The organism is Radiobacillus sp. PE A8.2, assembly GCF_045635475.1.
GTDB lineage: Bacteria > Bacillota > Bacilli > Bacillales > Amphibacillaceae > JBJGXI01.
Map to the genome: position 1 here is coordinate 1 of NZ_JBJGXI010000041.1, position 48,649 is coordinate 48,649.

The 48,649-nt window shown below is 38.8% G+C and carries 34 protein-coding genes, 1 pseudogene and 1 riboswitch; of the genes and pseudogenes, 25 read left to right on the plus strand and 10 right to left on the minus strand.

The features are described from left to right. The 15 genes from ACI6MV_RS18690 to ACI6MV_RS18760 form a co-directional block, all read left to right on the plus strand. Positions 1 to 850: M20/M25/M40 family metallo-hydrolase (locus ACI6MV_RS18690; protein ID WP_407271838.1), on the plus strand; the 850-nt coding region annotated here is incomplete at its 5' end. Between the two features lie 205 nt (positions 851 to 1,055). Further along, on the plus strand, positions 1,056 to 2,309 hold the full coding sequence (locus tag ACI6MV_RS18695; protein WP_407271839.1) for a hypothetical protein: 1,254 nt from the start codon (positions 1,056 to 1,058) through the stop codon (positions 2,307 to 2,309). 411 nt (positions 2,310 to 2,720) lie between these two features. Further along, positions 2,721 to 4,367, plus strand: a complete 1,647-nt coding sequence (locus ACI6MV_RS18700) for an extracellular solute-binding protein (RefSeq protein WP_407271840.1) — start codon at positions 2,721 to 2,723, stop codon at positions 4,365 to 4,367. A gap of 635 nt (positions 4,368 to 5,002) precedes the next feature. After that, entirely contained in the window at positions 5,003 to 5,950 is a 948-nt protein-coding gene (locus tag ACI6MV_RS18705; RefSeq protein WP_407271841.1) for a zinc-dependent alcohol dehydrogenase, read from the plus strand. Positions 5,951 to 6,105: 155 nt separating this feature from the next. Then, positions 6,106 to 7,653, plus strand: a complete 1,548-nt coding sequence (locus ACI6MV_RS18710) for a response regulator transcription factor (RefSeq protein WP_407271842.1) — start codon at positions 6,106 to 6,108, stop codon at positions 7,651 to 7,653. 9 nt (positions 7,654 to 7,662) lie between these two features. Then, on the plus strand, positions 7,663 to 9,411 hold the full coding sequence (locus tag ACI6MV_RS18715) for a sensor histidine kinase (protein WP_407271843.1): 1,749 nt from the start codon (positions 7,663 to 7,665) through the stop codon (positions 9,409 to 9,411). A gap of 407 nt (positions 9,412 to 9,818) precedes the next feature. Then, the gene (locus tag ACI6MV_RS18720) at positions 9,819 to 11,285 is read left to right on the plus strand and encodes an ABC transporter substrate-binding protein (protein WP_407271844.1); all 1,467 of its coding nucleotides are present in this window, start codon (positions 9,819 to 9,821) and stop codon (positions 11,283 to 11,285) included. Positions 11,286 to 11,354: 69 nt separating this feature from the next. After that, complete coding sequence (locus tag ACI6MV_RS18725) at positions 11,355 to 12,308, plus strand: carbohydrate ABC transporter permease (RefSeq protein WP_407271845.1); 954 nt, start codon at positions 11,355 to 11,357, stop codon at positions 12,306 to 12,308. 33 nt (positions 12,309 to 12,341) lie between these two features. Next, positions 12,342 to 13,235, plus strand: a complete 894-nt coding sequence (locus ACI6MV_RS18730) for a carbohydrate ABC transporter permease (RefSeq protein ID WP_407271846.1) — start codon at positions 12,342 to 12,344, stop codon at positions 13,233 to 13,235. Between the two features lie 347 nt (positions 13,236 to 13,582). Next, positions 13,583 to 14,356, plus strand: coding sequence for an AAC(3) family N-acetyltransferase (locus tag ACI6MV_RS18735; RefSeq protein WP_407271847.1), 774 nt, complete (start codon positions 13,583 to 13,585; stop codon positions 14,354 to 14,356). Between the two features lie 180 nt (positions 14,357 to 14,536). After that, the gene (locus ACI6MV_RS18740) at positions 14,537 to 15,268 is read left to right on the plus strand and encodes an amidohydrolase family protein (RefSeq protein ID WP_407271848.1); all 732 of its coding nucleotides are present in this window, start codon (positions 14,537 to 14,539) and stop codon (positions 15,266 to 15,268) included. A 238-nt stretch (positions 15,269 to 15,506) separates the two neighbouring features. Next, positions 15,507 to 16,232 (plus strand): class I SAM-dependent methyltransferase, encoded by a 726-nt coding sequence (locus tag ACI6MV_RS18745; RefSeq protein ID WP_407271849.1) that lies wholly within the window; start codon positions 15,507 to 15,509, stop codon positions 16,230 to 16,232. Continuing rightward, complete coding sequence (locus ACI6MV_RS18750) at positions 16,225 to 17,139, plus strand: Gfo/Idh/MocA family protein (protein ID WP_407271850.1); 915 nt, start codon at positions 16,225 to 16,227, stop codon at positions 17,137 to 17,139. Before ACI6MV_RS18745 ends, ACI6MV_RS18750 begins: the two co-directional genes overlap by 8 nt. A 37-nt stretch (positions 17,140 to 17,176) precedes the next feature. Then, positions 17,177 to 18,301, plus strand: a complete 1,125-nt coding sequence (locus ACI6MV_RS18755; protein ID WP_407271851.1) for a mandelate racemase/muconate lactonizing enzyme family protein — start codon at positions 17,177 to 17,179, stop codon at positions 18,299 to 18,301. Positions 18,302 to 18,352: 51 nt separating this feature from the next. After that, positions 18,353 to 19,384, plus strand: coding sequence for a Gfo/Idh/MocA family protein (locus tag ACI6MV_RS18760; RefSeq protein ID WP_407271852.1), 1,032 nt, complete (start codon positions 18,353 to 18,355; stop codon positions 19,382 to 19,384). Between the two features lie 446 nt (positions 19,385 to 19,830). On the opposite strand, the gene ACI6MV_RS18765 is transcribed toward ACI6MV_RS18760, so the two are convergent. The 6 genes from ACI6MV_RS18765 to ACI6MV_RS18790 all read right to left on the minus strand — a co-directional run bounded on the left by ACI6MV_RS18765 (position 19,831) and on the right by ACI6MV_RS18790 (position 30,214). Next, positions 19,831 to 21,279: a sulfatase family protein gene (locus ACI6MV_RS18765; protein ID WP_407271853.1), complete on the minus strand. Its 1,449-nt coding sequence runs from the start codon at positions 21,277 to 21,279 to the stop codon at positions 19,831 to 19,833. 300 nt (positions 21,280 to 21,579) lie between these two features. Continuing rightward, complete coding sequence (locus tag ACI6MV_RS18770; RefSeq protein WP_407271854.1) at positions 21,580 to 24,927, minus strand: GH36-type glycosyl hydrolase domain-containing protein; 3,348 nt, start codon at positions 24,925 to 24,927, stop codon at positions 21,580 to 21,582. A gap of 9 nt (positions 24,928 to 24,936) precedes the next feature. Beyond that, entirely contained in the window at positions 24,937 to 27,102 is a 2,166-nt protein-coding gene (locus tag ACI6MV_RS18775; protein ID WP_407271855.1) for a glycoside hydrolase family 3 N-terminal domain-containing protein, read from the minus strand. A gap of 42 nt (positions 27,103 to 27,144) precedes the next feature. Further along, entirely contained in the window at positions 27,145 to 27,966 is an 822-nt protein-coding gene (locus tag ACI6MV_RS18780; protein ID WP_407271856.1) for a carbohydrate ABC transporter permease, read from the minus strand. 10 nt (positions 27,967 to 27,976) lie between these two features. Further along, positions 27,977 to 28,846 (minus strand): carbohydrate ABC transporter permease, encoded by an 870-nt coding sequence (locus ACI6MV_RS18785; RefSeq protein ID WP_407271871.1) that lies wholly within the window; start codon positions 28,844 to 28,846, stop codon positions 27,977 to 27,979. Positions 28,847 to 28,933: 87 nt separating this feature from the next. After that, positions 28,934 to 30,214, minus strand: a complete 1,281-nt coding sequence (locus ACI6MV_RS18790; RefSeq protein ID WP_407271857.1) for a sugar ABC transporter substrate-binding protein — start codon at positions 30,212 to 30,214, stop codon at positions 28,934 to 28,936. Between the two features lie 392 nt (positions 30,215 to 30,606). On the opposite strand from ACI6MV_RS18790, the gene ACI6MV_RS18795 reads away from it, so the two are divergent. The 4 genes from ACI6MV_RS18795 to ACI6MV_RS18810 all read left to right on the plus strand — a co-directional run bounded on the left by ACI6MV_RS18795 (position 30,607) and on the right by ACI6MV_RS18810 (position 36,132). Then, the gene (locus ACI6MV_RS18795) at positions 30,607 to 31,620 is read left to right on the plus strand and encodes a LacI family DNA-binding transcriptional regulator (protein WP_407271858.1); all 1,014 of its coding nucleotides are present in this window, start codon (positions 30,607 to 30,609) and stop codon (positions 31,618 to 31,620) included. A 128-nt stretch (positions 31,621 to 31,748) separates the two neighbouring features. Then, positions 31,749 to 32,855: a glycoside hydrolase family 172 protein gene (locus tag ACI6MV_RS18800; protein WP_407271859.1), complete on the plus strand. Its 1,107-nt coding sequence runs from the start codon at positions 31,749 to 31,751 to the stop codon at positions 32,853 to 32,855. 21 nt (positions 32,856 to 32,876) lie between these two features. Next, complete coding sequence (locus tag ACI6MV_RS18805) at positions 32,877 to 34,307, plus strand: sulfatase family protein (protein WP_407271860.1); 1,431 nt, start codon at positions 32,877 to 32,879, stop codon at positions 34,305 to 34,307. A 40-nt stretch (positions 34,308 to 34,347) separates the two neighbouring features. Then, complete coding sequence (locus ACI6MV_RS18810) at positions 34,348 to 36,132, plus strand: L-fucose isomerase (protein WP_407271861.1); 1,785 nt, start codon at positions 34,348 to 34,350, stop codon at positions 36,130 to 36,132. A gap of 859 nt (positions 36,133 to 36,991) precedes the next feature. Here the strand turns inward: ACI6MV_RS18810 and ACI6MV_RS18815 are convergent. Next, a complete protein-coding gene (locus tag ACI6MV_RS18815; RefSeq protein WP_407271862.1) occupies positions 36,992 to 37,492 on the minus strand; it encodes a universal stress protein in 501 nt (166 codons plus the stop codon). A 636-nt stretch (positions 37,493 to 38,128) separates the two neighbouring features. Here ACI6MV_RS18815 and ACI6MV_RS18820 point away from each other — a divergent pair. From ACI6MV_RS18820 to uxaC, 6 genes are all read left to right on the plus strand, one after another. Beyond that, complete coding sequence (locus tag ACI6MV_RS18820) at positions 38,129 to 38,980, plus strand: helix-turn-helix transcriptional regulator (protein ID WP_407271863.1); 852 nt, start codon at positions 38,129 to 38,131, stop codon at positions 38,978 to 38,980. A 2-nt stretch (positions 38,981 to 38,982) separates the two neighbouring features. Next, positions 38,983 to 40,140, plus strand: coding sequence for a Gfo/Idh/MocA family protein (locus tag ACI6MV_RS18825; RefSeq protein ID WP_407271864.1), 1,158 nt, complete (start codon positions 38,983 to 38,985; stop codon positions 40,138 to 40,140). A gap of 34 nt (positions 40,141 to 40,174) precedes the next feature. After that, the gene (locus ACI6MV_RS18830; RefSeq protein ID WP_407271865.1) at positions 40,175 to 41,176 is read left to right on the plus strand and encodes a Gfo/Idh/MocA family protein; all 1,002 of its coding nucleotides are present in this window, start codon (positions 40,175 to 40,177) and stop codon (positions 41,174 to 41,176) included. 4 nt (positions 41,177 to 41,180) lie between these two features. Next, entirely contained in the window at positions 41,181 to 42,041 is an 861-nt protein-coding gene (locus tag ACI6MV_RS18835; protein WP_407271866.1) for a sugar phosphate isomerase/epimerase family protein, read from the plus strand. A gap of 277 nt (positions 42,042 to 42,318) precedes the next feature. Continuing rightward, the gene (locus ACI6MV_RS18840) at positions 42,319 to 43,398 is read left to right on the plus strand and encodes a Gfo/Idh/MocA family protein (RefSeq protein ID WP_407271867.1); all 1,080 of its coding nucleotides are present in this window, start codon (positions 42,319 to 42,321) and stop codon (positions 43,396 to 43,398) included. Positions 43,399 to 44,542: 1,144 nt separating this feature from the next. After that, on the plus strand, positions 44,543 to 45,940 hold the full coding sequence (gene uxaC / locus ACI6MV_RS18845) for a glucuronate isomerase (protein WP_407271868.1): 1,398 nt from the start codon (positions 44,543 to 44,545) through the stop codon (positions 45,938 to 45,940). 388 nt (positions 45,941 to 46,328) lie between these two features. Here the strand turns inward: uxaC and ACI6MV_RS18850 are convergent, their stop codons facing one another. From ACI6MV_RS18850 to ACI6MV_RS18860, 3 genes and pseudogenes are all read right to left on the minus strand, one after another. After that, positions 46,329 to 46,892, minus strand: a complete 564-nt coding sequence (locus ACI6MV_RS18850) for a transposase (RefSeq protein WP_407271869.1) — start codon at positions 46,890 to 46,892, stop codon at positions 46,329 to 46,331. Between the two features lie 11 nt (positions 46,893 to 46,903). Continuing rightward, positions 46,904 to 47,683, minus strand: coding sequence for an IS4 family transposase (locus ACI6MV_RS18855; RefSeq protein ID WP_407271870.1), 780 nt, complete (start codon positions 47,681 to 47,683; stop codon positions 46,904 to 46,906). A gap of 54 nt (positions 47,684 to 47,737) precedes the next feature. Next, positions 47,738 to 48,250 (minus strand): annotated as a pseudogene (locus ACI6MV_RS18860) (MFS transporter); the annotation flags it as partial. A 117-nt stretch (positions 48,251 to 48,367) separates the two neighbouring features. Beyond that, positions 48,368 to 48,467, minus strand: a riboswitch (purine riboswitch). Positions 48,468 to 48,649: the final 182 nt, after the last annotated feature.

A 48,649-nucleotide genomic window follows, 5' to 3' on the forward strand; every position in this document is an offset into this window, starting at 1 on the left:
GGTTTTACCTGAAAAATCTTTTAATCTATCAGTGATCGGTACACCAGCTGAAGAAACAACTGGCGGAAAGATACCAATGATTAAAGAAGGGGTATTTGAACAAATAGATGTTGCCATGATGTTTCACGCACATAGTGTTACCACTGCAAATAGGCCATGCATTGGAAGAACAGCTTTGGAATTTGAGTTTTTTGGTAAAACAGCACACGCATCCTCCTTCCCGTATTTAGGAATAAATGCATTAGATGGATTAATTTTAACGTATAACAATATTAACGCCTTAAGGCAACAGGTAAGAGAAGACGTTCGTATACATGGAATTATAATTGACGGTGGCAAAGTTAGAAATAGTATACCTGATTATGCGAAAGGAGAATTTTTTGTGCGAGCTCGTGATAAAGCGTATATGGAGGACATTGTTGAAAAGGTGAAAGCGTGTGCACATGGTGCTGCTAGAGCTACGGGAGCTAAGTTGAAAATTGGATCATCCATGCCTACCTATTTACCAGACATTCCTATTCCTTCACTTATATCTGCCTTTGAAGATAATTTAAGTTCTTTAGGCTTACAGGTAGACAAACTAGAACCACCTTTTAAACTAGGCTCTTCAGATTTTGGAAATCTAAGTCAACAGATTCCTTCCATCATGGGCTTTATTAATATCACATCGTCGCCAACGCACACACAAGCGTTTACAAATGCAGTAGGATCAAAGCGTGGGCAGGAGTCAATGATCCAAGCTGTAAAAGCCATGGCTATGACTACTGTCGATTTATACAAGGACCCGAATTTGTTAAACCGCATAAAACAGGAATTTGAAAACACTAACTCTAGATTAAAAATAGTATAAGAGATTCTGTTGCTAAGGGGAAATTTCTACGAGCTCCATCGAGCAATTTGGACCGGAACTATTTAAGAAACCAGCACCTACTAGTCAATGGAGATATACGAGGGTTAAGATGACCTGGTGAAGACCCTTATAGAATAAAATTTTCATAAATTAAAGAAGTGAAAAAATCTTGAATTCTAAAAAAAGCTGAGGGGAGTTATGAACATTGGACAAAAATAATAGATACAAAATTGGAATTGGAGTGGCAGATATAACACCTCCAAATGGTATCAGTATGCCGAGCCAAGGAAGTCCAGATATATTGGCGAAGGGAGCTTACATGCCACTTACTGCAAGGGTCATGACGATTGATGATGGTGAAAATCAGGTTGCATTCATCAGTGGTGAATTACTATATTGGGGGGATGAAAATATTGAGCGTATGAGAGAAATGCTTCACGAGCAATATGGATTAACAGCAGATAAATTAGTTTTCAATACCACTCATACACATAATGTACCAGCCCCTGATCCTGAATTAGAGATTTACGAGGATATTATTAAAAAAACAGTCGAACTCATTGCTAGGACTTTCTCAGAAGCAAAGGATGCGGAGCTATATTTTGGGAAAGGAAAAGCAAGTATTAGCGTGAATCGACGTGGTAAAAACAGAGATGGATATGCAAAATGGAGTATTAATCCATATGGTCCAATTGATGAAGATGTGTTAGTAGTAAAAGCTGTTGATGAAACTGGAAAAACGATGGCTATATTATTTAATCATGCATGTCATCCTACGACAATACGTTGTCCTTATTATGGCGGGGACTTCATTGGCTATGCAATGGCACAAATTGAACAGGAGTATGATGGTGCCATTGCATTATTTATGCAAGGAGCTGCTGGAGAAATTAAAGGGTGGAATGAGAATCAGGACAAACCTTATAGCTTCACATTTGAAGGTGGACTTGATCGAGTGAAACAATTTGGACGTGAACTAGCCTTGTCCGTTCAGGAAGTGTTGGAAAATCCAATGGCAAAAATTCAAGGGTCGATTGATACAAAGATTGACACAGTACAATTACCAGTATTAAATGAAATGTTTGACGAAAAAGGAAACGCGCCATTTAAAGGGCCAATGAGACGTATGGCGAGACTTGCCAAATTAACGTTAGAATCCATGGACGAAAACGGTAACTACAGGCAAACGAAACCATGTGAGGTACAAGTAGTTAGTATTGGACCAGAATTTCTTTTTATAGGAATGAACGGTGAAATTTGTGTGGATATTGGCTTGCGGATAAAAGCTCAATTGATTGAACGGCCGGTAATGGTTTGCGGCTATACAAATTTAAATGCAGGCTATATCCCGTCCATGAGTTTAATACCAGAAAAGGGATATGAGGCAAGTAGAGTACCGTACAGCCTAGAGATGGAGGATTTCTTAGTTGGGAAGGCGATGGAATTAGTAGAACAATAGAGGTGTGAAGATAAATTTTCACTGTCGAACAACAGCGCAAGTCCCTTGTTTATACTGACTAGCAATAAGGCGCGCCTTCATGTGACTTTCTTTTTCACAAAGAGTGTAGAGAAGGGATAGGCGCTAGAGCTGGACGTTGCCCTTTCAGAATTTCGTTACTTGTTAAAAGTTACTGTTTTCAACACCCGTCCTTTTTGCTTTCAAAAATAAGCGTGCGTAAGCTGAAGGTTATCAACCAGTAGTAAATCTAGCTATTAAAAATACTACTGCGAAACGTATAAATCCTTTAGCTATCCCTTGAAACACATTTTGCTTAGGAGGTGATGCTCTGGAGCAGTGAATGGATCATACACCATAGTGTGGCAGAGACAATTTGGATGAATGATAAATTTGATAGGGGGCTGAAAAGGTATGAAGTTAAAAAATCTTATGTATCTTTTGATAGTTGTTTTAATAACCATTGGATTAGTTGCATGCTCAAGTGACACATCTTCGGAGGATAACAATAATAATGAACCAGAGCAGAGTGGAACAGAAGATGAGGGTGATGCAGATACAGAAAGCGAGGAGACTCCTGATGCATCCGATCAAAAATTTACCATTACAGCACTAGATTTTACTGTGTCAGGTGTAGCAAAGGATGGACCTGGTGTAGAAATGATCAATGAAAAGTTCAATGTGGATTACCAAGTAACTAATACATTGAAAAATGGTTATGATGAAAAAATTACTACAATATTTGCATCTGGAGAGATACCAGATGTAATTGGATTTATTGGTGGCGATGCTAAATTTACTAAATATGCAGAAGAAGGTGCCTTTTTAGATTTAACAGAATATATTGATGATTATTCTACATTTCAGGAAGTTCCTGATCCATTTTACCAGAGTTTATCTGTTGGTGGAAAAATTTATGGTATTCCAAATTATGTTTCAAGATACCCAGATTCGATGTCAATTCGTCAAGACTGGTTAGATAACTTAGGTCTGGACATGCCAACAAATTATGAAGAATTAAAAGAAGTTGCAATAGCATTTACGAAAGACGATCCAGATGGTAATGGGAAAGATGATACAACTGGTCTTCTTACTACTGTATTAGCTAATAACATTTTTCCATTCCATGCACAGGGACCTTATTGGGATCCAGAATTGTATTTTGGTGAAACGAATGAAGATGGTGATGTTATTCCAAACCGTCTAGGAGAAGGCTGGAAAGAAGTCGTTCAATTGTTCCATGATCTTTATCAAGAAGGTGCGCTAAATCCAGATTTCTATTCCTTGAGCTTGGACCAAGCGAACAATGAGTTTTATTCAGGTAAAGTAGGTATGTGGGTTATTGGAACGTGGTTGGGCGCCCAAGATTATGCTAGAACCCTAGCGGAGGTACATCCTGATGCTAAAATAGCTCCGATTCCACCATTTGAGGATCCAGAAGGTAACACGGGTATTAAAATGAATAGAGGTTATAGTAGTGTGACAGCATTATCAGCTGATTTAGCTGATGAACCGGAAAAGGTGAAACGAATCCTAGAAATGATCAACTATGGTAGAACATATTTCCCACTAGAAGAACAAACAGGTGATAACGAAGACTTTGATTGGTTAAATGGTGAAGAAGGTCAAGGGTACGACATGGTAGATGGGAAAGCCGTTGTAAAAGAAAATGCATTAGAAAAGGGCTTGGCACCTGCACATTATTTACCTGATGCAACAGGATACCTACCTGCTGGGGTTTCTACTGAAAAATATAAAGAGTTCGATGTTCCTTTGTTAAAAGAAGCAGTGAAATTAACCGAAGAAATGCGAGCAAGCTATGATGCTTATAGCCCGAGAAAAAATCTAATTCAATCGAAAGCAGAAACAGAGCAAGGTGCAGACTTGAGACAATTCATCATAGATGAACATGTCAAGATGATTGTTGGAGAAAGACCAATATCTGAATGGGACCAAGTCGCACAAGAATGGTATGACAAAGGAGGAGCCGAAATAATTAAAGAATATAATGAAGGCTTCGCTCAATTAGAAGATTTTGAATCATGGGTTAAGGTTGAATAGAGACTGTAGGGACGGTTCTTTCAGGGAACAATCGGAAGTTTTGCGCGAAAGAAGGCACAACTAGCGGATTTTATCTGCCCGTTGTGCTTTCTTCTTTATATGTATTAAGCTTAACACAAAATTTTGGTTGTCCTAGAAGGGCGAAGTAGCGTCCTTTATTAGAAAACTAAGTAATTATTAAACTGACACGAAATGTTCATGATTATAAGAAGAACTATTAAAGATTGTGTAGAATAATGGAATTTTAATCTTCACTTGGTTTTTGAGTTTTGGCCATCGCAAAGCGATATCGTTCTTCTTTCGTCCTGCTTCAGATTTAAGCATTTGAGGAAAACAGAGATGAAGCAAGCGTGATTAAGGATAATGAAGAAAGTTTGCTACGATTCACACTTGGGGATGTCTGTTGAATAAGACTAAGCAAGTGGGAGTTTATATGTGATAGATGGGAGTGGGGACGACAAGAACCGTTCCTATTTCTCTATTTTTATTAAAAGACAATTTAAAGACTTGTCTTTTAATGTTGAATTCACTACGCTATAACTAGGTGAATAAATAATAGGGATTGGTAGCATGGATCAACTCATGTTGCACGTGCGGTGTTTGTGTCGGACTAACATTACTAGGAGGCAATATCCATGAAAGGCTTATGGTTTGTAGAACTAGGAAAGGTAGAAATGAAAGAAGAAAGAATGCCCGAGTGTACAACAGATACGATATTACTCAAAACCTTATACTCTGGGTTAACGAATGGAACAGAAAGAAGCCGAATGATGAACGGGGCCTATGGTCAACCATACCCAAATCGAATCGGATACCAAACAGTAGCTAAAGTTGTAGAATGTGGTGCAGATGTTACTAACTATCAAGTTGGTGATCTAGTTTTTGTCGGAAAAAACACTGGACATGTTGAATACATTTTGGCTAAAGAAACAGATTTAATCGTAAAACTTCCATCGAATTTGGAGCCACATTCAGCTGCATTACTAGGAGTAGCTTCCGTACCATTTCATGATGCACGAAGAGGTAAAACGGAGGTGGGGGATCGGGTATTAATCACTGGTGCAGGCTTGATAGGCTTATTTGCCCTACAGGCTGTGCATGCCATGGGTGCATCACAAATTACGGTCATGGACGGGAACCCAGAACGACTACAGCTCGCAAAAAAATTAGGTGCAGATACTATCATTAATTATCGATCAGATGAGGAGCGAAAGCAATTGAAAGAACATGGTCCTTTTTCACTTGTATTAGAGTGTTCCGGTGCTGATAATCTTAATGAACTTATTGGAGTTAAGTGGGGCGGTGGAGTTTTACAAAAATTTGGTCGCATCGTATTAATTGGTGGAAGAGAAGAAGTGAAGTATAACTTTATGGCGGCAACCTCCAAACAGATATCCGTTATATCGGCTAGTCATTTCGACAAAGATGATTTAGAAAACGTAGCTCGATTAGCATCCCGTGGCAGCATACAACTAGAGTCATTAATTAAAGAAATAATACCAATCGATAAAGCTGTCAAAACATATGAAAAATTACGCGACCAACCAAGAGAAATGCTAGGTGTTGTTTTTGATTGGACATAGGGATTGGACATAGGGACGGTTCTTCTGTCCCGTTTTAGATAACCAACAGGTAGAGGCGGGTGGTTCGAGACCACTGAAAAAGCACCCATTTTTTCGGATGGGTTATTATTATAAAAGTAGAGGATATGGTCGCTTAAATCAAAGGGGCGGTATACATGTATAAAATTTTGCTAGCAGAAGACGAAATTTGGGTTAGAAAAGGTATAAAAACCCTTATTTCAAGGATTTCGCAAAACTTTTATGTATCAGATGAGGCTGAGGACGGTGATGAATGTATCCATAAAATGAGACTCAATCCCCCGGATGTGTTGATTACTGATGTTAAGATGCCAGGGCGCAATGGACTCGAGGTCGCACAATTTGCCATTGATAACTTTCCTGATACATCGTGTATTATTGTATCTGGCTATCAGGAGTTTAGCTGGGTTCAACAAGCAATAAAGCTTGGTAGTGTGGACTATCTACTAAAACCAGTTGGTGAAGAACAATTAAAATTGGCACTTAAAAAAGCAGTTGAAAAGAAAAATAATGATCAATTAAAAAACACTCTCAGCTTATACAATTTGTTACTAAGCTTAGAATCGACTTTCCAGCGGGCTATTGAGGGGCATAATGATGATATAAAAAGGCTTAGAGAACGCTTGATTGAAAGTCTACCAAACTTAGGGGAAAGAATTCCAAAAATTTTACTTGTTTTTGATGACGTAGTGTCTAGGGAAAAATTACAAACGTATGTGATAGAGGAATTACATGGAATTATGTTTTATGCTAATAATCGGGTATATGCTGCGATTATACCTATTCCCGCATCTTTTAAATCTAGTAGATATGATTGGCTGAAAGAGACCAAAAGAGAGATTGAATTGTTGTTTGGTAGATACTGCGCGATAGGATATAGTCAACCATTTAAACAATGGGATTTATTATTTAGCTGTTATAGAGAAGCATTAACAGTTTATTCAAAGCGGTTTTTCGATGGAGAAGATACTCAAACTGAAATGCATAAGCCTGATCATGGCTTTGAGATTAATTTAACGCGTACTAACCTTATTAAAGTCAATGAAATAGAAGAACAAATACTCTCAGCTATTTATCAACGGAGTGAAGAAATCCTGAAACAACAGATTGATAAATTATTTTCTTTGTTTCTAAACAGTCGTATGTCCCTTATGGAGATGCATCAACTAGTAACTCTTTTATTGGAAAAGGTGTTAAATCAATTTGAAAAGAAACAGTTAGACGGATTGAATATGAAGCACATAATACCTATTTATTGGGTACAAGAGAGAAAGCATATAAAAGAGCTTCAAGATGATTTGGATGATCTATTAACCAAAGTAGTTCAATCTGACTATTCTTCAAATTATGTTACTTCCTATATTAAAACAATAATAGAAAAAGAGTATGGGAATCCAAATTTAACAATTGGTGATATTGCTGAGAAGCTTCATTTTAATTCATCGTATTTATCGAATCTATTTAAGTTAAAAACTGGAAAACATTACAGTCAGTATTTAGCAGACTATAGGCTTGAAAAGGGAAAAGAAATCCTAGGAAAAAAGCATCTTAAAATATATGAAGTTGCTTTTTCAGTTGGATACAAGAATGAAAAATCCTTTTCGCGCGCGTTTAAAAGAAAGTATGGCTTGTCACCCCATGAATATCGTGAAAAATGGGGATGGGGGTCCTTGAAAGAGAATTGAGGGAATAATATGTCCATTAGATTTAAGTTTATCGCAGTATTTGTGTTTATTATCTCTGTTACTGGAGGAATTATAGGGACGTTTACTCACTTGAACTGGGCATCGGACTTAGAAAGAAATACGGTTGACCGCACTATCCAAACATTAAAGAGTAAAAGAGACCTTTCTGAATCTTATTTTCTTGAATCGAATCGTATCTTTCAGACAACTTGGTTTAATCCTATTGTACAAAGCTATATAAATGATAGTGGAGAGCGAGATTTGTTAGCATATAATCAAATCAGGGATCTTCTATCATCCAAACTCTATCTTAACCCATATTATGAAGCTATTATCCTTTTTAACCAGAATGAGAGACCGATATATGCAACAAAAGGAATACCAATTCGTGATACGGAAATTCTAAACTTACCGTACGATCTACCTAATGATACGCTTCCGCACGTCATTCCACCTCATAACCAACCTTATTTTGTTAAAGGAGAAAATGTGACTTCCGTCATTCGCGGCATTGCACTTGCGGGCAGATCGAATCCTGACTTTTATTTGGTTATGGATGTTAATACCAATTATATTCAAAAAACACTTGAAGTCCAGAGTAAAGACAGTGGATATTTCTTTGTTGCTGATGAAAATGGTGCGTACATTTACCATCCGGATACAAATTTAGTCGGGACCAATTTAACCCATTTTAAGAATCATGATACAAACAAATCTAGTGGTTCATTTTACAATCGTATCGGTAATAGTAACATACTAATAACTTATGTAAAGGGAGACTTGTCCGGATGGACGTATTATAGTGCAATTCCTTATGCTGAACTGAATAAAGGGATTATACAAAACAGAAATTATTCAATTTTAATAACTGGAATATGTGTGATCGCGGCAATTTTAATTATTTCCATCCTAGTTTATGGTATTACAAAACCCTTTGCTGATTTACGGATTATGATGGCAGAAGTAGAAAAAGGGGATTTTTCCTCTCAACTTCACGTTAAAAGACAAGATGAAGTTGGAATGTTGATTAGAAGATTTAATCGTATGGTAAAAGAATTGGATTATATGACAAAAGAAGTCTATATTTCAAAAATAATTCAAAAGGAAGCTCAACTCAGACAACTCCAAGCACAAATCAACCCCCATTTTCTTTATAATACAATGGATAATATTTATGCAATGGCAACAATAGATGGAAATAAATCGATTTCTAGTATGGTTTCAAATTTATCAAAATTGTTACGATATAATCTACACGATACAGATCGATTGACAACTGTACATGAAGAAATAGAGCATGTAAGCGTTTATTTGAAAATTCAAGAAACTCGATTTAACGACCGAATTAGAACAAACATTCATGTAGAGGAGGAAATAGAAGATTGTCCAATAATACGCTTTACTTTACAGCCTCTTGTAGAAAATGCGGTGAGCCATGGTCTAGAACCTAAAAAGGAAAAAGGGAATCTTTGGTTAACTGTTAAAAAGGACCAAGCATCTTTAATCATTCGAATAACAGATGATGGTGTTGGGATTAAACGTGAAAAATTAGAGAAAGTGATAAACAATATAAAAGAAGTCGATAAAAATAATTGGCAGTATCCTACACAAAAACATCATATTGGTCTAAGTAATGTGCATCAACGTCTAAGATTGTTTTATGGTGAAAAATACGATCTAAAAATTGAATCTACGGAAGGGAAAGGAACATCATTAGAGTTGAGAATTCCGATACTTTATCAAAAAGTCGATTATTAATTCATTATCAAGTCGGTAAGTTTAATTAAAGCTCTTTTCTTAAACTTTGTTGCTTATTATATGTTGTATTTAACCTAGTCTACAAAGTAGCTAGGGATCCCGATCCGCGCACCTAAGGGGGGAGTGAACATCCTCTTCGCTCCTACGGGGTCTCACTTAGGCCACTACTCTCGCAGGACAAGGAAGGCTGCAGCAGTGATTCATCTCACGAAGAAAATTGGTTTGTATTTTCAAGGAGACGCAGTTTATGTCGAATACGTAAAAAAACAACAATCTTTGATAAACCAGCCGTAATTAAAAATATTCTGCAACCAAAACCAATATGCGGTTCCTTACAATAGAAAATCCATCGTGATATTCTTAAGTTGTAATATTCTTAATAGTCAAGACCTTAGGAGGGGAATATGTTGAAAAACAAGAAATGGTTTGTTTCAATTGTCATTATGTTGTTAATTTTGGTAGCGTTTACAACTGCCTGCTCAGATTCAACAGGAGTAGATACCGGAGAAGGTGACAATGGGGATGAGCAAGTAACGTTAAAAATGTTTATGGCTGCAGGTCAATTTAGTAAGGGGAATTTTGGCTATAATCAAGTACAGGAATTTATGGAAGCGAATCCAAATATTAAGGTAGAGATTACGCGTGCACCACCTGGTGATCAATGGTTAAATTCCTTCTATGCTTTGGCCTCATCAGATGACCTTCCAGATATAATTCAACCGCCAAACCAACTGTTTTTTCCTGATATGGTGCAAAATGAATGGATTCAACCACTCGATGGACTTGTTAGCAGCGATTTTAAGGAAAGATTTCCTGAAGAAACATTTATTGAGGGATACAACATGATAGACGGTGAGATTTATAGTTTTCCTCGTATACTTCCTAAACGAGGAGATGTTTTACAGTATAACAAGGATATTATGGAGCAAGCGGGGTTAGATCCAAATCAACCCCCTAAGACTTGGGATGAGCTGTTAAGTATGTCCAAAACAATTACTGAAAAAGTTGATGGAGTATATGGGTTTACAGCGGATTTAAAAGATCCGAATGGGTATCAGATGTTCATTGGCATGAGTAATCCGCTACATCCTACTGTTTCTATAGAAGGTTTTGATTACAAAGAAGGAAGATACGCTTTTGATGATCCGGGTATTATTGAAGGATTTGAATTCTTGCTCGAATTGAAGGATGCAGGGGTAATTCACCCTAATTCATTAACCTTTGGTGGTCAAGATGCGCAGGGGGCTTTTGCTAATAAACAAGTAGCCTTTTATGTGTTTGTCGATTCTGCTGTTCGGATTAATGAAAAAGAATTAGGCGGTGTGGAAGATTACGATATTACGACGCTTCCAGTACCTGAAGAAGGGATGACATTTCATCAAATAAACAGTCCACACTCTTATATTAGTTCATATATATCATCGACAACAGAGCATCCAGAGGCAGCAGGTAAATTAATTGATTGGTTAAGCTCCGAGGATTATTTTCAGAAGCAATTAGAAGATGGTATGTTGCTCTCTCCAATTTCTAAGCAAAACGAAACTGCTGACAGTGAGCAATTACAAAGTCTTGCAAAAGCGTTGGAAGATAGCTTAATTAATTTCCCGAACCCGCAACTAAAGAATGGTGGTTTAGAGGTTAAGAGCATTGAAGGATCACTTGCAAAACCTCAACCGGATTGGTGGCAAATCATCCAAGGGGCTTACGTCGGTGAAATTGAAGATTGGAAAGCAGAATTGAAGAAAGTAAATGATATATACAATGATCGTTTTGATAAAGCAATGAAACAAGCGCAAGAAGAAGGCGCAGATGTTTCCAGAGAAGACTTTCAGTTCCCGGATTTTGAGGGAGATCAAAATTATAGTCATGAATAGACAATAAGTAATTAAGGTGGTTCTTCTTGCAAGCTAGAAGGGCCACCTAGTTATTAAGGAGGTCAAAAAGTGGAATTAAAATCCTCTTTACAAAAACGTGGGAATATACGTAAAACTTCACGACTAAATAATAAACATTACATTTGGTGTTACATTTTTATTCTGCCACAGCTAATTCTTTATTTAGGATTCACACTTTGGCCATCTATTGCTGGTATTTATTTCTCCTTTTATAACTGGAACGGAATTGGTTGGCCATCAGACTATATTGGCTTTGGCAATATGATAGAGGTTCTAAAAGATTCGTATTTTTGGAACGCTTTTGGAAATAGTTTTATATACACCTTTTTTCTAGTAGTTTTGGGTGTGCCACTCTCGTTACTAGTTGCACTTGTCCTTAATAGCCCTAGCTTAAAGTTCCCGGTTTTTTTTCGAACGATGTTTTTTTTACCTATCGTTCTTACGATGGCTATTATTGGGATTGTTATGAAGCATATGTTTGCTTTTGAGGGTGGATTAGTTAACATGCTCCTGATGAATGTGGGCATTATAAATGATCCAATTAATTGGTTGGGTTCGACAGATATCGTAATGATCACTTTAATTGCTGTTGGAATATGGAAATCTCTGGGTATTAAAGTGGTTTATTGGTTGGCTGGCTTGCAGACATTACCGAAAGAATTATATGAAGCAGCAACAATAGATGGTGCTAACCGCACACAACAATTCTTTTATTTAACGATACCATTGCTTATGCCTTTTTTATTAACAATAGCATTTATCCAAATGACTTGGGCTTTTAATGTTTTTGATCTTGTAAAAACATTTACAAATGGAGGACCATTCTTTTCAACAGATGTTGTTCCTTTATATATTTATCGAAACGCATTTTCTCCGACTTCAGGTGGCCTGCCTAGGATGGGTTATGCTTCAGCTGCTGGTGTCGTATACGGTACTGCTACAATGATTATTTCTATAATATTAGGGATTCTAGTTAGAAAATATGGAAGTCGTAAGTACTAATGGTTGGAGAGTTTATTGAAAGGATGGATGAAGATGAGACAGTTTAAAATTTTAAAAAAGTCCGGAAGTATTTTCTTCCATGTCATATTTCTTGTTATCACTTTAATTGTGGCTTATCCAATCATTTGGACACTAACATCTTCGCTTAAATCAACAAAGGAGATTTTCGGTGGCTCATTAAGTTGGTTCCCAGATGGATTTGAATGGAGCTACTTATTGCCAGCGAATTGGGATCAATTATTATCGGTTTTTCAGTTTAACAATTATGATACTGCATGGAATTTAGCTCAATTTGATCAATATTTTTTAAATACAATAATTTTTAGTGGGCTCGTCGTCTTTATTGTTGTTAGTGTATGTGCTCTTACCGGCTATGTTCTAGGTAGATATGCTTTTCCAGGAAAGCTTGTTTTTATAGCTGCTATTATTGCTACGATGTTTATACCAAATGAATATTCTATTATTCCAATGTGGCAGTTAATTAATTTTCTAGGTTTGGAAAAGTCACTCTTTGGATTAGTTTTAGCAGAGGTTGGTGGGGCTCATGTTATTTATATCCTTTTATTTACGGCTTATTTCTCGGGATTACCGAAAGAACTCGAGGATTCAGCTAGTATTGATGGGGCTGGTTTTTTAAGAACATTTTTACAAATTATGTTGCCTTTAGCAAAGCCAGTAATCGCTTCAACAGCTATTTTGCAATTTATTAATGCATGGAATAGCTTCCTTATCCCGCTTATATTTACGATCCAAAGACCTGATCTTCGAACCTTAGGTGTAGGGATGTATAGCTTTGTCGAAGAAAATACTGCCGATTTAGGTGGAATGGCTGCCGGTGCTTCTATTTCGTTTATCCCGATTATCATTGTTTTCCTGTTCTTCCAAAGGTACTTTGTTGAAGGTATTGCCGGTTCTGTTAAGGGATAAACATAACGTGGGGTAATTTTAAAAATTATTCTGAAAAAATAACGCATGATAGAGAAGTGCAAACGTAATTTATATCGAACATTTTTTCCTGCATTTAGTAAGTTTTTCGAAAAAACGAATTATTATTCTACCAAAGTTGGATGTTTAATATAGTTGGAACGCTGTGAATTTCTTTCGCTAGATCGCTTCAATGTTCATCAGGCATAAACGTTATGTACCAGTTCTTGAAAAAGAAGACCACATTTTCTGTGTGCGAGCTTTCGTAGTGAAAAATCTGTAACTCAAAGCTTAGCTTCTAGGGCTAATAATTTTAAGTGTAGTCAGCAATTTGAAAGGAGCTATTAGAGATGAAAAAAGCGCTATCTAAAGTTGATTTGATCAAGGACCTTCAAAGGCTAGGTATTTCTGAAGGGATGGAAATGATCATTCACAGCTCTTTGTCATCGATAGGATATGTGGATGGTGGGGCGAATGCGGTTATCCAATCTCTTGTCGATGCTGTTGGCGAGAAAGCAGGTACTGTGATTGTTCCGACCATTACCGGTAATGCAGAGGAGGGACCTAATAAACCGCCTATTTTCAATGTAAATGAAACTAGGAGTTGGACAGGAGCTATTCCAGAAACATTTCGTAAGCGTTCAGATGCTGTTCGGTCATTAAATCCGACACATTCGGTAGCGGCGATTGGAGCAAGTGCTGTTAACCTGACAACTGGACATGAGGATTGTATGACACCCTGTGGCTTTGGAAGTCCGTATTTTCGGATAAGTCGGAGAAAAGGGAAAATTTTATTAATAGGAACAACGCTTAAATCGAATACGAGTCTGCATATGGTGGAGGATCTGGCGGATGTAAAGTTTCATTTACAACCGGAACCCACGGAATGCATGATTATTAACCAACAAGGCAATACATTAAATCGTTCTGTTATATTGCATAAATGGGGTACGTGGCGAAGATACCCGGTATTACATGATGTGCTGTTGGAAAAGGGAATCATGAAAGAGGGGCTGATCGGCCAAGCGAAAAGCTTTCTGATCGATAGTCATCTTATGGTGGAATATACAACTGAATTGTTAAAGAAAGATCCGTATTATTTGATACACAGGTCGCATGTTTAATACATCTAACTCTATGATAGGTAATTTTTTTGGTGAAACTATTCAGGCTGCGACAGCGACACAGCGCACGAAGGAAAATTGGTCTTTTTTTAGAGGAGTCTCACGTCTTCAGTTCCAATCAACAAAGTGCAAAACAGCATTGAGCTTTAACAGAGCCAAAAAGTTAAGGAGGATTTATTGATGATTATTGATTGTCATTGTCATGCAGGTAAAGGAGACGAGTTGACTGCGCCGTGGACTACTTCAGCTCCAATCAAACAACATTTAGAAAGGGCAGAAGCGGCAGGGATTGACAAAACTGTTGTATTTCCTGTACATAGCTTGAATTTTGAAAGGGCGAATGCAGAAGTTGCAGAAATAGTTAATAAACATCAAGATAGGCTATTTGGATTTGCAAGGGTGCACGCTATTAATGATCGAGGCAGAATCGGAAAGCTTGTGGAAACAGCGGTAAAGGATTACGGATTTCGCGGTATTAAAGTTCATGGTGGAGAAGCGTTTCCGGGAAGGGAAGTGCTTGATGCGGCAAAACATTTTAAGATCCCTGTACTATTGGATACTGCCAATGATACGCAATGTGTTGATATGATTGCCGAAGCATACCCAGAAGTGGATTTAATCGTTGCTCATTTGGGAAGCTTTCGCAACATTTGGCATGTTTTGCTACGGACTGCTGAGCAGCTAGCGACCTATCCAAACGTGTACGCGGATACATCAGGCATACGTTTTTACGACGGTTTAGTGAATGCTATTAATAAAGCTGGGGCAGAAAAGGTATTATTTGGGTCTGACGGTCCAATGCTTCATCCGGGAATTGAACTTCAAAAGGTAAAACATCTTTATTTATCCCCAGAAGATGAAGCGAAGGTGTTGGGAAATAATTTCGCAAAAATTATAGGCGAAAAGCTATAAACAATAAATATAAAAGATTCACGAATAAGGATTAAGGTTATAAAAACATATTTTCATTTCAGTAATCAACTTTCCTTTGTTGTGTTTTTAATCTTCTTGTGAATTGTAATCCAAGGTCGTAAGTGCAAGACGATATTGTTCAGAGTAGAAGGCAAATGTGTAATCAAAAATAAGTCCATATACAGTTAAGCTTGTTCAATTGAGTATGTTAATTGTCTGTCAAGAAAGGTTGATATGAATGGATGAAAAGCAAGAGTTATTATTAAAGTGGGTAAAGCAGCCACCCGCAAGACCTCTGATACAGTACTTAAGAGACGCTGAAAAAGTTGCAGCATGGAAACTGATGGGCCGTAGCGAAAAAGCAATGGACCTTGCAAGTGAATGCAATGTAACGAAAGGTATTGATGCCAAACATGTTACACGTGTAGATGTATCAAAGCAAGCAAGCGACTATGCCAGTGAAATATTACGTGATCATGTGAAAGATTTTATTGTAATAGATGCAGAAAATCCACAGTTTGTAGTTGGTGATCAACAATACAATGCTGCCGTGTCAATCGGACCATACGATTGGTTGTTTTTAGATATTCATAAGCTTACGAGAGAAATGTACCGTATCATCGATGATGATGGTGTGCTAGTTTTTTCCGTCCCGACTTTTAGATCGCCCTATGCTACAGCATCAAAAGGTAAATTGAAATACTATTCAAAAGAGGATTTATTTGCTTTAATCGAAGCAACCAATTGGAAAATAGTAGATTATAAACTCGTCTATCAATTAAAGTATAAACTTCATAGATTTGTGAATAGAAAGTGCCCTGTCTTTGTGCAAAGGCTATTTGTTAACTATTGTTGGCGTATGACAGATGTTATTACTAACACAAAAAAGTGGGAAGATGCATCCTACATTGTGGTGAAACTAAAAAAGAACGGAAATTGTATAAGGAGTGTTCGTAATGAGTAAAAGACTAGAAATAGGTTTAATTGGGTTAGATACATCACATGTACAAAAATTTACAGAGCTATTAAACGATCTGGAAAATCCAAATTATGTAGCCGGAGGAAAAGTCACTGTTGCATTTCCTGGTGGCTCTGAAGATTTTGAACTAAGCTACAGTCGTATTCCAAAGTTTACTTCTTTACTATCAGAAGATTATGGTGTGAATATGCTTGAAAGTCCTGAAGAAGTTGCTGAGAAAAGTGATGCAATAATGATTAATTCTGTTGATGGGCGGGTTCATTTGGAGCAATTCAAAGCAGTTGCACCATATAAAAAACCTGTTTTTATCGATAAACCTTTTACGATTGATTCAAGTGAAGCGAAGCAGATTATTGAAATAGCCGAAAAATACAGCACCCCTCTGATGAGTAGCTCAGGATTAAGATATGATGAAACACTGACTGAGGCGCTAGAGAATAATGAAAAGGGAGAAATTATCGGCGCTGATTGTTATGGCCCAATGCAGCTAGAATCTGCTCAACCTGGACTGTTCTGGTATGGAATTCACACGGTCGAAATGCTGTATACAATTTTAGGTACTGGTTGTCAGGAAGTTCATGCTTATACCAATGAAAAGCATGATTTTGTGACAGGTGTGTGGGACGATGGACGGATAGGCACAATACGAGGAAATCGTGCAGGTAACTGGGAGTTTGGTACTTCGATTCATCGAGAAAAAGGAACACAAACTTCCAACTCAAAGAGAAGTCAAAAGCCATTTACGCCATATTTACTTGAACAAATTATTGAATTTATGAAAACGGGAGTCCCTAATGTTCATCCTTACACTACCTTTGAAATCTTAACTTTTATTGAAGCAGCAAATGAAAGTCGTAAAACAAGAAAACCAGTGAAGGTGAAACAGCTATAATTTTAGTTTAGTTAATACGAAGGAGGTAAAAACATAAATGAAAATATCACAAATAGAAGTCTTTCCCTTAAACCTACCTATGAAGCAAAACTTTTCTATTTCTAGTGGATCAGTAGGTAGTCAGCAAGAAGGTGCGCCACATGTTTATGTCAAAATAACAAGTGATTCGGGGTTTGAAGGATGGGGAGAATGTCGGCCAAGTCACCGCTGGAGCTATGAAACACAGGAATCCGTCGTGACAACCATCAATCACTATATAAAGCCAGTACTCTTAGGTGAAAATCCTGAGGATCTAGAAGCGATTAGTCTAAAAATGAACAAACAAATAGCATCTGGAATAGCTCATGGTCAACCAATTGCAAAGGCAGCTATTGATATGGCGCTGCATGACCTAATCGGTAAGCATACAGGAAGAAGATTATCTGATCTCTGGTTTGGGACTTTTAAAAACGAAATTGAATTGTCTTATCTTATCAGCACAAACGATCCAGAAGAAGCATACAAAAAAGCGGAATATGCAAAAAACAATGGTTATTTAGGGGTGGATGTAAAGGTTGGCTTGGATCCAAAAAAAGATATAAAAATTGTAGAGGCCGTAAAGGAAGCAGCACCGGAACTTTTTTTTCGTGTGGATGCCAATCAAGCATATAATTTCCCGCAGGCTGTTCGTCTTGCAAGTGCGATGGAAAATATCGGCGTGGATGTATTTGAACAGCCTTTATCCGCTGGAGATCTAGTCGGCCATGCTGGTTTACGTCGTAAAACGAGTATTCCGATTGCGTTGGATGAAAGTGTATGGACACCTGAAAACATGACGCAGGCATTACGGTTAGAAGCTTGTGATATTGTCGTGATTAAGGTAACTAAAATGGGAGGATTAAGAAAAGCAAAGCTTTGTGGTGAAATTGCCAAAGCCGCTAATGTGGGTCTATTAGGTGGTGGATTAACGGAATCATCACTTGCTTTAACTGCAAGTGCTCATTTATTTAATTATCTTGATATAAAAACACCTGTGGACCTGAATGGCCCAATATTTTTAGCTGATGACCCTGTTGAATATGGTCCTAAAATTAATGATGGTACAGTTGAGTTACCTGATGGTTACGGGATTGGTTGTTCCATATCTATGGATAAGATTAATAGTTTTCAAGTAAAGAAGTAAATAGCTTGACTATATAATTTCGAAGCAAAGAAGACCTGGAGGGGTAGACAAATGAGAAATGGTAAAGTAGGATTTGCGATAATCGGGACAGGTGTCATTGCACCAAAACATGCAAAAGCAATAAGTTTTATTCCAGAAGCGGAATTAATCGCGGTTGTCGATGTGGCTGAAGAAAAAGCGATAGAGTTTCAAGAAAAATTTAAATGTGTACAAAACTATGCATCTCTAGAAGATTGTTTTCAAGATGATCTTGTCGATGTTGTCATCGTTTGTACACCTAGTGGTACGCATGGAGACTTAGTGATTCAAGCAGCGAAAGCGGGTAAGCACGTATTATGTGAAAAACCGTTAGAGATTCAAGCTGATAAAATGACTGCAATGATTGAAGCATGCAAAAAGGCTAACGTCAAATTAGGAGCAGTGTATCAGCGTCGTGCATTAGATACTAACCTGCAAATTAAACGTATGATGGAAGAAGGAGTATTTGGAAAGCTTGCTTTTGCCAACGCATATCTTAAGTATTATCGGAGTCAGGAGTACTACGATAGTGCAGGATGGCGTGGAACATGGAAGATGGACGGTGGTGGTGCTCTGATGAATCAGGGTGTCCATGGTGTGGATATGATTCAGTGGTTAAATGGTGGAGTGAAGAAGGTATTTGCTCGTGCAACAGCAGTCTCTCGAAATATCGAAGTAGAAGATACTGCCGCCGTAGTTGTGGAATATAACAATGGATCATTTGGTATCATTGAAGGTAGTACCGTTGTTTATCCAAACCAAGCCACTCGTTTTGAAATAAACGGAGATAACGGAACGGTAGTCGTTGATGACAACGGAATACAAGTTTGTGAAACATTGGAGGGTAAATTAGATCCTGCCAACTGGAAACCAGCAGTAGAATTTCCAGAGGCAGACGTACCTCCACTAGCGCTAGGTCATTTCCGATTTGTATGGGACATGACTCGAGCAGTATTGGATGATCGTGAACCATTTGTCTCAGGAGAAGAGGCTAGAAAAGCTGTCGACCTAATTCATGCCATCTATGAATCAGCTAGAACTGGTAAGGAAGTTATTATTAGTTAAAAAAAAGAGACACAGGTATGGTCCTGCATCAAAATCAGAGGGTCCGAACAACTCCATGAATCGGAGCTATAATCCTAATTTGGACGAGAGTTACCATTACTTTGTTGCAGTGCCCTAACTAGCCCTCATTGTGGACAATAAATTTATTTTGTTTTATGTAGGGAAACAGGTTAGCAGTTCTCTTTATCTTCCATATATGAACAAGCGTGCGATGGTATTTTTGAATCGAACTTTAATTATAGTTTATTAAAATGTTGGTTCAATGTGTGGTAATACGGAGGGAGTTTAAACGAGTAAAAGATTTTAAATCTATTAAAAGAAGAGCACTTAGCAATTGCCTAAGTGCCCTTCATTACATACAGCTCTAATTTCCAGAAAAAGAGCTGTTCCATACACATCATAATTCCCTGCAATTGTCCAAAGATGGAATTTGGCATCAGCCCAAGCTATCCACGATATCGCTCTTCCAATCGATCAGCCGCACGATAGCGACCTTGACTGCGTAGCTTTTCTAAATATCTTTCCAAATCAATATCATCTCTCGTATGCCACGGACCACCTTCGTGGATGACGCTCCACATGGGGTCAATTGGTGAATCAGACGTTTTCATTTGTTCTGATACCCATTCATCCAAAATACGTAACCCTTTCGCAACGACTTCTGGACGTTCTTCGAATAAATTCGTTGTCTCATGCGGATCATTCTCCACATCAAACAGCATGAAATCTGGGAGTTCTTTTAACCCATCATGATACGTGCGGATGAGCATCCAGTTATCAAAGCGAACCCCTCGCTGGCAGCTCCAGGCATTTTGACTGACTACCAGATGAGGCCGCCCCGCTGATTTCCCTTCTGTAATCGCTGGTAAAAAGCTTCTTCCATCCCATCGATCGCGTTGTTTGCCGCCAACAAGATCCGCTAATGTTGGTCCTAAATCAATTTGATAGTGGAAATCTTTATCCACATGACCTTTCTTGAATGAAGGGCCAGCGATAATACATGGAATACGGCATGTAATATTGTCAGCTAGTTGGTGATCACCATAGACGTTTAACTCGCCTTGGTTTTCACCATGATCGGCGGAGATGATGATAATAGTCTCCTCTAAAATCCCTTGCTGCTCAAGTTGATCGATGATTGTTCCGACGTGTTTGTCCGCGTAGTGAATCGCCGTATCATAGCCGTCTATCCATCGTTTATAGTCGTCCCGATTACGGATTTCGTCAGGCAATCCTGGCCATTGTTTTGCTTTAGGAAGATCGCGAGCACTGTATGGTCCATAGCTTTCACCGTGTTCTTGAATCATCTCATCAGTAAGCCACTCTGGTGCAGGATCGTTTTCAAAAGGATTACCATAATCTGCTGGTGTTCGGTATGGGGTGTGTGGATCCCACACGTTCACATATAAGAACCAATTTTCTTTCTCTGTTCCACGCCCTTTAAGCCAGCGCAATGTTTCTTCAGTAACTTCTTCAGCTGTTTCAGCGGCGTGCTTGCCTGTATCGTTCATCTCCATAAAGCCGCGCAAGATGTGCCACGCTTCATGGCGACCAGGGAAGGGACTAATAATCGCCGTATGCATATCCTGGTTGCGTAAAGTATCGACCCATGCTTCATGCTCTGAATCATGGTAGTTGAAAGGCCTGTCGATACCGATTGGACGAATGTCAGCTTGTAAACCACCATGGTTCACCACCCCATTATGAATGCCGAGCCGCGAACTGAATAATGCAGAGCGTGACGGGGCGCATGGGACATCCGATGCATAATAATTCGTAAACCGGACCCCACGCTTGGCGACTCGATCGATATTAGGAGATGTATTTCGGTGATAGCCGTAACATCCTAGATGATCTGGTCGTAGTGAGTCAATGTCAATGTAGAGTATTTTCATTGTTATCATCCTTTATCTTTGGATAAGAAAGTATAAAATTTGCGAATGTGTCTAGCTCCGAGCGCCAGAAACTACACGACTTCACGAATCGCCCTACGATAAGTCATCATCGATTCAAGTTTGATGGAAGTTCGACTAAAAGCGGACTTGTCGTCCAACGTCGACATACCCCTATGCGGGGCATATTTCCTTTATCTCATTCGATTCGCTCCAGTCGCTACGTTTCTAAGCGGCACTCCTGCGGTTCAGTCCAGTCCGTACGTCGCTAACCGGCGCTCTGCGCTTTTGTTCTTAATTCATCTAAAAGTATATGTCGATAACATTGATGTCTTGCTTGCATTTGTCGTGTAACTCATTTATTGTAACAGCGATACCGCCAGGGCGATATCGATTGTTCATTTGTTTGCCATTTTCTACTTGTTTCCCATTAATAACAACTCGTTTTTCGCTATTACCGGTATGATATACAAAAGTTACAGCTTTCTCATTTATCTCAAAGTCAAAAGACACGCCATCAAATGTTTCCGGTAAAATCGGATCGATGACCAATGCTCCATCTTCCTGACGGATGCCTAAACAATTTGAGATTAATTGATTCATATAAATTCCTGGTCCACTTGAATAGATTCGCCATCCACCTTTAACTGATACGGAACCATCGCGGAGTTTATCAAATTGCTCTTGTGCATCATAACGGGTTGCAAACTTACCATCCGAACTACTAAAATAAGCATTGCTTTGCCTGATTTCAGCATTGGGAACAGCAGCTTGAATACCGATCGGATTAATCATTTGTAAACCTTGCCAAACCTCGTGTTCCTTACCTAACTTTGCCATTGCTTCTACATATCGAATATGTGCATGCACGTATTGTAAACCAATTTCTCTGCCAAAGTTAGCGGCCTGTTCAGCACGTTTGAAATGTCTACTTACGCCACCGCTGTAATTGGCTGGGCGATTCATGAGCCTTACACCATCCGGACAATACAGTTTTTGTTTAATCAACTGATAGTTGCTTTCTGCTTGTGCTGGGGTTAACAGTTCACTGATGATACTCCGTTGCATAGGGAGTAACCGGTAATGGATCCCTGTTTTCGTATCGGCTGGATGTAGCATCATCTCTGGCTGCTCCGGATTTTCCATGTAAAGAAAACCTGGGATTACGTCAGTTTGAAGCATATATTCGGAAAAATCTTTTTCTATTCCAGCTACAAGCGATGCTAATTCATCTGCAAGCTGTTGGTCATATTTTTCCATCGTTTTTGACAGCTTTTGCATGACTTGATACGTTAACGCTACCGTCCAGCTACTCACCATATATTGTTTTAATTGGGCATTTGCTGGTTGTAACGTATCGTCCCAATCGCCATCACCATAGGATGATAAATGCGTATCGTGTAAAAAATGCGCTTTTATATATGAAAGTTGTTTTGTTATATGGTCATAGATAGTTGCCGTCTCTTCTGTGAAGCGAAAGCCATTTTTGTTGCTCGTGTAAGGCACTTTCTCTTGTAAAATTTGATAATCCGACGTTGCCTCCAGATAATCGGCAATTACTTTTAATGGCCAAACGATCACATCTCCATGACTTTCATCTGCTTGAATATGCCCATAACGGTCAAACATAAACCATTGCGGCCAGTTTCCTTCTTCTATACATTGGTGTGCATACACGGTCTTGATAATGTCTTTAATAGAGTCATAGTTTTGCGTTGCAAAAAAATACTCTGTCGGTCCTTGACACACATCCCGCGTACCCCAAGCTGCCCCGCTATATTGTTCCAGACCATGTGGCACAGAGAAGTGTACCAACATATTGTGTGTATACCACCATGCCAAGGCATTCACCTTATTCAATTCAGCCGGTTTCTGGCCGAACTTCGTTAGCTGAAAACCTTTCATTACTTGATGGTAATAGCTGCGATATCGCTCTCTTTCACTAGCGAAGCTTCTAGTTTCTGAAGGCAACTCCTCTCCATGGAGCTGTCCCTGAATTGTCATATTCCATTCACTGGCTTCCTCTAGCTCACAGACAACCAGTGAGGCAGCATTTGTAGTTACGTTTGTGGCGAGCTTTGTTTCATCTGCTAAGCTAAAGGTAGCCCCATCGATACGCAGCTGATAAGTGAGGTTAGGGTAGACATCCGCACTTGTGGAAGCTGGATCAGCGGTAAACGTTAGCGTATTATCAGACTGCTCTACTTCAAATGGAACTTCATATTCATTCGGTTGCATAACGACTTGGTTCGTTATCAGGTAACGATAGTTCTTTCCACTTAACGAACGTACGTGCAACCGTACTTCTGGCTTGTCTACAGTTGTATAATTTGTAATCACAAAGGTATCTGTTGCTGTTTTATAATACCAACGCGCATAGTTAAATCCAAGTTCATAAGCGGTAGGTAATGCTAACAAATGATACGTATCATCCGTTTTAACATAAATGCGTTGACCGGATGTTTTGTGGATATTCAATGCGTTACGCGTGTTGGAAAGCATTTTGTTAAAATTCGTATTGCCCACAACAAGCTGTGCATTAAATACACCATACATCCAAGAGGTCGACGTTATCGTGTTGGATTGGATTTGGTGATTTTGACCAGACATAATAATGTGTCCGTGCGGTCGTTCGACGAGTAATTCTTTATCTCTTAATACAATATGCTCATATGTGTCTGTAAAAAAAGAGAGTAGTGTATCGCCGTCCCACTCTTCCTGGTGACGTGCTGGAAAGTAGTCGTCTAGTTCTTCTTGTGTTAACCTTTCTGTGGTTAACGGATTACCAATATTATTAGACTTACTTACTTGATTGACAAGCACTGTTGGTGAACTTTCCTTGGCATTTACAGTTCTCCAAGCATCTGCTATTAACGTTTCATGCTCTAAAGTTGTTACAGCTTGCTCGTGATTTTCCTGGAATAAACCGTAAAAAATAAATTGTTGTTTGCCTGCCAATGTCACACGTTCAGATTGTAAGGCAATGTATGCAAATTCATATTGATACACGTTATTTTCTAAAGTTGGTTTCGTCAGTATATCGGCTTGATTTGTTTCTTTATAGGTTTTACCAAAAAACTGAAAACCATCGGTAGAAAAGCCGACAGATTTAGTCAGTCCACCCTGCTGCAAGTAAGGAAAACCAACTGATTGCGGCTGGTTTTGGCGCGAGCAAACAACATAGCCTTTTTGATCATCTTCAAAAATATTGTGGTCCATATATTGTGACACATATGCTTCATTGTTGCGCAGGGCATCTTTATCTGCCATACCAACGTCTTGACCGTAGATCATATCAACCTGGGTACCTTTGCCATCAACTTGCACATCCCAAAACCATACACCTTGTTCTGTGAGATGAAAAGTTACCTTGTACCCTATTCCTTCCACGTTGCCTTCCCAAGTAACATGTTCGGCGGCAAACGACACCAGACTATTTGATTGCGCACCTAGTAATGGATAAGCGTGGACCTTACCTTCTCGATGCACACGCAAAAATAGGTTGTTTAATGCGCCATCAATCGGATTGGACAGTAATTGATTAATCATGATGGTTTTGTAGGAAATTTCGAAAACATCGCCACTAGATAGAAAGGAGAATTGATAATCTCCTGCTGTAATGTTATATTTCGTCCGTTGCATAGTTGTCATAGAAACACCTCAATCTACTAATTCAAATGAAAGCTCCGTTACATCTTGACTATTGGGTCCAATATATACAGAGAATTCACCGGGATCGCTGATGTATGTTAAATCAGCATGATAATATTTCAGCTGATCTTCAGTTAAAGTAAAATGGACTACTCGTTCTTCACCTGGCTGTAATGTTACTTTTTCAAAAGCTTTCAATTCTTTCAATGGACGAACAACCTCACCAACTACATCTCTTACATATAATTGAACGAGCTCCTCGCCTGCCATATCACCCTCATTCTTCACTGTTATAGAGGCAGTTAAATCGCCGTCACGTGATAGCGTGTTAGCTGACAGTGTTGCATTATGATAGGAGAAAGTGGTATAGCTTAATCCGAATCCAAACGGATATAAGGGTTCGTTAGGAATATCGAGATATTGTGATACATAGCGGATTTGTGCATCTTCCGCCCCTTGTGGGCGACCAGTATTAAAATGGTTATAATAAACGGGCACTTGTCCGACCGTATGTGGGAAAGACATTGTTAAACGACCAGATGGATTTACATCACCGTAAAGCAAATCTGCAACTGCTCTACCACCTTCCGTTCCAGGGAACCACGCTTCTAAGATGGCATCGGATTTCTCGACTACGCCGTGTAGATCAAGTGGACGGCCATTAATCAAAACCGTAACGATGCGTTTGTTTAGCTTACTTAATTGATCCACTAATTTTAACTGCGCTTCCGGTAAACGAATGTCTGCTCTGCTGCCTGCTTCGCCACTCATTTCCGAACGCTCACCTAATGCCAGTACAATCACATCTGCTTGATTAGCTACGGATAACGCTTCATCCAACTGCGCCGCATTAATGCTTTCCACCTCACACCCTTGTGCAACAAGAAGATTGTTATCTGCTACTTTAGATTTAAGTCCTTCTTGGAAGGTAACTGCATCATCTCGTGAGCCGTGCCATGACCATTGTCCTAGAATATCACCGTTATCCGCAAAAGGACCGATTAACGCAATTTTTTGTTGCGGTTGAAGCGGCAATATATTTTCATTTTTTAATAGCACACATGACTTTGTTGCTAACGAGTACGCTGTTTCCCTGTGTGCTTCACTCATAATAATTTCTTTTTCTTCTGCTTCATTCGCATCACGATACGGATTTTCAAACAAGCCTAACTTTTGCTTTAATTGCAGAATGCGAAAGACAGATTCATCAATAAGTGATTCGCTGATCTCACCTTTTTCCATAAGCGTGCGAAGGTTCTTGGCATAACAAGCGGTCATCATTTCAATATCCAGACCAGCACGTATTGCTTTTAATGCAGCTTCTTGCTCGTCTTTGGCTACGCCATGCGGAATTAATTCTTTAACAGCGCCCCAATCAGAAATCAAAACGCCATCAAAACCCCATTCATCCCTTAGTAAATCACGCATGAGTTTTTTATTACCTGTAGCAGGTATACCATCAACCGTGTTAAAAGCCGTCATGACCATTTCACAGCCCGCATCCAAAGCAGCTTTATAAGCTGGTAAATACGATTCACGCAGCTGTCTTTCCGACATATCGACTGTGTTATAGTCACGGCCGCCTTCTGGAGCGCCGTATGCTGCAAAATGCTTCACACAGGCCGCGACACGATATTTTTCATTTGTTAGATTTGAACCTTGAAACCCTCGGACAAATGCTTCGGCAAAAACGCCATTTAAATAGGGGTCTTCACCAGTCGATTCCATCACACGCCCCCACCTAGGGTCACGAACTAGATCGACCATTGGTGCAAATGTAACGTGCACACCGGATACAGCAGCTTCCTTTGCAGCAATTTCTGCACTTTTTTCAGCCAATTCTAGATCCCATGAACAACCAATCGCTAGCGGCACTGGAAAAATGGTTTTAAATCCATGAACAATATCTGCCATAATCAATAACGGAATACCTAGTCGATTGTTTTTTAAGTGTTGTTTTTGGATATTTATTACTTCTTTTGCACCTGAAGCACCGAGTACGGAACCACTGTTGTTGACGACCTCCTTGGAGATGCCCATATCCCCCAATGGACCGGTAATTTCACCTTTATCTGAAGCCCCTTCATAAAAGAAAGTAGCTAGTTGAATCAATTGGTGTATCTTCTCATCTATTGTCATTTCATGTAATAATGATATTAATTTGTCTTCATTCACTTCCCATGCCCCCAGATTTGTTTATATTTATATTTGTCTGTATTATTTAATGCCCGATACGTTAAATCCTTCCACAATGTACTTTTGGAAGATAATAAAAATGATGATAATAGGAATAACCATGATCGCTGACCCTGCCATTTGAAGTGCATAATTAGGTGTGTTTTCACTTTGTAAAAGTTGTAATCCGACAGATAATGTATAAAGCGATTGATCATTCGCTATAATTAACGGCCAGATAAAACTATTCCAACCAGCAATAAACGTTAAAATAACTTGGACTGCTAAAATTGGCTTCGATAGCGGGATGATTAATTTGAAAAAGATATAAAATTCACCAGCGCCATCAAGTCTTGCTGCTTCAATTAAGTCATTTGGAATAGTAACCATAAATTGACGGATTAAAAAGATGTTAAAAGCTACAATAAGCCCGGGTAAAACGATACCGGTCATTGTGTTTGTTAAGCCCATTTCATTCAAAATCAGGTAAGTTGGGATCATCGTAACCTGACCGGGTAACATCATTGTAGTTAGCACGACAACAAACAAAATTTCTTTGCCGCGGAATTCAAATTTTCCGAATCCGTATCCTGCCATTGTATTAAGCAATAATCCTACCATCATGAAGAATACGATAATCAAGGTGTTAATTAAATACACATCAAAATCTAAGTTTGTAAAAAGTTCCACGTAATGTGCAAATGTCGGGTCTTGCGGAAACATTGTAGGCGGAATACTTAATACTTCCCTTTCTGTCTTAAACGAGCTCAGCACCATCCAAACGAAGGGTAAGGCTACCAAGATGCCGCCTATCGACATAATCGTAATAATAACTGATCGTTCAACATTATTTCTTAACTTCATCGTAGCCACCTCACATATTGTCTGATTTTTTTATTTTGAATTGGAAAAGTGTTGCAGCAATAACAAGTGCAAACAAGATAAATGAAGCTGCAGCAGCGTATCCAAATTCGCTATATCTAAAGCCTTCTTGATAAATAAACAATGCAATTGAATTTGTTCCATTCAATGGTCCGCCATCTGTCATGACAAACGGCTCTTCGAAAAATTGCACCCAGCCTATTAAAGTAGTAACTGTCACAAAGAACGTTGCAAAACTCATCGATGGCAACGTGATTCTTATTAATTGCTGCCAACGATTGGCACCGTCTATTTCAGCAGCCTCGTAATATGTTCGCGGAATGGAACGTATTGCTGCCAAGAAGATCAGCATGCTAACGCCATTACTTTTCCAAACGGCTAATAAAATCAATGAAAATTTGGCAATTAGCGGATCTTCCAACCAAGGAACTTTGGCAAGGTCAATTAAAGATAGTAAATAGTTAAACAGTCCATATTCCCTGTTATACAAGAATCCCCACACAACAGCGATCGCAACGATATTCGTAATCGAAGGCATATAATAAATGACCCGAAATGTGGAAGATAGCCAATCTGTAACCAAATTAATAAAGAATGCGATAAAAAATGAACTACCTACAGCTAAAGGCACCCCAATAATGACATAGAAAAAGGTATTATAGAGGGATTGAAGAAAAACCTTATCCTGCAATAGGTCAACGTAGTTTTCAAATCCGTTAAAGCTAATTTGTGACCAATTAGCCAGTCCCATCAAATCCATATCTGTAAAACTAATTCCGAACGCAACAAGTATCGGTAAAAATGAAAAAAGTAGTAATAATAGAACGGCAGGTCCTATAAATAGATATGGTATAATTTTCATCTTCGTTTTACTCAATTTTTATTCCCCCTAAGTTCCGCCATATGAAAGAGAGGGCATGCATATTGCTGCATGCCTCATCGATCATTACTATTCTAAAATACTCTCCACTTCATCTCGATAATCTTCTAGGGCTTGATCAATATCTGCACCACCATGGTTGATCTGTTCCAACGTTTTTACAAGCTCTGCTGCAATCTGTTCATACTCTGGAAACATTGGTGGTATTTGCGTGTTTTCTAATTGCTCACGGAATGTATCAAGCAATGGATCATCAGCTAATGTCGGATCTTCCCAAGCGCTTGTCACTGCTGGCATAGAGTTCATTTTTTTATACCAAGCAACTTGTGTTTCTGGTTTTGCCATATAATTTAAGAATTCAAGTGCCTCGTCCACTTTGTCCGTATTATGGAAAACCGTTAATTGCGTTCCACCCATGAAAGAGTCTTTTGTTTCTCCTTCAGGCATTACCGCAATGTTCCATTTGCCTTCAAGTTCCGGTGCTTGGTTTTCAATTGTACTTACCATCCACGGACCGCCGAAGAACATCGGTTTTGATCCATCACTAAACGCCTGCATCAATTCTTTACCTTCCGTTAATTGGGCAATGTCTTTCTCGAAGAAACTATGGTACAGTTCGACCATATCTTTAAATTTAGGATCTTCGAAATTAGCTGCCCCTTTATCGACGTCATACTGCCAACCTTGTTGTAATGCGAAAATAAATGGCATGTTTGTATCTTCCTGCGCAATATCAAGACCGTATTGATCATCTCCACGAGCTGTCAGTTTTGTTGCGGCATCAATCATGTCATCCCACGTTTTTGGACCTTCAGGATAACCAACTTCCTCTAACAAATCTGTGCGATAATAAAGAATACGTGTGGAAGCGAACCACGGTACAGCAAGAATTTGATCATCATAGACAGTTGAAGCTGCTGATTCTTCAAAGAAATTGCTTTGGTCTAAATTCGGATAATCACCGATGTAGTCAGTCAAATCAAGAAATGCCCCAGCTGCTCCAAATTCAGGAACCCAAGTCATCGGAGCCTGAATAACATCCGGACCTTTTCCAGAAGCAACTGCAGTTACAACCTTATCATGTGCATTATCCCAAGGGATGGATTGTACTTCTACATCAATCCCGCTTTCTTCTTCAAAGCCTTTCACGAATTCTGCAAGATTTTCTCCTTCTGCACCCATTCCCCAAATTTTCAATGATCTGTCGGAATCGCCATTAGAATTACCATCTGCATTTTGATTCTCATTGTTGCCCTCTGCATTATTCGAACCATCAGATGAACATGCAGCTAAAACAAATATGAAACTGAACAACAATACAACTAAAAAGCTAATCTTTTTATTTCCCATTGCTTTGACACTCCCCTTATTAAGTAATAAAAATTTTATTTTCATTTCACCAATCGTGAGGTGAAACGTTTCACACCACAAATTATATCTAGGGCTGAAAGCGTTGTCAACGTGTTTTCGTTTTTAAAACAAAAAAACGATCATAAAAACCTTGATATGAAAGGTTTTAAAAAGATTAATATTTTTTTGTGCAATAGTATATTTGTTTTTTGTTTCACTATTTTCACTAGGTTTATCGAAATTATTTTCACCTGATTTCTGCATAGAACTTGCTAAAAAGTATATAAATAGATAAGATAAAGATGTGAACCACGATTTTAACTAATTATAGATAAGAAATTCATCTGTCAAATGGTGAAACGATTCGACAGAATAAAGAAAGGAGCATCAATATGCCTACGATTAAAGATGTAGCTAAAAAAGCTGGAGTAGCACTATCCACTGCTTCATACGCACTGAATGGTAATAAGAAAATCAGTGAAACGACACGACAGAGAGTATTGGAAGCAGCCAAACTTCTTAACTATAAGAAGAATGGATTTGCCTCTGATCTTAAGAAGCAGTCGACAAAAATAATTGTTATTATTCTTTCCGATTTTACTGGTCCTTATTACTCAGAAATAATTAAAGGGGTTCAACACACCGTTCAACAGCACGGGTACGATTTGATTGCTTGTACCACATCTAATAGCGGTGCTCTAGACCGTGATTCAACCGGTATCAAATTTCTGAAAGAGATGCGAGTAGACGGTGCGATTGTCTTGTCACACGAAATACCAGATGATGTTTTATTGGATACTGCGCAAATTGGGTTCCCTATTGTAGTACTAGATCGCGAACTTAATAATGAAAATTTAGTTAACATTATTGTTGATAATCGCAAAGGAGGGTTTAATGCCACAGAGCATTTAATTAAATTGGGACATCGTGATATCGCCTTTGTCGGTGGTCCCAAAGACACATTAGATAATACGCACAGATTTGTTGGATATAAGGAAGCGTTGGCATCACATAATCTGTCCTTTCAACCGAAATGGATATTTAATGGTCTGTTTACCCGAGAGAGCGGTTACCAGATGACAAAGATTTTGCTTTCCCAGCAAGACTGGCCAACTTCAATTTTCTTTGGAAATGATGAGATGGCGATTGGAGCAATTAAAGCCTTCGACGAGAAAGGGATACGCATCCCGGATGATATCTCCATTATTGGATTTGACGGAATTGATTTAACAGAACTTGTAAAACCGAGACTAACGACGATTAATCAACCGAAGTATGAGATTGGCTCATTGTGTGCTCGTTTTCTTATTCATCGTCTCAATGGTGAAGATGTACCAAATAACACCAAATTACAGACCGAGTTGATCATGGGAGAATCTACTGCTCCACCAAAACAAAAACTCTAATTCAATTATTAACATAGAAGGATTCACACTTATGGGAGGTGGTTTATAAGGTACGCTAAACCTGTCATCTGACGCCCTCGCTAATAGACTTGATTTTATTTTTCATACAGTTAAAAGGAGAGATTCTATTGTTGTACCAATTAAAGAAACTAAGAAGCCGGGCTGCTACTGCTGAAAATAAACAAGCGGAAGTAGGCGCTGGTGGAAAAGCGAATAATGGTCGAAAAGGCAGTCCGTGCCTTGAAAATGTTAAACCAGGTGAAACTCACGTTTTGCTTGATTCGAAAGGACCAGGGATGGTGCGACACATATGGTGTACCCTGCCGCCGGGAAATGTTCAACATATGCGCAACGTTATTATTCGTATGTATTGGGATGATCAGAAGCAACCAAGTGTTGAAGTGCCGATTGGAGATTTTTTCGGCATTGCACATGGCCGACAACGCAACCTTGTTTCTGATTTAATATATATGCAAGAAGGAAAAGGCTTTAACTGCTGGATCCCAATGCCATTTAAAAAAGCTGCCCGAATAACAATCGAGAATGACTCAGATAGTGATGTCCCGTTATTTTTCTATCAAATTGACTTCACGTTGGATGACGAAATTGATGAGGATACCGGATATTTCCATGCGCAATTTCGCAGAGCCAATCCATGTCCGATTCACGAAGACTTTACCGTGTTAGATGGTGTAAAAGGAAAAGGTGTTTATCTCGGAACCGTTCTCGGTGTTCGTTCACTTTACACAGAATCATGGTGGGGCGAAGGGGAATTTAAATTTTTTATCGATGGAGATACAGCATTTCCGACTATATGTGGCACAGGAGCAGAAGACTATATGGGATCTGCGTGGGGTCTTGAGCCAACAGTTACTCCATACCAAGGTGCGCCTTTAGTAGAAAATGATAATGGTTTGTACTCTATATATCGTTTTCACGTGAAAGACCCGATTTATTTTCAGGAAGACTTAAAAATAACGGTTCAACAAATTGGTTTTGGTGACACAGCATCAGCAAAAAGGCATTATGGAGAAGAATTCGTTCATTATCGTGCAGCTGGCACCACAATTGAAAGCGATACCAGCTATTTTGAACGAAGTGATGATTATTGCAGTACAGCTTACTGGTATCAAACATTGCCGACTGCTCCTTTTCCAAAATTTCCGAATCAAGTACAACGAAGTGATGATCTTTTAGAAGAAAACAATCAAAAAGTAGAGCGTTCCGATATTTAATGATTTTAGGGAGGGATTTTTTTGCGTGTAATTTATATTGATATTGATTCGATGAGACCGAAACATTTTGGAATCCATGGCTATCACCGTAATACAACACCGAATATGGATAAAATCGCTGAACAAGGTGTTCGCTTTTCTAGAGCCTATTGCGCAAGTTCTCCTTGTGCGCCGTCAAGGGCTTCATTCGCAAGTGGTTTATTTGGTATTCATCACGGAGTCGTCACACATTGGGGACCGGGAAGTGAATTTCGCTATACGAGCGATCCGGACAGACCTATGTTCACGCGGTTGCTAAGAGAAAATGGATACAAATTAGCAACCTTCTCTTCGTTCGCAGATCGCCATGATACATTTTGGTTTATGGCTGGATGGAACGAAGTGCACACACACACAACTAAAAAAGGAGACGAAAACGCAGATGAAGTAATGGATGCGGTTATTCCTTGGCTTGAGGAAAATGGTACAGAAGATGATTATTTCCTACACATGCAACTCTGGGATCCTCACCGTCAATATACGTTACCGGCTGAATATCTAGATACTTTCAAAAATGATGAAGCTCCGGCGTGGCCAGATGAAGCAGCGATCGAAAACCAACAAGACAGCTACGCGCCGTATGGTGCGCAAATGTTATTCCCTGGAGCTAACAAAAGTCCTTTTTCATACTTGCCAGATCATATCCGAAACAGAGCTGATTTCAAACAGTTCGTTGATGCATATGATGGTGCAATCCGGTTCATGGATGATCAACTCGGCAGATTATTTGCAACGCTGGAGAAGCTTGGTGTAATGGAAGATACAGCGATTATCATTAGCGCCGATCACGGTGAAGCGATGGGCGAGCATGCTGTGTATGGCGACCATGTTTGTGCTGATGAAGCAGTTCATAATATTCCGATGATCATTAAATGGCCAGGAAGCGTAATGAAAAATACCGAGCGCGATGATCTCGTATATAACGTTGACCTAATTGCTTCATTAGTTGATCTATTAGGGATTGATGTGCCTGACGGATGGGACGGAAAGTCATTCGCCAGCGTAATTCGAGGTGAAGACTATACATCGCGTGATTATTTAGTCTGGGATCACGGGTTATATAGTGTAGGACGTTCCGTAAGAACCGATGACTGGTTATTGATGCGCACATACCATCCAGGTGTAGTGCCACTAGAACCAGTAGCATTATATGACATGAAAAATGATCCGTTTATGACAAACAATCTGGCTCCAGAAAGGCAAGATGTAGTTGAAAAACTAAATCATCTACTTTTAACATGGTTACACGAGCAAGTCGGACAACCATTTGAAAAACCAGATCCTCTAGCAAAAGTTATTGAAACAGGTCCCTTTAAATATATAAAGGAAGATCAATGGTACAAACTCCTCAACGAGGCAGGACGAGAAGATTTAGCAGCGCAATATATGAAAACGATCGGAAGAACAAAATAAACAGGTGAAAAACTTGATTAATATATTGGAGGTTTCGTTTATGAGCAAGAATACTAGACTTCATGGGAAACTACCGAAAATCGGGATACGACCGACAGTTGACGGAAGACGCGGTGGCATTAGAGAGTCACTCGAAGACATCACGATGAACATGGCTAATGCGGTTGCCTCATTTTTGACAGAAAAGATGAAATACAGTAATGGAAACCCAGTGGAATGCGTTGTCGCAGACACATGTATTGGCGGTGTAGTAGAAGCGTCCCAAGCGCAGCAAAAATTCAAAGAACAAGGCGTTGACATTACGATCACGGTTACGCCTTCTTGGTGTTACCCAACCGAAACGATTGATCAGGATCCGCATACGATAAAGGCGATTTGGGGGTTTAACGGAACAGAGAGACCTGGAGCTGTTTATTTAGCGGCTGCAGTATCTGCTCATAATCAAAAGGGTCTTCCTGTATACAGTATTTACGGGCATGATGTGCAGGATATTACTGACACTTCGATCCCAGCTGATGTGCAACAAAAATTACTACAATTCACCAAGTCAGCACTTGCTGTAAGTGCAATTCGAGGCAAATCATATCTCTCCCTCGGTTATGTATCGATGGGGATCGCTGGTAGTATGGTGGACGAAGAGTTGTTCCAGAACTACTTAGGCATGCGCAACGAATATGTAGACATGAGTGAGATCATTCGTAGATTAGAGCTAGGTATCTATGACCAACAGGAATTCGAACTAGCATTGGCATGGGTAAAGGAAAACTGTAAAGAAGGTCAAGATATTAACGCGCCTGAGTTGCAAAGATCAGGAGAACAAAAAGCACAAGATTGGGAAACGGTTGTGAAAATGGCTTTGATCGGAAAAGATATGATGATCGGAAATTCAAAGCGTGCTGAAATTGGATTCGGTGAAGAAGCATTAGGTCATAACGCTATTGCTGCCGGGTTCCAAGGACAACGAGCATGGACGGATTTTATGCCAAACGGCGATTTTATGGAAGCGATCTTATCCTCCTCATTTGATTGGAATGGAAAACGTGAGCCTTTTATTTTCGCTACAGAGAATGACAGTTTAAATGCGGTTACGATGCTATTTGGCCATTTATTAACGCATGCTGCGCAGATTTTTGCCGACGTGAAAACATATTGGAGCCCGGAGGCAGTTGAACGCGTGACAAATCATAAACTGCAGGGCCGCGCCGAGAACGGACTAATCCTACTGCAAAATTCAGGTGCTGCTGCCCTTGACGGCACAGGTGAACAACGCGTGGAGGGTGAACCGGCAATGAAGCCATTCTGGGAAATTACGGATGAGGAAGTTGATCGCTGTATAGAGCAGACAAAATGGTGCCCTGCTGTTGATTTCTTTAGAGGTGGCGGCTTTTCTTCCCAAATGTTAACCAAAGCAGGTATGCCAGTTACCATGGCTAGAATTAATCTTGTAAAAGGACTAGGCCCAGTGCTGCAACTAGCAGAAGGGTATACGGTAGAGTTACCAGATGATGTGCACAAAACACTATTAGACAGGACCGACCCGACATGGCCAGCAACTTGGTTTGCGCCTAAGCTAACAGGCAGCGGCGCATTCAAAGATGTGTACGCTGTTATGTATAATTGGGGTTCCAACCATTGTGCCTTTAGTTATGGGCACATCGGTCATGACCTTATTACACTTGCTTCGATGTTACGAATTCCAGTTTCCATGCACAACGTAGAAGAAGCGCGCATTTTCCGACCGAATTCCTGGAGTGCCTTTGGTGCATCAGATCCTACTGGTGCTGATTTTAGAGCTTGTGAAGCTTATGGACCGTTGTATCGGTAAGTGGGGGTGTATGTATACGTAATTCTTTTTTTAGCGACGTTTAGATTAATATGAAGTAGCTGGATTACTGCCCCTTTGTAACTTTGTTTATAAGGGGCAGTTTATGTGTGAAACAAATCCCGAGCGGTGGATTTAGCTACAAATAAAAACTTAAATGTTCCAGACAAAAAACGGATCATTATTAAGACAAACTAGTTCCCTTTTTGGTGGGCGCCTCGCGATTCTGCCCATCAATTTAAGTAGAATTAACGAATGGGGAATCGCATACATTTGATTTTACGTTGTTAATATTATTTTGGAGAAGGTTATCTTAGAAGGTGGTAGACCATTCACTACTGCCAAACCTGATGTATCGGTAATTCTTATACCACTATAGTTGGTGTATTTACTAAATTTCGAAATGATGGACTATATTTTTCAAATTATATTTCTAGTATTTTATATAATAGTGCTGTAGAACTAATGCTAAGGTGGATATATATTAGAATTGGTGGAGGTGAAATGACATGCACATACCCTACTACCTGACCACTTAGCAAAAAGGATTAGGGGGGAGTAAGTATACCCCTATCCATGGACAAAAGAGAAATTTTTCCACAACAAAATAAATTGAGGCTGAAATTCATTCTGGTAGTTTGTGGAAATATCGGACAGGGTCGCTCCATGATTCAGCATTAGCAAAAGGGCTAAAAAAACTATTTTACTTAATTCATGCATGCGGTATCTGTCAGCCATAAAAAACAGTATGTTAAGCAATTAAAGCTAGTAGAAATATGAAGTTTTATGAAAAAATAATACGAGAAGTGACAGTATCCCAAATACAGAAATAGGAGAGGGATTAGGCTCATCCCTCTCTCGTCTATTTAACTACTAATACTGGACAGTTTGCTTGATTGGCAACTTTATTACTAACGCTTCCCATGACTAACTTTTTTATTTCACTTCGCCCGCGTTGGCCAATGACGATAAGGTCGACCATTTGTTGTTCAGCGAAGCTGCATATTTCCTTTGCTGGTGTACCCATTAATATGTCAGTTTCTACATCAATTAAGCTACCTGTCAGTTTTGCTTTAGCAATCGTGATGATTTTTTCTGCTGCTTGATCAAATTCATTCAAATTATTTTCCACAGGGAACGTGCCTGTATGTGCATAGGATTGATTCATCATACTGATCACAGGTGCTGTTACACCATACACCGGAGCATCTTGAACTTCATTCGTAGGTTTGCGATTTTGAACATATACAATTGATAAACAAGCCTTACTAAGTTGTCCTATTTTTTCTGCCTCTTTCAAAGCATTCACACTTCCTTCTGAACCGTCAAAAGCTACTAAAATATTTGAGTAAGTGTTACTCATCTTAGTCAACTCCTTGTTTTAATTTTGTGAAAACAAAATACTAATAAATTGGACGTGCTGCCGTGAGGTGGGCTATTATATCTGCTTGTTTGGTAGCTGTGTATCAAGTTTGGAACATGGTATGGACTGTCCCTAAGATACCTCCTTTTTGTAAGGCTTGGGTATTATATACACGCTATAGTATCAAATGAAACTTTTTCACATATTAAGGTTTGGTTACAAATGCAATGTAAACGACACAAAGTAAGCTAAATCAGACATGCGTATATCCAGATAACTGTGTTCGCATAATAGGATAATTCAGTTTTTACTTACTCAATTCGACAAAGTATATTTCAAGTTAAAAATTTACATTTATAGTGCGTGTTCAAAAAGTTCCTTTTTTAGCACCGAGAAGATTGGATGAAGCTAGGAAAAGAGGATCGGAGCATCGGAGCATAGACATAACATACGTGAGGACCGGATTCGTGCAAAAAACTTTCGGATTTCTCTGAAAAGCACTAACCAAATTACCTTAAAATGTTCTAAAAAAAGCATTTTCAGATAATTTTTGGTGTAAAATAGACAATATTGGTTAATGAATTTACTTATTGTGTGATATAAAATAAAATCAGTTACGTAAAGGAAATGGTAATTATGAACGAGAGCTTATTAGCTAATTATCGAATGCAAGGACATAGAGACTTCGAGTATCATTCCCACCAAGAATATGAGATTTACTTTTTTCATGAGGGATCTTGTCGCTATTTAATTCAGAATAAGATTTATGACTTACAGCCTGGTGATATTATGCTTATGGATGGTTTAGAGTTGCATAAACCAAATGTAAATCCAAATGATCCTTATGTTCGAAGCGTTGTTCATTTTTCGCCATATTGGATCAAAAGTACGCTTGAAGAGCTAGGTAGTATGTATTTACTGGAACCATTTCAAAAACTACATCAATGTTTAATTCGCACCAATGGTAATTCGGATTCTAAAAGATTAGAGAAAATTTTTGCGCGTTTAACAGAATTAAAAAGAAAGGATAATAAAAATGACCATTTAATCGAGATGGAGCTTAAAGTGTTGCTGATCCAGGCTTTAATTATTGTTTATCAACTAGGACAAAAGGATTCTATGAAAATAGAAAATCGAAGTGACAAGACAGATCATGTCGAAAATATTGCGACATTCATTAAAGACAATTATATGCAGAAATTAACGTTGGATAAAATTGCAAACGCACTAAATTTAAGTAAATCCTATGTCTCCCACGTGTATAAAGAGATGACAGGGTTTACGGTAATGGAATATGTGATGGGATGCCGTTTAACCCAAGTGAAATATTTACTTGAGATGGAACCTAAAAAAAGCTTGAAGGACATAGCCTTTGAATGCGGATTTGAAAGCGTTTCACATTTTAGTCGTTATTTTCGAGAAAAAGTGGGCGTTACTGCTAAAGAATATCGTAATTTACGAATACAAATTTTTGGTAAGGAGAGATAAACATGGAAAAAGTAAGGCTAGGAATCATTGGTTTTGGCGTGCAAGGTGGAAATTATGCTGATTTTATCGCAAATGGAAAAGTAAAGGGAATGGAAATTGGAGCGATTTGTGACATTGAAGAGGAAAAGCAGGAAGCGGCTAAGCAACAATACCCTAATGTTCCATTTTTCAATAACTACACCGATATGTTAGAAAGTGGCAATGTAGATGCGATCGTTACATGTGTGCCTCACTACTTGCACCCCGAAATGGGAATTGGATCCATAAAAAGAGATATTCATGCGTTGATTGAAAAACCAGCAGGCGTCTATACCAAACAAGTAAAAGAGTTAAATGATTTTGCTGCAACGAAACCGGACGTTTTATTTGGAATTATGTTTAATCAACGTACTAATAAATTGTATCAAAAAGTTAAAGAAATTGTTGATAGTGGAGATATTGGAAATATCCGCCGTACTAACTGGATTATCACGTCCTGGTGGAGACCTCAAGGTTATTATGAACAAAGTGCGTGGAGAGCTACTTGGGAAGGTGAAGGTGGTGGGGTACTTGTTAATCAAGCGCCACATCAGATCGATTTACTGCAATGGATTTGTGGAATGCCGAAAAAAGTTTATTCGAATGTGAAATATGGTTATCAACGTAATATTCCTGTGGAAGATGAAGTGACTGTGTTACTTGACTATGGAAATGGTGCAACAGGGGTATTTATTACTTGTACACATGACGTCATTGGTACTGATCGGTTTGAGATTTTAGGGGATAATGGAAAAATTGTCGTTGAGGATAGCAAGAAAGTAACGATTAAACGGTTACACAAACCTGAAGCTGAAATGAGCGCAACGATGAGCATGCAAGAAGTAAATGAAATTGTTACTGGTAAAGGAACTGAAGGTATTTATAATGAAGAGGTATTAGAGTTTGAAAGCGCTTGGGGTGAACAGCATATTAACGTGTTGCAGAACTTTGCTAATAGCTTGATCCATGGTGAAGCGATCTTAGCTCCAGGTAGTGATGGAATTAATGGAGTATCCTTAGCAAATGCTATTCATCTTTCTAGCTGGCTAGGAAAGGAAGTAGAATTGCCAATTGATGAAGAAGTATATTATCAAGAACTAATGAAAAAGGTCGAAGAAGAAAGAAATACAGCTGTAAAATAATCGATCTAAGCGCTAAACGGAAGGGATTGGCAATATGCTTAAAATAGCAATAATTGGACTTGGAGACGTATCAAAGGTCCATATTCCCGCTATTCAAAATAATATAAACGCAAAATTAGTTGCGGTGTGTGATATTGATAAATCATTAAAGGACACTGTTGACCAAACCACTTTCTACTCAGATTATAAAACGATGTTAAAAATGGAATCTTTAGATTGTGTTCACATCTGTTTACCACATCATCTACATTATCCGGTTGCAAAGGCGTGTGTGGAGAGTGGGGCGCATGTCCTTCTCGAAAAACCTATTGCAAGTTCTGTGAAGGATGGGTTGTCTTTAGTTGAGCTAGAACAGAAAAATAAAGACATTAAGATTGGTGTTTCCTTTCAAAATCGATTAAATGAAACGTTTCTTAAACTACAGGAACTGATAGCTAGTGGCGCGTATGGCGAGGTGCTAGGTATAAAGGGAATAGTGACTTGGTGCCGACCTAAATCTTATTATGATATGAAGCCGTGGCGCGGTAAGATGAACGAAGCTGGTGGTGGAGTGATGATCAATCAATCTATTCATACACTTGATTACATGCAACTGATTGGTGGTAACATTTCGTCGATTAGAGGTACAGTAGACAATTTAATAGAAAATGGGCACGAAGTAGAAGATACAGCTGTTGCCCACATTCGGTTTCAAAGTGGTGCAACAGGATTGTTTTTTGCTACGACGACGAATGCTATAAATTCGAGTGTTGAATTCCAAGTAGTATTAGAGAAAGGTAAACTTACGATAAAAGATAACATTCTAACAACTGTCAATGAGACTGGAAATAAGGAAAAAATTGTGGAGGACTCAAGACTAGATGGCTCCAAATTTTATTATGGTGCCAGTCATACGAAAATAATTGATCAATTTTATCAATGTATTATAAATGATAAACAGAATTATGTGCACGTAAAAGAGGGTCAAATAACAATGCAGATGATCGATGCTATTTATCGATCATCTGCACAAAAATCATTAGTAGAGTGGAGGTAATAGAATGGAAAAAGGTAAAATTGGTGTTCAAATGATGATGTTAAAAGAAAAAGTTGCTGAACTAGGTGCCTATGAAACACTGAAACGGATTTATAATTTAGGTTATCGTGCAGTTGAGGTATCACAAATTCCGATGACACCAGAAAATGTAGCAGAAATCAAAAGAGCTAGTGAAGACTTTGGTATTAAAATAGCGGCAATGTCAGCTGCGTTAGAACCGGCAATGCCTGGTGCACCTGGAGAAACTCTTAGTAATGATTTTGATAAGATCGTTAATGATTGTAAAACATTGAAATGTAATTTCCTCCGCATCGGAATGTTGCCGATGACGGTCATCGGTGAGAAGGATAGTGTTATGGGCTTTATCGATCGTGCAGAACAAATGGCACATCGTTTAGCGGATTATGATATTGAGCTTTACTATCACACCCATCATATAGAATTCCAGAAATATGATGGAGAATATTTGTTAGATTTAATCAAAAACCATACAACTAAGTTAGGATTCGAGTTAGATGTGCACTGGATCCAACGTGCTGGTGAAAATCCTATCGAAGTTATTAAACAGTACAAAGATCGTATATCGCTATTGCATTTAAAAGACTATCGTATTGGTAAACTAGATATAACAGAGAAGGATTTTGAAGATAAAAGTGTGTTTTCTAAGAAGTTTATCAATTTGATAGAGTTTGCGGAGGTAGGCGAAGGAAATCTTGATATTAATGGAGTCATTCAGGCAGGTCTAGAGAGTGGTGCCAAATATTTCTTGGTCGAGCAGGATGATACGTATGGGATTGATCCGTTTGAGTGTCTTGATACATCGGCGAAAAATTTACGTAAGTTAGGTTATTCAGATTGGTTTTAGATTGTATTTTTTTCGAAAGATAAGAAGGTATATAAATGTGTACAAGTGTCTAGCTCTGAGCGCCAGAAACTACGCGACTTCACGAATCGCCCTGCGATAAGTCATCATTGATTCAAGTTTTATGGAAAGTCGACTAAAAGCGGACTTGTCGTCCAACGTCGACATCCCCCCTTTGCGGGGGCATGATTCCTTTATTAATCGATTCGCTTCAGTCGCTGCGTTTCTATACGGCGCTCTAGAACTTTTCTTATTTCTTAATCTATGTGGAGGTGTTTAGGTGAGCAAAGACGGAATGAATTATGCGCCGAAGGGAAAGCCGAATCCCGTTGTCGAGAAGGGGCAGTTTCCAATTGCTGCTGTCGCACTTGACCATGGACATATTTTTGGTATGTGTAACGGTTTGGTTGAAGCAGGTGCGACAATAAAGTGGGTTTATGATCCAGATCCAAAAAAAGTTAGCGATTTTATTGAGAAATTTCCAGAAGCTAAAGCTGCAGAATCATTAGAACAAGTATTAACAGACCCGTCAATAAAACTAGTGGCTGCTGCAGCAATACCTTCTGAGCGAAGTGCACTAGGAAACAAAGTGTTGAAAGCGCAGAAGGATTATTTTACAGACAAAACTCCTTTTACAACCATGAATCAACTAGAGGAAACAAAGCGTGTGGTCAAAGAAACAGGACAAAAGTATATGGTCTATTTTAGTGAGCGGCTGCATGTAGAGGGAGCGGTGTTTGCGGGAGATCTAATTAAACAAGGTGCGATTGGTCGTGTCATTCAAGTAACAGGTTTTGGACCGCATCGGTTGAATGCTTCGAGCCGGCCAGGTTGGTTCTTTAACAAAGCACAATACGGCGGGATTTTATGTGATATAGGTAGTCACCAGATTGAACAATTTTTATACTATGCAGGATGTGAGGATGCAAAAATTCTACATAGTAAAGTAGCGAATTACAATAATCCAGATTATCCACAATTAGAAGACTACGGCGACGCAACGCTTGTTGGTAATAATGGAGCTACACAATATTTTCGTGTAGATTGGTTCACGCCTGATGGATTGAGCACATGGGGAGACGGACGCACTTTTATTATTGGTACAGAAGGAACGATTGAGATTCGTAAGTATGTCGATGTGGCGAGACAACAATCTGGGGATCATTTATTTCTAGTAAATAAAGACGGAGAAAAGCATTATGAATTAGCAGAGCAAGTTGGTTTTCCCTTCTTCGGAGAGTTAATAAAAGATTGTTTACATCGAACAGAACATGCAATGACTCAAGCTCATGCGTTTAAGGCAGCTGAATTATGTCTGCAAGCACAAGAGCAAGCCATTGTAATAGAAAAATGTCTTTAGGTGTGGAAGATATGGATTGCAGATATCCGCTTTGCCTTAAGTATCTTTTATGAAGAATCTAAGTTATTTGTTTTTTTATCCACTATCCCATAAATCAGAGGCTCAACAGTTTTCTGAATTACAGAAACTTCTTAAGGACATTCAGTTTCATTTGAAAGAATCTTTAAAAGTGTCTATTTAGTCAATTCCATAATACTGAATTTTAGCTATCTGCATCCATATATAGTCGGATCAAATCGTATCCGAACTATATATGGATGAGGATAGCTGTATAAGGTAATTATAAAATTGACTCTATTACTTAAATAATAGGAAGAAGTGGAGAATTTCCTGATCAAACGAGAAGTGAGTTAATAAAACTTATTGATACAAAAGAACAGCGATTTTACATGGAGAATGCCTAAGTTGCTAGTAGAAAGCAACTTCATTCTTCTGAGAGCGATATTCTAACATCCTATATGGAAGCGTCCAAGAATTTAAAACATTAATCATTCAAAAAGATATTTATGCGGTGACTGCTTACGTTGAAAAATGGATAAAGTATTATCCAAGATAATAAATTTGTCCCAAATAATGTTCGGGAGTGGGTAATAAAAGTCATCTTTGACATTAAGCTAAAGTTTAATTCTCTTCTGAATTTTGAATCTAATTATTCTGTATCTGTTTCAGATAATCTTATTATAAAAGCAGAATCAATTTACCAGTTAGAGGCTTATATGAAGGAGATCTTTACTAAACTCGTCCGTAATATCGGATCTATCAATGAAGGTCCAAAAAGAAATGAAATTCTAAAAGCACAGAAATTTGTGCTAGTTAATTAAGTTATTTTGGAAGTGGATTTTCAAGGAAAAGATCAAAATGTATATAGGTACAAGAATGCAAGTGTTTTATAACCCAGACAATTTTTCGACATGATTAAGATGTTAAAGGAAGATGAAGTTTGGCGTCAGCCCTTAGAGAAAGGAGTGGTAGAGGTTGATGTGTAAACCATTAAGTAGAGAATAAACATTAAACTTGCCACAAAGGATTTTCCACTTGAATAATAAAGCAAATGCAAGTATCCTTTAAATAAGAAATTAGTTTGTTTGACGAACAAATTAAATATTTCTAGAAAATAATAATACGCGAGGTAGGGGAGAGCAGAATGGAAAAATTTATTACAGATGATTTTCTCTTGTATAATGATGTTGCAAAGCATTTATATCATCACGTTGCAAAAAATCTACCAATCATAGACTATCATAATCACCTGAATCAAAAAGAGATACTAGAAAACAAAAATTATACTAATATCGCAGAAATTTGGCTTGCAGGAGACCATTACAAATGGAGAGCGATGAGGGCCAATGGGATTAGTGAGGATTATATCACTGGAGACAAGAGTGATTATGAGAAATTTCTAGCTTGGGCGAAAACCGTTCCCAATACATTCGGAAACCCGCTATATCACTGGACACACTTGGAGCTTCAGAGATACTTCGGAATTGATGAGCTTTTGAACGAGGAGACGGCACCTGCCATATGGGAAGAAGCCAATCGTAAGCTCGCAACGCCTGACTTATCGGTGCGTTCCATTCTTAAAAAAGATAATGTGGTGTTTGTTGGAACAACTGACGATCCGACTGACACTTTAGAATATCATGCTGCGTTGGCGAAAGCGGATTTCGGAAGCAAGGTATCTCCTTCTTTCCGGCCGGATAAAGGATTAAATATTGATGCAACTGATTTTCTAGCATGGATAGCAAAGCTAGAACAAGCAGAAGACAGTACGATTACGAATTACCAAGCTTTATTGGATGCACTAACGAAGCGGATAGACGTGTTCGATGAATTAGGTTGCCGCAGTTCTGATCATGGAATTAATGTTATGTACTTTGAAGAGGCAACGAAGGAAGAAGTCACAACTATTTTCGAAAAACGACTAAAGGGTGAACCATTATCTGAGAAAGAGGTAAACCAGTATCGTACGTATACGTTAGTATTTTTAGGAAAGCTATATGCAGCAAAGGGCTGGGTTATGCAATTACACATTAACCCACTTCGCAATAACAATACGCGTATGTTCCGTCAAATTGGCCCGGACAGCGGGTTTGACTCTATTGGTGATCGTCTGCTAGCAGAACCGCTAGCTAAATTTTTGGATGCGTTAGAGATGAATGGAAATTTACCTAAAACCGTCCTTTATTCACTAAACTCCAGAGATAATAACGTGTTAGCTGCAATGGCAGGAAACTACCAAAATCATGAAATTCCTGGAAAAGTCCAATTTGGTACAGCCTGGTGGTACAACGACCATATTGACGGCATGGAAGACCAAATGAAAACATTAGCCAGTACAGGTCTGATTAGTAACTTCATCGGCATGTTAACAGACTCCAGAAGTTTTCTATCATTCTCACGACATGAGTACTTCCGCAGAATTCTGTGTAACCTATTAGGAACATGGGTAGAACAAGGAAAAGTACCAAAAGATATGAACCTGCTAGAAACGTATGTGAAAAATATTTGTTATTATAATGCAGAACGCTATTTTGATATTTGAGACAGTAGGGACGGTTCTTCCGTCCCAATTTATTTGCAATAGCAATCTATTGTTCTTGTATATTCCTTATTAATAGCATAATAGACTAAGCTCATATAAATGGAGACCCCAATTAACTCAAAAACATCCTAGACCAGCGATACGCCAATCTAGGATAAACATGATCTGTAATACCTTAAGCGCCAAAGATTTGGCCCTCCACTCGGAAACTTATCTTCATAGCCCCTTGACGTATGGGATAGGCGAGCCGTCCTCATAGCCGTCAAGCTAAGAAACAGAACACTCTAATACAAACGCGTTAGCTCTTTCTAAATCTTTATATTGAAAAAATTTCCAATAAGTGGTTAGTCCTCGGACAAGGTGTCAAGAGAAGCTTTTAAAAAACCTATCACCCAGAGAACGTTTCTTCATAGGAGAGGTTAAGAATGTCAAAAGGACTAATATGTTTGCTTCTATGTTCTTTCTTTCCGTGTCGACAGACGTTTTCATAGACGGTTTTGATTACTTCAATTATCGATGTAATCCCCTTTGAAATGGCGCGCGCCATGAATGGTAGTGATTGTTTCGCCTGTTGTATTCCTTTATATTCACTACCCTCTATGGCGTGTTTTTGATAGAGGAGATAACGACATTGAAAAGCCATCATAGAAGATAAAAGAATACGGATTAAAGTCCCATACAGATGACATTCAAAACGTTCCTGTTTCATCGTTCGAACGTGATCAATTTCAAATAATGATTTCCATGTTTTAAACAGAATTTCCACTTGCCAGCGTAACGAATATAATGGGTAAAGCTCTTGCGGTTCTAAGTATTCTTGTGTTACATTGGTGACAAGAATTTGGATAGCATTTCTTTGTGAAGCAGATTGGGTTGGTTTCCCTTTCTGCTTCTTTTTTTGTAGAAATGCATCTCGACGTTTACATTGTTCCTCGGTTAGTTTTTGAACCACAACTCTGGTATCTAAGCTGGTTCGTGGGTAATCACTACACGAATAAATCCATAATCAACAGTCTCACCAGGGGATATATTTTCCGCGTCTTGCATCGGATCAACTGGCAGCCATCCGCGGTGTGTATCCCATAACCATAGTTTTGTATTCGTTGGTATCCGACTAATATAAGACGCTCCTTGCTTATCAATTTTCTTTAGATTCTCCGCTGAATAGTAACCAAGATCTCTTAAACATAGATCTTCTGGTCGGAGAGATGGTTCTACATCAAGCGCGGCTTTTCGATCACTAGCCTTTCCGTGATGCACAGAAGTATGAAGAAATCGGCCTTGATACCATTCATATTCAAGCTGCACCTTCACACCAGAGCCATTAGTACCAAGATAATTTGTAAGGTGATCCGGTAATTGAAAAGACGTGGCATCCATAATCCTTATCCGTGAGAACATGCGATTCTCATCAATAGGAGCAACAAACCAGTCTTGTTTAGATAATAATTGAAAGAAAATCTCTTTCAGAAACGCTGTCGCATTATCATTAAAACGACTATCTAGTGCCTGCTTGGAAAGAGATGTTTTCGATTGAAGAGAAAGTGTGCCACAAAGCTCATGTAAACTTTCATCACTTACGGAATCAGCTGAAAGAGAGCAAAGCACGAGAAAATCTTCAGGCTTTAGCTTGCCTTTTCGTTGAACAAACTTAGTATCTCTAGCAAATTGACGCAACGCTGATTTAGAGATTGTAGAATAAATAGCTTCTGCAAACGGACGAATGTCTTTACGTGAAATCATGAAAAATCATCCTTTCTTGGTGAATTTATCAAGGAAGGATAGCAAAAGATTCCACTATTTTAAAGTGTTGTGCTTAGCTTGACGGCTATGCGAGCCGTCCTTGTGTTCCTGTAACGAACTGTTTTGTCTTCTACTCTTCGTTTTAGATAAAGAATATACGGCACATAGTAAAGCAATTACGGTAACGATACTCCCAACCCATGGCATTTGCGCCACGGTGCCGGTTTGTTCCAAAGCGATTCCGCCCATCGCAGAACCTACGGCAATCCCAACTTGCAGTGCTGAATTGTTAAAGCTCTGCTGGATATCCGAGGTGGCTGGTGCGGCTTGAATCAAAAAGCTTTGCTGCGGTGGAGCTAATGCCCAACTTAGCGCAGCCCAGATGATCATCACTGGGATAAACAGCACAAGCGAAAATGTAGTGAACGGCAAGATTCCGAGCACAACTACAAAGGCGATGATCACCATCAAAATGCTCTTCTTCGTACCAATCCAATCGGAAAGTGTACCACCTAAAGCCCCGCCGCCAACTGCTGCAATTCCGAAAATGAAGTAGCACACGCTAACGATATCGATTGTGCTAAAGACGTGGAATCGTAAAATTTTACTAGCCCGCATTTTCCGGTTTGGATTCAACCTTCTCGGAAGGAAAGCACAAAAAAATTCTGATTACAAACAACGAATAATTGCCGATTCATTTTCTGTAATCAGGATCTTAAGGTTTCTAGTAGAGACCCTCAAGCCATATTCTTAAGGTTACACAGTTTAATATTTAATTTGTGGACACTTTAGAGATTGTACAATAGTTTCTTTTGGTTTTCAAAAAGGAAATTTGTATAGTGTAGATATGTGCCACACCTCCAAGATGAATTGCTCTAGCTTTGTTGGCTTTTACCTCCTTATATGTTTATTTGGAAAGGAGTTCAGGGGTTGATATAGCTGAAATTTCATGTTGTATATTTTTTT

Coding starts and splice junctions, on each gene's coding strand:
- ACI6MV_RS18830 (WP_407271865.1), top strand. CDS start 40,175: ATGCTTAAAATAGCAATAATTGGACTTGGAGACGTATCAAAGGTCCAT.
- uxaC (WP_407271868.1), top strand. CDS start 44,543: ATGGAAAAATTTATTACAGATGATTTTCTCTTGTATAATGATGTTGCA.
- ACI6MV_RS18710 (WP_407271842.1), top strand. CDS start 6,106: ATGTATAAAATTTTGCTAGCAGAAGACGAAATTTGGGTTAGAAAAGGT.
- ACI6MV_RS18730 (WP_407271846.1), top strand. CDS start 12,342: ATGAGACAGTTTAAAATTTTAAAAAAGTCCGGAAGTATTTTCTTCCAT.
- ACI6MV_RS18810 (WP_407271861.1), top strand. CDS start 34,348: ATGAGCAAGAATACTAGACTTCATGGGAAACTACCGAAAATCGGGATA.
- ACI6MV_RS18825 (WP_407271864.1), top strand. CDS start 38,983: ATGGAAAAAGTAAGGCTAGGAATCATTGGTTTTGGCGTGCAAGGTGGA.
- ACI6MV_RS18815 (WP_407271862.1), bottom strand. CDS start 37,492: ATGAGTAACACTTACTCAAATATTTTAGTAGCTTTTGACGGTTCAGAA.
- ACI6MV_RS18765 (WP_407271853.1), bottom strand. CDS start 21,279: ATGAAAATACTCTACATTGACATTGACTCACTACGACCAGATCATCTA.
- ACI6MV_RS18855 (WP_407271870.1), bottom strand. CDS start 47,683: ATGATTTCACGTAAAGACATTCGTCCGTTTGCAGAAGCTATTTATTCT.
- ACI6MV_RS18750 (WP_407271850.1), top strand. CDS start 16,225: ATGAGTAAAAGACTAGAAATAGGTTTAATTGGGTTAGATACATCACAT.
- ACI6MV_RS18780 (WP_407271856.1), bottom strand. CDS start 27,966: ATGAAGTTAAGAAATAATGTTGAACGATCAGTTATTATTACGATTATG.
- ACI6MV_RS18735 (WP_407271847.1), top strand. CDS start 13,583: ATGAAAAAAGCGCTATCTAAAGTTGATTTGATCAAGGACCTTCAAAGG.
- ACI6MV_RS18790 (WP_407271857.1), bottom strand. CDS start 30,214: ATGGGAAATAAAAAGATTAGCTTTTTAGTTGTATTGTTGTTCAGTTTC.
- ACI6MV_RS18715 (WP_407271843.1), top strand. CDS start 7,663: ATGTCCATTAGATTTAAGTTTATCGCAGTATTTGTGTTTATTATCTCT.
- ACI6MV_RS18770 (WP_407271854.1), bottom strand. CDS start 24,927: ATGACAACTATGCAACGGACGAAATATAACATTACAGCAGGAGATTAT.
- ACI6MV_RS18755 (WP_407271851.1), top strand. CDS start 17,177: ATGAAAATATCACAAATAGAAGTCTTTCCCTTAAACCTACCTATGAAG.
- ACI6MV_RS18785 (WP_407271871.1), bottom strand. CDS start 28,846: ATGAAAATTATACCATATCTATTTATAGGACCTGCCGTTCTATTATTA.
- ACI6MV_RS18700 (WP_407271840.1), top strand. CDS start 2,721: ATGAAGTTAAAAAATCTTATGTATCTTTTGATAGTTGTTTTAATAACC.
- ACI6MV_RS18795 (WP_407271858.1), top strand. CDS start 30,607: ATGCCTACGATTAAAGATGTAGCTAAAAAAGCTGGAGTAGCACTATCC.
- ACI6MV_RS18835 (WP_407271866.1), top strand. CDS start 41,181: ATGGAAAAAGGTAAAATTGGTGTTCAAATGATGATGTTAAAAGAAAAA.
- ACI6MV_RS18745 (WP_407271849.1), top strand. CDS start 15,507: ATGGATGAAAAGCAAGAGTTATTATTAAAGTGGGTAAAGCAGCCACCC.
- ACI6MV_RS18740 (WP_407271848.1), top strand. CDS start 14,537: ATGATTATTGATTGTCATTGTCATGCAGGTAAAGGAGACGAGTTGACT.
- ACI6MV_RS18760 (WP_407271852.1), top strand. CDS start 18,353: ATGAGAAATGGTAAAGTAGGATTTGCGATAATCGGGACAGGTGTCATT.
- ACI6MV_RS18705 (WP_407271841.1), top strand. CDS start 5,003: ATGAAAGGCTTATGGTTTGTAGAACTAGGAAAGGTAGAAATGAAAGAA.
- ACI6MV_RS18820 (WP_407271863.1), top strand. CDS start 38,129: ATGAACGAGAGCTTATTAGCTAATTATCGAATGCAAGGACATAGAGAC.